This is a genomic window from Metallumcola ferriviriculae (assembly GCF_035573695.1).
GTDB lineage: Bacteria > Bacillota > JADQBR01 > JADQBR01 > JADQBR01 > Metallumcola > Metallumcola ferriviriculae.
In genome coordinates, this window is record NZ_CP121694.1 from 1,661,959 (window position 1) to 1,719,629 (window position 57,671).

General features: G+C 45.1%; 53 protein-coding genes and 2 riboswitches (2 of these 55 only partly in view). Of the genes, 46 read left to right on the top strand and 7 right to left on the bottom strand.

Annotation, left to right across the window (positions count from 1 at the left end; translation table 11 throughout):
* From MFMK1_RS08390 to MFMK1_RS08405, 4 genes are all read left to right on the top strand, one after another.
* Window positions 1-81, top strand: the end of a protein-coding gene (locus tag MFMK1_RS08390; protein ID WP_366924660.1) for a hypothetical protein. It extends 942 nt beyond the left edge of the window; the window shows 81 of its 1,023 coding nt (coding positions 943-1,023); its start codon lies beyond the left edge, outside the window; the stop codon is at window positions 79-81.
* Between the two features lie 12 nt (window positions 82-93).
* Window positions 94-336: a 4Fe-4S binding protein gene (locus MFMK1_RS08395; protein ID WP_366924661.1), complete on the top strand. Its 243-nt coding sequence runs from the start codon at window positions 94-96 to the stop codon at window positions 334-336.
* A 215-nt stretch (window positions 337-551) separates the two neighbouring features.
* Complete coding sequence (locus MFMK1_RS08400; RefSeq protein WP_366924662.1) at window positions 552-2,300, top strand: 2-oxoacid:acceptor oxidoreductase subunit alpha; 1,749 nt, start codon at window positions 552-554, stop codon at window positions 2,298-2,300.
* A complete protein-coding gene (locus tag MFMK1_RS08405; protein ID WP_366924663.1) occupies window positions 2,300-3,163 on the top strand; it encodes a 2-oxoacid:ferredoxin oxidoreductase subunit beta in 864 nt (287 codons plus the stop codon). The genes MFMK1_RS08400 and MFMK1_RS08405 overlap by 1 nt, the downstream gene beginning before the upstream one ends.
* A gap of 6 nt (window positions 3,164-3,169) precedes the next feature.
* On the opposite strand, the gene MFMK1_RS08410 is transcribed toward MFMK1_RS08405, so the two are convergent.
* The gene (locus tag MFMK1_RS08410) at window positions 3,170-4,024 is read right to left on the bottom strand and encodes an amidohydrolase family protein (RefSeq protein WP_366924664.1); all 855 of its coding nucleotides are present in this window, start codon (window positions 4,022-4,024) and stop codon (window positions 3,170-3,172) included.
* 245 nt (window positions 4,025-4,269) lie between these two features.
* Between MFMK1_RS08410 and MFMK1_RS08415 the strand changes: the two genes are divergently transcribed.
* From MFMK1_RS08415 to MFMK1_RS08435, 5 genes are all read left to right on the top strand, one after another.
* Window positions 4,270-4,830, top strand: coding sequence for an RNA polymerase sigma factor (locus MFMK1_RS08415; protein ID WP_366924665.1), 561 nt, complete (start codon window positions 4,270-4,272; stop codon window positions 4,828-4,830).
* Window positions 4,827-5,384 (top strand): zf-HC2 domain-containing protein, encoded by a 558-nt coding sequence (locus MFMK1_RS08420; RefSeq protein WP_366924666.1) that lies wholly within the window; start codon window positions 4,827-4,829, stop codon window positions 5,382-5,384. The genes MFMK1_RS08415 and MFMK1_RS08420 overlap by 4 nt, the downstream gene beginning before the upstream one ends.
* Window positions 5,384-6,403 carry a DUF8173 domain-containing protein gene (locus tag MFMK1_RS08425; RefSeq protein ID WP_366924667.1) on the top strand — a complete coding sequence of 340 codons (1,020 nt, stop codon included), beginning with the start codon at window positions 5,384-5,386 and terminating at the stop codon, window positions 6,401-6,403. The genes MFMK1_RS08420 and MFMK1_RS08425 overlap by 1 nt, the downstream gene beginning before the upstream one ends.
* Before the next feature lie 170 nt (window positions 6,404-6,573).
* Window positions 6,574-8,031, top strand: coding sequence for a two-component system sensor histidine kinase NtrB (locus tag MFMK1_RS08430; protein ID WP_366924668.1), 1,458 nt, complete (start codon window positions 6,574-6,576; stop codon window positions 8,029-8,031).
* Window positions 8,032-8,067: 36 nt separating this feature from the next.
* The gene (locus MFMK1_RS08435) at window positions 8,068-8,406 is read left to right on the top strand and encodes a hypothetical protein (RefSeq protein WP_366924669.1); all 339 of its coding nucleotides are present in this window, start codon (window positions 8,068-8,070) and stop codon (window positions 8,404-8,406) included.
* A gap of 67 nt (window positions 8,407-8,473) precedes the next feature.
* Here MFMK1_RS08435 and MFMK1_RS08440 read toward each other — a convergent pair whose 3' ends face one another.
* Together MFMK1_RS08440 and MFMK1_RS08445 are read right to left on the bottom strand one after the other, a co-directional pair.
* On the bottom strand, window positions 8,474-8,596 hold the full coding sequence (locus MFMK1_RS08440; protein ID WP_366924670.1) for a hypothetical protein: 123 nt from the start codon (window positions 8,594-8,596) through the stop codon (window positions 8,474-8,476).
* Between the two features lie 91 nt (window positions 8,597-8,687).
* Window positions 8,688-9,470, bottom strand: coding sequence for a ZIP family metal transporter (locus MFMK1_RS08445; protein WP_366924671.1), 783 nt, complete (start codon window positions 9,468-9,470; stop codon window positions 8,688-8,690).
* 247 nt (window positions 9,471-9,717) lie between these two features.
* Here MFMK1_RS08445 and MFMK1_RS08450 point away from each other — a divergent pair, with 247 nt between their 5' ends.
* The 12 genes from MFMK1_RS08450 to MFMK1_RS08505 all read left to right on the top strand — a co-directional run bounded on the left by MFMK1_RS08450 (window position 9,718) and on the right by MFMK1_RS08505 (window position 21,639).
* Window positions 9,718-10,137 (top strand): hemerythrin domain-containing protein, encoded by a 420-nt coding sequence (locus MFMK1_RS08450; RefSeq protein ID WP_366924672.1) that lies wholly within the window; start codon window positions 9,718-9,720, stop codon window positions 10,135-10,137.
* A gap of 461 nt (window positions 10,138-10,598) precedes the next feature.
* On the top strand, window positions 10,599-11,594 hold the full coding sequence (aroF, locus tag MFMK1_RS08455) for a 3-deoxy-7-phosphoheptulonate synthase (protein WP_366924673.1): 996 nt from the start codon (window positions 10,599-10,601) through the stop codon (window positions 11,592-11,594).
* A 352-nt stretch (window positions 11,595-11,946) separates the two neighbouring features.
* The gene (locus MFMK1_RS08460; RefSeq protein ID WP_366924674.1) at window positions 11,947-13,605 is read left to right on the top strand and encodes an AMP-binding protein; all 1,659 of its coding nucleotides are present in this window, start codon (window positions 11,947-11,949) and stop codon (window positions 13,603-13,605) included.
* Between the two features lie 280 nt (window positions 13,606-13,885).
* Complete coding sequence (locus MFMK1_RS08465) at window positions 13,886-14,287, top strand: GntR family transcriptional regulator (protein WP_366924675.1); 402 nt, start codon at window positions 13,886-13,888, stop codon at window positions 14,285-14,287.
* A 25-nt stretch (window positions 14,288-14,312) separates the two neighbouring features.
* Complete coding sequence (locus tag MFMK1_RS08470) at window positions 14,313-15,260, top strand: slipin family protein (protein WP_366924676.1); 948 nt, start codon at window positions 14,313-14,315, stop codon at window positions 15,258-15,260.
* A gap of 6 nt (window positions 15,261-15,266) precedes the next feature.
* Window positions 15,267-16,856: a NapC/NirT family cytochrome c gene (locus tag MFMK1_RS08475; RefSeq protein WP_366924677.1), complete on the top strand. Its 1,590-nt coding sequence runs from the start codon at window positions 15,267-15,269 to the stop codon at window positions 16,854-16,856.
* 365 nt (window positions 16,857-17,221) lie between these two features.
* Complete coding sequence (locus MFMK1_RS08480) at window positions 17,222-17,365, top strand: hypothetical protein (protein WP_366924678.1); 144 nt, start codon at window positions 17,222-17,224, stop codon at window positions 17,363-17,365.
* A gap of 61 nt (window positions 17,366-17,426) precedes the next feature.
* Window positions 17,427-18,506: a substrate-binding domain-containing protein gene (locus MFMK1_RS08485; RefSeq protein WP_366924679.1), complete on the top strand. Its 1,080-nt coding sequence runs from the start codon at window positions 17,427-17,429 to the stop codon at window positions 18,504-18,506.
* Between the two features lie 94 nt (window positions 18,507-18,600).
* Window positions 18,601-18,738, top strand: a riboswitch (molybdenum cofactor riboswitch).
* An 88-nt stretch (window positions 18,739-18,826) separates the two neighbouring features.
* Window positions 18,827-19,717: an ABC transporter substrate-binding protein gene (locus MFMK1_RS08490; protein WP_366924680.1), complete on the top strand. Its 891-nt coding sequence runs from the start codon at window positions 18,827-18,829 to the stop codon at window positions 19,715-19,717.
* 87 nt (window positions 19,718-19,804) lie between these two features.
* A complete protein-coding gene (locus MFMK1_RS08495) occupies window positions 19,805-20,500 on the top strand; it encodes an ABC transporter permease (protein ID WP_366924681.1) in 696 nt (231 codons plus the stop codon).
* 2 nt (window positions 20,501-20,502) lie between these two features.
* Window positions 20,503-21,234 (top strand): ABC transporter ATP-binding protein, encoded by a 732-nt coding sequence (locus MFMK1_RS08500; RefSeq protein ID WP_366924682.1) that lies wholly within the window; start codon window positions 20,503-20,505, stop codon window positions 21,232-21,234.
* 51 nt (window positions 21,235-21,285) lie between these two features.
* Complete coding sequence (locus tag MFMK1_RS08505; RefSeq protein ID WP_366924683.1) at window positions 21,286-21,639, top strand: sulfite exporter TauE/SafE family protein; 354 nt, start codon at window positions 21,286-21,288, stop codon at window positions 21,637-21,639.
* A gap of 2 nt (window positions 21,640-21,641) precedes the next feature.
* On the opposite strand, the gene MFMK1_RS08510 is transcribed toward MFMK1_RS08505, so the two are convergent.
* Both MFMK1_RS08510 and thiT read right to left on the bottom strand, forming a co-directional pair.
* Window positions 21,642-22,292, bottom strand: coding sequence for a thiamine diphosphokinase (locus MFMK1_RS08510; RefSeq protein ID WP_366924684.1), 651 nt, complete (start codon window positions 22,290-22,292; stop codon window positions 21,642-21,644).
* A gap of 53 nt (window positions 22,293-22,345) precedes the next feature.
* Window positions 22,346-22,933 (bottom strand): energy-coupled thiamine transporter ThiT, encoded by a 588-nt coding sequence (gene thiT, locus MFMK1_RS08515; RefSeq protein WP_366924685.1) that lies wholly within the window; start codon window positions 22,931-22,933, stop codon window positions 22,346-22,348.
* A riboswitch (TPP riboswitch) is annotated at window positions 22,929-23,031 on the bottom strand. Its footprint overlaps the gene before it by 5 nt.
* Before the next feature lie 82 nt (window positions 23,032-23,113).
* Between thiT and MFMK1_RS08520 the strand changes: the two genes are divergently transcribed.
* The 4 genes from MFMK1_RS08520 (at window position 23,114) to MFMK1_RS08535 (ending at window position 25,501) form a co-directional block, all read left to right on the top strand.
* On the top strand, window positions 23,114-23,641 hold the full coding sequence (locus MFMK1_RS08520) for a Sir2 family NAD-dependent protein deacetylase (RefSeq protein ID WP_366924686.1): 528 nt from the start codon (window positions 23,114-23,116) through the stop codon (window positions 23,639-23,641).
* 135 nt (window positions 23,642-23,776) lie between these two features.
* Window positions 23,777-24,223 carry a ribonuclease HI gene (gene rnhA, locus MFMK1_RS08525; protein WP_366924909.1) on the top strand — a complete coding sequence of 149 codons (447 nt, stop codon included), beginning with the start codon at window positions 23,777-23,779 and terminating at the stop codon, window positions 24,221-24,223.
* A gap of 36 nt (window positions 24,224-24,259) precedes the next feature.
* Window positions 24,260-24,685, top strand: coding sequence for a gamma-glutamylcyclotransferase family protein (locus MFMK1_RS08530; RefSeq protein WP_366924687.1), 426 nt, complete (start codon window positions 24,260-24,262; stop codon window positions 24,683-24,685).
* Between the two features lie 195 nt (window positions 24,686-24,880).
* Window positions 24,881-25,501, top strand: a complete 621-nt coding sequence (locus tag MFMK1_RS08535) for a flavodoxin family protein (protein WP_366924688.1) — start codon at window positions 24,881-24,883, stop codon at window positions 25,499-25,501.
* Between the two features lie 187 nt (window positions 25,502-25,688).
* Here the strand turns inward: MFMK1_RS08535 and MFMK1_RS08540 are convergent, their stop codons facing one another.
* Entirely contained in the window at window positions 25,689-27,044 is a 1,356-nt protein-coding gene (locus tag MFMK1_RS08540) for a glycosyl hydrolase family 18 protein (RefSeq protein WP_366924689.1), read from the bottom strand.
* 244 nt (window positions 27,045-27,288) lie between these two features.
* On the opposite strand from MFMK1_RS08540, the gene MFMK1_RS08545 reads away from it, so the two are divergent.
* The 4 genes from MFMK1_RS08545 (at window position 27,289) to MFMK1_RS08560 (ending at window position 36,630) form a co-directional block, all read left to right on the top strand.
* Window positions 27,289-28,065 (top strand): carbon-nitrogen family hydrolase, encoded by a 777-nt coding sequence (locus MFMK1_RS08545; protein WP_366924690.1) that lies wholly within the window; start codon window positions 27,289-27,291, stop codon window positions 28,063-28,065.
* Window positions 28,066-28,119: 54 nt separating this feature from the next.
* On the top strand, window positions 28,120-31,596 hold the full coding sequence (gene addB, locus MFMK1_RS08550) for a helicase-exonuclease AddAB subunit AddB (protein ID WP_366924691.1): 3,477 nt from the start codon (window positions 28,120-28,122) through the stop codon (window positions 31,594-31,596).
* Window positions 31,597-35,310: a helicase-exonuclease AddAB subunit AddA gene (gene addA / locus MFMK1_RS08555; RefSeq protein ID WP_366924692.1), complete on the top strand. Its 3,714-nt coding sequence runs from the start codon at window positions 31,597-31,599 to the stop codon at window positions 35,308-35,310.
* A 78-nt stretch (window positions 35,311-35,388) separates the two neighbouring features.
* A complete protein-coding gene (locus MFMK1_RS08560) occupies window positions 35,389-36,630 on the top strand; it encodes a Glu/Leu/Phe/Val family dehydrogenase (protein ID WP_366924693.1) in 1,242 nt (413 codons plus the stop codon).
* Between the two features lie 39 nt (window positions 36,631-36,669).
* Here MFMK1_RS08560 and MFMK1_RS08565 read toward each other — a convergent pair whose 3' ends face one another.
* Window positions 36,670-37,617: an NAD(P)H-dependent flavin oxidoreductase gene (locus MFMK1_RS08565; protein ID WP_366924694.1), complete on the bottom strand. Its 948-nt coding sequence runs from the start codon at window positions 37,615-37,617 to the stop codon at window positions 36,670-36,672.
* Window positions 37,618-37,820: 203 nt separating this feature from the next.
* Here MFMK1_RS08565 and MFMK1_RS08570 point away from each other — a divergent pair, with 203 nt between their 5' ends.
* From MFMK1_RS08570 to MFMK1_RS08650, 17 genes are all read left to right on the top strand, one after another.
* Window positions 37,821-38,966 (top strand): amidohydrolase, encoded by a 1,146-nt coding sequence (locus MFMK1_RS08570; RefSeq protein ID WP_366924695.1) that lies wholly within the window; start codon window positions 37,821-37,823, stop codon window positions 38,964-38,966.
* Between the two features lie 211 nt (window positions 38,967-39,177).
* The gene (locus MFMK1_RS08575) at window positions 39,178-40,707 is read left to right on the top strand and encodes an acyl-CoA carboxylase subunit beta (protein WP_366924696.1); all 1,530 of its coding nucleotides are present in this window, start codon (window positions 39,178-39,180) and stop codon (window positions 40,705-40,707) included.
* A gap of 14 nt (window positions 40,708-40,721) precedes the next feature.
* Entirely contained in the window at window positions 40,722-41,504 is a 783-nt protein-coding gene (locus MFMK1_RS08580) for an enoyl-CoA hydratase-related protein (protein ID WP_366924697.1), read from the top strand.
* A 287-nt stretch (window positions 41,505-41,791) separates the two neighbouring features.
* Window positions 41,792-42,892, top strand: a complete 1,101-nt coding sequence (locus MFMK1_RS08585; protein ID WP_366924698.1) for a beta/alpha barrel domain-containing protein — start codon at window positions 41,792-41,794, stop codon at window positions 42,890-42,892.
* A 34-nt stretch (window positions 42,893-42,926) separates the two neighbouring features.
* Window positions 42,927-43,838, top strand: coding sequence for a hydroxymethylglutaryl-CoA lyase (locus MFMK1_RS08590; protein WP_366924699.1), 912 nt, complete (start codon window positions 42,927-42,929; stop codon window positions 43,836-43,838).
* A 3-nt stretch (window positions 43,839-43,841) separates the two neighbouring features.
* Entirely contained in the window at window positions 43,842-45,002 is a 1,161-nt protein-coding gene (locus MFMK1_RS08595) for an acyl-CoA dehydrogenase family protein (RefSeq protein ID WP_366924700.1), read from the top strand.
* Window positions 45,003-45,075: 73 nt separating this feature from the next.
* Entirely contained in the window at window positions 45,076-46,266 is a 1,191-nt protein-coding gene (locus MFMK1_RS08600) for an acyl-CoA dehydrogenase family protein (RefSeq protein ID WP_366924701.1), read from the top strand.
* Window positions 46,267-46,365: 99 nt separating this feature from the next.
* Window positions 46,366-47,445 carry a two-component system sensor histidine kinase NtrB gene (locus MFMK1_RS08605; RefSeq protein WP_366924702.1) on the top strand — a complete coding sequence of 360 codons (1,080 nt, stop codon included), beginning with the start codon at window positions 46,366-46,368 and terminating at the stop codon, window positions 47,443-47,445.
* A complete protein-coding gene (locus tag MFMK1_RS08610) occupies window positions 47,438-48,841 on the top strand; it encodes a sigma-54-dependent transcriptional regulator (protein WP_366924703.1) in 1,404 nt (467 codons plus the stop codon). Before MFMK1_RS08605 ends, MFMK1_RS08610 begins: the two co-directional genes overlap by 8 nt.
* An 84-nt stretch (window positions 48,842-48,925) precedes the next feature.
* A complete protein-coding gene (locus tag MFMK1_RS08615) occupies window positions 48,926-49,183 on the top strand; it encodes a hypothetical protein (RefSeq protein WP_366924704.1) in 258 nt (85 codons plus the stop codon).
* Window positions 49,180-51,060 (top strand): aldehyde ferredoxin oxidoreductase N-terminal domain-containing protein, encoded by a 1,881-nt coding sequence (locus MFMK1_RS08620; protein WP_366924705.1) that lies wholly within the window; start codon window positions 49,180-49,182, stop codon window positions 51,058-51,060. Before MFMK1_RS08615 ends, MFMK1_RS08620 begins: the two co-directional genes overlap by 4 nt.
* A gap of 87 nt (window positions 51,061-51,147) precedes the next feature.
* Entirely contained in the window at window positions 51,148-52,101 is a 954-nt protein-coding gene (locus MFMK1_RS08625; RefSeq protein WP_366924706.1) for a 3'-5' exoribonuclease YhaM family protein, read from the top strand.
* Window positions 52,102-52,329: 228 nt separating this feature from the next.
* Complete coding sequence (locus MFMK1_RS08630) at window positions 52,330-53,757, top strand: SLC13 family permease (protein WP_366924707.1); 1,428 nt, start codon at window positions 52,330-52,332, stop codon at window positions 53,755-53,757.
* Between the two features lie 43 nt (window positions 53,758-53,800).
* On the top strand, window positions 53,801-54,442 hold the full coding sequence (locus MFMK1_RS08635; RefSeq protein ID WP_366924708.1) for a 2Fe-2S iron-sulfur cluster-binding protein: 642 nt from the start codon (window positions 53,801-53,803) through the stop codon (window positions 54,440-54,442).
* 16 nt (window positions 54,443-54,458) lie between these two features.
* On the top strand, window positions 54,459-55,388 hold the full coding sequence (locus tag MFMK1_RS08640) for an ADP-ribosylglycohydrolase family protein (protein WP_366924709.1): 930 nt from the start codon (window positions 54,459-54,461) through the stop codon (window positions 55,386-55,388).
* A gap of 307 nt (window positions 55,389-55,695) precedes the next feature.
* A complete protein-coding gene (locus MFMK1_RS08645; RefSeq protein ID WP_366924710.1) occupies window positions 55,696-56,475 on the top strand; it encodes an enoyl-CoA hydratase-related protein in 780 nt (259 codons plus the stop codon).
* A 92-nt stretch (window positions 56,476-56,567) separates the two neighbouring features.
* Window positions 56,568-57,671, top strand: the 5' portion of a protein-coding gene (locus MFMK1_RS08650; RefSeq protein ID WP_366924711.1) for a class I SAM-dependent methyltransferase. It continues 30 nt past the right edge of the window; only the first 1,104 of its 1,134 coding nucleotides appear in the window; its start codon is at window positions 56,568-56,570; its stop codon lies off the right edge, out of view.

The following is a 57,671-nucleotide window of genomic DNA, read 5'->3' on the forward strand; positions in this document are numbered from 1 at the left end:
GTGCGTGAAGAGATAGCCGCATTTCTGCCGGTGATTGTGATTGCCTATATTTTGGCTTTGGTACTGTATGTTGTATTTTAGGAGGTGGTAGGAATGATTAGTATTTCTGAGAAAAAATGTACAGGATGTTCCGTATGCACCCATGTTTGTCCTCATGGCGTTATTGGTATGGAAGGTAGTATAGCCCGGTTATTGTATGAAGACAGGTGTATTGAATGCGGTGCGTGCCAGCTCAATTGTCAGCAGGGTGCTATCTTCGTAACTAAAGGTACCGGATGCTTGGTTTCAATCATTAAAGAGGATATTTTAAAAATTAAAGAAAAAGGATGCGGCTGAGATACAGGCTGCTAAGCAGGCAGTTGCCTGCTTAAACTTTTTATAAGGAACTTTTTACCCCCCATGAAATGTCATAATTCGGGGAGTTGTGGTAAAAATAGTTGAAATTTTTAGAAAAGTGTGCGATAGCTCATGGATTAGCATGCAAGTTTTTTGTTACAATAAGTTAAGATCGTTAGGTAGAAAGAAAGTATTTTAAACAAAGGAGGAGAAATATGGGTGGTAATATTCACGTTAGGTCTCCGTATCATGAGCTGGTATGGCAGATAGCCGGTCAGCAGGGCGAAGGAATTGATTCTACCGGGGACGTTTTGGCTTCTGCTCTTAACGGACAGGGGTACTATTTGTATGGTTATCGGGAGTTTTCTTCCCGCATTAAAGGCGGGCATACCCAATATCGCCTTCGTATCAGTCATAATCCAGTGGGGGCTATCAGTCACAAACTACATATCCTGATTGCCCTGGATCAGCAAAGCTTCACTACCCGAGAACATGCTCTGGTGCCCGAAGGCCTCCTAATTACTGATGAAGACCTAGATATCGGCAATACTCGTACCCGCCACAATGTGGTGGTTGCACCATTAGCTAAACTGGCAGAAGAACAAGGTAATCGTATTGTGAGAAATATGGTAGCGCTGGGAGTATCCGCAGCGGTAATGAATATGGACCCGGAGGTCTTTTCCGAGCGATTGAGAGACCGTTTTGGGAAAAAAGGTGATGCTATTGTAAATCTGAATATTGGTGCCGTTAAAGCGGGCTATCATTGGGCCGTGGATGCAGGGTTATCGGGGCGGCTGCCTTTAAAACCAGGGGATGGCAATTCCCGATTATTTATGATAGGTAACCATGCTGCGGCTTTGGGAGCAGTGATGGGGGGCTGCCGTTTCCTGGCGGCGTATCCTATCACACCGGCGACGGAAATTATGGAGTACCTAAGCAGAACATTGCCGGATGTCGGCGGTGTTGTCGTTCAGACCGAGGACGAAATAGCTGCTGTTACTATGGCCATCGGCGCAGCTTATGCCGGTGCAAGAGCGATAACTTCAACGTCTGGGCCCGGAGTTTCACTGATGGCTGAAGCTATCGGACTGGCAGGTATGACAGAAACGCCGATTGTTATAGTAGATGCCCAGCGTGCAGGTCCAAGTACCGGGCTGCCTACCAAACATGAGCAGAGCGATTTGCTGTCAGCAATTTTGGGTACCCACGGTGAAATACCTAAGGTAGTGATGACACCTAATACTGTCTCGGAGTGCTTCTATCAGACGGCTCGCGCATTTAATATAGCAGAAAAGTATCAGTGTCCGGTAATTGTGCTGTCAGATGTTGCCTTATCTCTAGGTAAGCAGACTGTAGAACCTTTCGATGTCACGAAACTGAAAGTATTCCGGGGTAAGCTGCTTGATGAGCCGGAGGAAACCTTGGAGCCTGGAGCATTATTTCAACGCTATGCCTTTACTCAATCAGGACTGTCTCCCCGCACCATACCTGGTACCCGGGACGGGATTCATAAAGTGACGGGTCTTGAGCATGATGAGACAGGTATGCCGACGGAAAGTCCGGCTCTCAGAATTGCTATGATGGATAAGCGTTTGACTAAGATTCCGGATATGCTGCCCAATAGCACACATTATCAAGGCCCGGCTCAGCCGGATTATCTTTTGGTCGGGTACGGCTCAACATTTGGTGCTATCGATGAAGCGCGGCAGATGTTAGAGGATGAGGGATTTGCGGTAGGCCATCTGCAGTTGAAGATAGTCTGGCCCTTCCCCATTGCTGAGATGGATTTTAATATGGAAGGGGCAAAAAATATTTTTATCATCGAAAATAATGCAACCGGTCAATTGCAGCACCTTCTTAATATGTTCAGTCCGTATGACCGTAAAACTATGCCTATTCGTAAGTATGACGGTCGTCCATTTATGCCCTTGGAAATATATGAGCAGGTTAGGGGGGGCGTATAATGGTTGAAGCAAAGGAGTTTATTCAAAGTGTGAAGCCCAATTGGTGTCCGGGCTGCGGCGGTTTTTCGGTACTTAATGCCTTGACCCGCTCCTTTAGTGAGCTTGATTTAGAGCCCCATAATATAGCTGCCATAACTGGTATTGGCTGCTCAGGAAGGATATCCGGTTATCTTTATTCCTATGGGTTTCATGCAATTCATGGGCGTGCTTTGCCTGTGGCTCAAGGTGTCAAACTTGCAAATAATAATTTGACCGTAGTGGCCGTGGGCGGTGATGGCGACGGACTGGGTATCGGCTTAAATCATCTTATGCACGCAATGCGTCGCAATGTCGATATCACCTATGTGATTATTGATAATCACATTTATGGTCTCACCAAGGGCCAGACATCGCCAACTAGTCCTACTGGTACTGTCTCAAAGACAACTCCCGGTGGCAGCGTTGAAGAAGTTGTGCCGCCTTTGCAGCTGGCACTAAGTGCAGGAGTGGGTTTCTTAGCCCAAGGTTATTCCGGTGACCCCAAGCAGCTTGCACGATTGATTCAGGCAGGAATTAAGTATAAAGGTTTTTCGCTGATTGTAGCGCTTTCTACATGTGTTACTTATAATAAGGTGAATACAATGAAATGGTACCGGGAAAGACTGTATAATCTAGAAAAAGACCAAGGATATTCGCCTGATGACCGATTAAAAGCTATAAATGTAGTTGCAGAAAAAAATGAATTGGTTACTGGGATAGTTTATCAAAAAGAAAAACAAAGGTACGGCAAATTGCTGACGAGGAGTGGGGATGCTGTTCCCGTACATCAAGATTTAACTGCAGATAAACAACTCTTAGATAAACTGATGACTGAATTTGTGTGACCCTAATTAATTGATTTTGGTGAATAATTGCAAGGCATTTTTATAAAACACCTTATCATAGTGTTTTTCCGGCACTAGCTGTTTCACATATTCAATATAGGGCGCTAACTGCACTAGGGGCCAATCGCTGCCAAACAAGAATTTTTCATAATTGTCCACATAGGCCAGACCTGTTTTGAGGTTATTTATCACCGGTTGGTTGTTTAGGGCTTTTTGGATATCTTGGGCGGTTCCGATTACTATACCTGATAAATCTGCGAAGACATTGGGGTTGTTAGATATAACCATAGCTGCGTCAGTAACCCATGGATTGCCGAAATGGGCAAGAATAAAGTTGATTTTTCGGTGTTGTATGGCAGCTTGATTGGTCGATAGCGGGTGCGCGTACTTTAAAAAACTTTTATCACAAAAAGTATCGCCGCAGTGAATAATAATTGGCAGGTTATATGCCTTGGCCAGTTCATAGACCGGTTGGTAGACTTTAGCGTTTGCATCAAAAGCGAAGTAGCCCGGGTAGATTTTTAGGCCCACTACTTTGCTTTTTTCTATGGCGTTTTCCAACCGTGATAATTCCTGCTCACCCCGGTCATACTTAAGGCGTACCGGGTTTATTCCCAAACAAGTATAAAGTTTTTCCGGGTTATCTGCTAAATCCAGGCCCATAGGATTGATTGTATCAACATCAGGGAATAATCCGGGAGTTGCTTCTGCTAGGCCCATTCCTACTGCGGCGCTTATTTTACATTCTGACATTATACTTTCCAGTCCGATTTTTGAATAGTCTACTTCTGATTTTTCTTCTGCCGCTTGCTGGAATACTTGGACTGCAGAATAGTGGAGGTGTGCGTCAATTATCTCCATAGGGATGCTCCTTTAGCTGACTTTAAATAAATCTGAACTAGTAGCCCTGTGGCGGTTATTTTATTCCATTCACATATTCTTTATTCTAGACCTGCTACTATACTGTAAATGGTTAAATTACTAATTTATGGAGGAAACGGTGCTGTGGGCAAGAATAGATAAAGGCCCGGCAGGGTAAAAAAACTTAGTTTAAAATAAAACTTTTTATGCCGTGGCTCGTATTACCTTATAGATGGTGGGAAGGGATGAAGATGATGTCACACAGGGATGATGAGGAAATAATCAATCAGTGCCTGGCCGGAGACAAAGAGGTTTTTTCGCTGCTGGTTGATCGATACAAAAAACCGATGGTGATGTACATCTACGGCATGGTAAAGAATTATGAAGAAGCAAATGACCTCACCCAAGAAACCTTTATTAAGGTTTATAAAAATCTCTGGAAGTACAATTCCCAGCATAAGTTTTCCTCGTGGTTATACCAGATAGCTAAAAATACGGCGTTGGATTTCCTCCGAAAAAGTAAAGAAATTCCAACTGAACAGAGTTTCTTGAGTGAATTTGAAAGTGACCGGGGTAACCCTGAGGAAACCGCGTATCGGGATGAAACAAGGTCGGAAATCATAAAAGCGATGGATGCCCTCCCATCTCACTTAAGGGCGATTTTGGCACTACATCACTTAAATGGTCTTTCTTACGCAGAAATTTCGAAGACCTTGGGTCTGCCAAACCATACAGTGAAGAACAGATTATTCCAGGCCAGAAAAAAACTAAAAGAAAAATTGGTAAGAATGGAGGTGACCGGATGAACCGGTGTGATGAAACTATAGTAATTGCATATTTGGATAACGAGCTGCCTACTGAAGAAGCTGCTGCATTTTTTCGGCATATCCGTAACTGCAAAGATTGTCAGGTAACACTTGAGCAGTATAAAGAGCTTTATGACGAACTGGATGAGGTTTCTATCCGGCCTAGAGAAGACCTGACAGCTGACGTAATGTCACACCTTCCGGATGTAGATTTTACAAGTAAAATTCGCCAGCGCCACTTTATGCATTTGACTGGTATCCTGTTGGTTTTATCAGCAACAGGGTACTTGTATCTACCACTGATGCTACAGAATGTTGGGCCAACATTGGATGCTGTTAAAGTCTACTGGGAGTTGGGCACGGATGTATGGGTTGCTCTGCAAACTTTTGTCAATGCTTTGTTTGTGGTGGCCCGTCATTTTGCTGCGGGTTTGGGTACTCTTTTAGAATCAATTGCCCAACCATCACTACTAGTAACGGTATCATTAATGGTGCTTTTGGTTCAGTGGTTATTGATCAAGTATTTGGCAGTTAATTATGATTGGGGGAACTAATGATGATTAAAAAAATGTTATTGTTAATGGTTGTTGTCGCTGTGATGATTGTTGCCGTTAGCGGCTATGCTTTTGCCGCACCAGTGGGAATGGCGGGGCAAACAGTGGTAGATGCTGATAATTTATCTGCAATAATAGGAAATGCCGTGGTGGATGTGGATGATGGTAATAGTATCGTAAAGATAATGGGCAATATCCATATTCCCCAAGAGCGGGTGGTAAAAGGTGATGTGGTAGCGGTGATGGGGAACATCGATGTTGATGGCAGGGTGGATGGCGATGTAGTTGCCGTGATGGGCAATATTGCGCTCAATAATGTAGTTAATGGTGATGTGGTTTCGGTGCTGGGCAGCATCACCAAAGGACCTAATGCTCAAATTAATGGAGAGACGATTGAGACTAATAGTCCCGGCACATTCAATTTCGTATCCCAGGCGGGTCTTAGTAATCTTAACATAGGTCTGCGAGGCTTACGCTTTGACTGGAGCTTTAAGATATTTAATGCAGTTATTCTTTTCGCATTAGCTTCTTTAGTGCTGGCATTGATGCCTAACCATATTAAAACAATGGCGGTGGAACTGGGAACCGATCCTTTTAGAAAACTTATGATAGGGCTCTTGGCTCTGGTACTAATGCCAGTATTAGTACTTGTTACTGCATTATCACTTATCGGTTTGCCACTGGTTCCGGTGATAATCCTCGTATTTATTGGCACAAAATTTATTGGTTATGTTGCAGTGGCACTATTTATTGGCCACCGAGCCAGGCAGACCGCATCGTTAAACATAAACATATTTTTAGAACTTCTAGTTGGTGTGTTACTGCTTTGGCTGATAAAACTCGTACCATTCCTGGGCCTGCTTACATCATTAATTGTGACGTTATTTGCCCTTGGATTGACCATCGACACCAAGTTTGGTACCCAGAAGCCCTGGTTTAAGCGGCGGGATTACAAATCAATTGAGCCTCCTAGAGAGAAAGAGGAAAACGTTGATGATAAGGAACAAAAGATTGAATAAATTTTTCGACGATACGCCTCCGGTACGCCGGGGGCGTATTTAATATTTAGACTGATTTTCCCGAGTTTTCAAGGAAAATGTTGTTTTTTGACGAATATTATCTATTAACTAACTTACTGCCAGAGGCGGGTCAACGAGAAAGTGGTTAAGATTATACCGGAGGTATTATTATGAAAAGGCTGTCTTTGGCCTTTAGATTAGTGTTTTATTACATGATTTTTGCAGCAATGTGGATTTTGGTGTCCGATTGGCTGCTGGCGTCCATCTTTAAGGATACGGTAGCTATTACCAAACTACAAAATTTCAAAGGTGTATTTTATGTATTACTTACCGGTGGGTTATTGTATTTGAAATTGCGCCGGGAATTTGGTATGCGTCATGAAGTGGAAAATGATCTGCGCCGACATCGTGACCAACTGGAGAAATTAGTAGCTGAGCGAACTACGAAGCTGGCGGCAGCAAATCAGCGGTTAGTGGAGGAAATAAGCAAACAAAAGCAAATCGAAGAGGAATTGAGACAAAGTAATGGACGTTATCGACAGCTGGTTGAATTATCACCCGATGTAATTATAGTTCATAGTGACGAAGTTATCGTTTTTGCCAATAAGGTGGCGGCGGAATTTTTCAGGATTAAATCAACAACTGAACTGATGGGCAAATCAATAGGAGAATTTTTACATCCCGATTATCATCAGGCGTCCAAACAGCGTATCCGGATGGTTCTGTCGGGCCTAACAGCTCCTCTGACAGAATTCAAGGTATTTCGTGCCGATGGAAACACTGTTGACGTGGAAGTGAAGTCAATTCCATTCGTACACCAGGGAAAACCTGCAGTACAAACTGTAGTTAGGGATATAACCGAACGTAAGCGATTAGAAGAAGAAGTTCTCCGGTCAAGCAAGTTAGAATCTATCGGATTCCTGGCCGGAGGGATTTCTCACGATTTTAATAACATTCTTACCATAATCTTAGGCAATGTTTCTTTAGCCAAAGGAAATTTGGACGAGGCTGCATTTATGTTAGATAGATTATCAGAAATTGAAAAGGCGGCTGTTCAGGCTAAGGATTTGACCGGCGGTCTGTTAGCGTTTGCCAAGGGTGACGAACCGGTAAAGATGAGACTGGCATTTGGGCACCTGTTAAAAGAAACGATCAGCCTTGCTTTAAGCGGTTCCAACGTAAAATGCAAGTTTGACATAGCTGACAACCTGCGGTTGGTTGAAGCAGATCCAAGTCAGATTAGTCAGGTGATAAATAATGTAGTTATTAATGCGGTTCAAGCTATGTCTAACGGGGGTAACGTTTATGTATCCGCTGAGAATGTCACTGTTTGGCCACGGAGTATTACTGCCAGAGAAGCAGGCAGCTATGTGCGCATTACCTTTAGGGATGAGGGGCCAGGTGTGTCCCAAGACAATTTGCAGAAGATATTTGACCCATATTTTACTACAAAAGAACACGGTAGTGGTTTGGGCTTAGCTGTGACCTATTCGATTGTAAAGAAACACGGGGGGCACATTATCGTGGACTCCAGCCAGGGAAGGGGAGTGGCATTTCATATTTATTTGCCTGCAGTTTCTTCTAAAGAGGATTGCGGGGGAGATTGTTTGAAGGAGAGCCACTCATAATACAGATAGATTAATCAGATGAGGGCGGGTGAAAGCATGGGGAAATGGTTGGATATAGTCTTTGCGGGGATAGTGGTTATAGGGGTGCTATTTGTACTAATCAGCATCATCTATGGTTTCGGCCATATTTTATACGGGTTAGTGCGTTATTGGCGTATTAGCGTATCTAGTCGTCGTTTATCGGATGGTCTTAATAATCAGAGCTTGCAGGAGTATATAAAATTGCTCGAACGTGCGGATATACCATTTTACCCTGGTTTGTGGAATACACTTAGAAGCACATACCAATTAGTGGATAGGGCAAGTCACATCGATTACGAACTTAAACAGGTATTGAAAAGATTACTTGTTACTGAAGGGGTAAAAGATATATAACATGACATATAAAAGAGTCAGTCATAATGCCCTGACTCTTTTAACAGGAATTCATGTTAGGTATATTTTATAATTTGTAGAAGCGGTTGCCGCTGACATGGTACTCAATTCCCAAGATATTTTCCAGTACCCAACGGATGTTACGATCCTTTCGAACCACCAAATCCTTAATATTGTTGTTGAAGAACATGTTAAATCACCCCTTGTCATTGATAACTATTTTCAATTACCATTTTAATGCAAGTTCTTAATTTGGTCAAGGGTTTTTTAGAAAAAATTCATTAGCCCAACACATTATCGAGAAACATCATAATCACAAAACCCAACAACAGCGAATGGGTGGCTGCCTTTGAAGAAGAGTTTTTTTGAGTTTCGGGGATGATTTCATGGCTGATGACAAAGAGCATGGCGCCGGCAGCGAAGGCGAGTGCCCAAGGCAGGATGGGATTGGCAATCTGCACCAGTCCCACTCCCAATAAGCCGCCGATGGGTTCCACCAGACCAGTGGCCAGAGCGATGGAAAATGCTTTTCTTGAGGAAAGGCCTTCTCTGAGCAAAGGAAGAGCTACAGCTAATCCTTCCGGCATATTCTGCAAGCCAATGGCAACCGCTAAGCTTATACCGTTGGCGATGTCGCCGTTACCGAAACCTACGCCTACGGCCAGCCCTTCAGGGAAATTATGAACTGTAATAGCCAGGGTAAACATTAGAGCGCGCCGCATGTTATCATGGTTTTGCCCGGGGCCCTTCAGCAGGTTGGTATCGGGGAAATATGCATCAACCTTATCTAAGAAAATACCGCCTAGGAGTATCCCCCCCAGAACAATTGCAGCTGCCTTCACACCACCACCTGCAGCTTCAATAGCTGGAATAATTAAGCTAAATGAGGTCGCTGCCAGCATTATCCCGGCAGCAAAACCCAACAATACATCCATCAACCCCTTAGGGATGTCTTTAGTAAAAAATATGGGAATGGAACCAACGCCTGTTGCTAAACCTGCCGCTAAGCTTGCCAGTAGTCCTAACAGTATGATGTTATCAAACTGCGTAAGGTACTCTATCACCGACTGTCACCTCCATCTTCATAATTACAATATGCAAAGAGCGATATTTTGTGTTTGCTGCGGCATTTTTTACGGGCTAAGAACCTCGTAAGGAATTAACAACATTGAAAGATAAAATATTAAAGGGTTAAAGTAATTAAGCTGTAGTTCACAAAAAATGTATTTAAAAGAGGATTAAAGGCAAAAGTTCTAGAAATAATTTTTTAATGATATTTGGGGATAATTAAATGGCAGGGGGTGAAATGTTATGTCTTGGGTGAAACATTATCATGATGACCATATGGCTGTAATGCGCTTATTGGCAAAACTGGAGGGCAATATTAAGGAAATTGAAATGGGGGAAAAGAGAACCCATCTAAATTTAGAGTTAGAAGAGTTTGCCAGAGTGATTCGGGAGGTAATAATACCGCATTTTAAACATGAAGAAACGGGGATTTACGCACGGATTGCCGAGGTAAGCGAAGAAGAACGGGATTTTATTAATAGAATGCTTGAAGAACATCGTCGACTTTATGTTGCTTTCGAGGATTACTTATCTGCCGTGGACTCGCTGGATGAGGCCAAATTGGCTGCGGCTGGTAAAATCATAATAGACATTTTGGCAAAGCATATAAAGAAGGAAGAACTGGTGATCCCTAAGATTGCTGCAAAACTAGACATTAGTTAAACTCTGCTGCCACACACCCATTGATAATATTCTTGACATTATTAGCAGCTTGTGGTTAAATGAACAAAATACTTATAAAAACTATGAACAGGAAAAGTAGATTTGGTTGGAAACCTATAGCGAACCGGGGACAGTGGAAGCCCGGCGGCGACCACTAAGTTGAAGTTCTCCTGGGAGTTGTGAGCTGAATGCTGATTTAGCTATTAGGCGAGACGGAGCTTCCGCCGTTACAAGGAAGAGGGTATAAGGATTATCCCGTACCTGCGAGTTGATAAGAACTCTCCCGCTAGGGTGGTTTACGAGTAACCTCGTCCCTAGGACGGGAGCTTTTTGATATCTATGGGTTATCCAGTACTTTAAGAGGGTCGTTTTGACCAATCAGGGTGGTACCGCGGAGGCGCCACAGATTCCGTCCCTGTGTTGACGGGTCTGTGGCGCATTATTTATTTGGAGGGGTAATTATGATAGTAGTAATGCAGCTTAATGCTACAAAAGCCGAAGTGGACAGTCTTATTAATCGCTTGGAGGTATCCGGTTTCCAAAGCCACATTATTAAGGGAACAAACCGATTGGTGATTGGTGCGGTGGGTTTTCCCGCGGCACCGGAAAATCCGGGTTTGGAGCGAATGCCCGGTGTGGAAAAAGTGGTGCCAATTATGCAGCCATATAAACTAGCTGGTCGGGAAATAAAACCTGACGACACGGTAATAAATGTAAAGGGTATTGAAATAGGCGGACGCTCTGCTGTAGTTATTGCCGGACCCTGTGCGGTGGAGAGTAGAGAGCAGCTTTTGGAAGCTGCAGTAGCAGTGAAGAAGGCAGGGGCAAGTATCATAAGGGGCGGCGCTTTTAAACCAAGAACTTCCCCATATAGCTTTCAGGGTCTGGAAGAAGAAGGTTTAGAGATTTTAAAAGAAGCCGGCAACCTAACTGGTTTGCCGGTAATTACCGAAGTTATTGATGAGCGCAGCGCGAAGATGGCCTGTGATTATGCAGATATCCTCCAGGTCGGTGCGCGCAACATGCAGAACTTCCAGCTGCTTAAATTGATAGGCCAGACCGGTAAGCCGGTAATGCTGAAACGCGGTATTTCAGCTACGATTAATGAATGGCTAATGGCCGCTGAGTATATCATGGCTCAAGGAAATTATAAAATAATTTTGTGCGAACGGGGCATTAGAACTTTCGAAACTGCCACCAGGAATACCCTGGATATCAGTGCCATTCCGGTGGTGAAAGGATTGAGTCACTTGCCGATAATGGTAGACCCCAGTCATGCCAGTGGAGATTGGCGGTTGGTTTCGCCCCTGGCTCGTGCCGGACTTGCCTGCGGAGCTCATGGCGTGATGGTGGAGGTACATCCCAACCCCAAGCAAGCTCTGTGTGACGGGCAGCAGTCTTTAAGTATAGAGAATTTCAAACAGACGATGAAAGACCTGAGCATGTTTATCCAATAGTTAGTTATCAAGCCGCCCGAGGAGGGCGGCTTTTCAGACTGCTTTCCTTGTTGGTATAATCCTTGCATTTAATTTATTGTATATTCGCGCAATTTCGTCAAATTAAACCAAGGCCGCACTGATGGGAAGAGAAGGGTTCTAACCCTGAAGCTTCTTAGTTAAGAGTCGGCATTTGTGAACATTTCTTTACAGAAATTTACCTGCTCGTGAATGAATGTTCACTATCTGGGGTTAAAAGGGGGTGCAGCGGATTAAACGGGTTTAGGGATTTTATGGTAAATGCTGATATGCTGAATAGTCTACATTTTACAGGAATTTTCATATTATATAATTTTCAAAGGGGAGTGGAAATATGGCTGATTTAGTTTATAAGACATTGGGAGATACATTGGATGATACCGCAGCGGAATTTGGGGATCGAGATGCTTTAGTCTATGTCGAAACGGGACTGCGATACAACTATAAGCAATTTCAGGCTGTAGTTGACGAAGTTGCTAAAGGTTTGATGCAGTTGGGAATTAAAAAAGGTGAGCATGTGGCAATATGGGCGACAAATGTCCCGGAATGGGTCGTAGCTCAGTTTGCCACTGCTAAGATAGGGGCGGTATTGGTAACGGTTAATACCAGCTATCGTACTCATGAACTGGAATACTTGTTACGACAGTCTGACTCAACTACACTTATTCTGATAGACGGTTTTAAAGGTACCAGTTATGTGGATACGGTTTACGAAATTTGCCCTGAACTCGCAGCCGGGGAACCGGGCGGATTAGAATGTAAAAAACTGCCCAAACTAAAAAATGTTATTTACATTGGGCAGGAGAAAAGAGCAGGAATGTACACATGGGATGATATCGTTAATATGGGTGGTGAAGCATCTGACGAGGAACTGCAGAGGCGTCAGCAGAGCCTCCGTTATGACGAGGTAATAAATATGCAGTACACATCAGGCACCACCGGCTTTCCCAAGGGAGTAATGCTGTCTCATTTTAATATCTTAAATAATGCTATAAATGTAGCGGAATGTATGGGTTTATCCAACAAAGATAAACTTTGCATACCGGTACCTTTTTTCCACTGCTTTGGTTGCGTGATGGGTACCCTAGCTTGTGTGGCCAACGGCGCTGCCATGGTTCCCACTATCGAATTTAACCCTAAAACGGTGTTAAAGGCGATTGAACAAGAAGGGTGTACGGCGGTTCATGGTGTTCCCACCATGTTTATAGCCGAGTTGGCTGACCCGGACTTTTCAGCTAAAGATCTTTCAACTTTAAGAACTGGCATTATGGCAGGCGCTCCCTGCCCGGAAAAAGTGATGAAGCAGGTAATGGAGGATATGGGTTGTAATGAGGTAACGATTGCCTACGGACAGACCGAGTCTTCACCGGTAATTACTCAAACTAGGCGAACTGATAGTATCCAGCGTCGGGTTTCTTCAGTGGGCAGAGTGCTGCCTAATGTTGAAGCTAAAATCGTGGACCAGGTGACAGGAGAAGTCTTACCACCGGGAATACAGGGTGAATTATGTACCCGTGGTTATTTGGTGATGAAGGGGTATTATAATATGCCTGAGGAAACAGATAATGCCATTGATGATGATGGCTGGCTGCATACCGGTGACTTGGCCACAATGGATGAAGATGGATATTATACAATAACCGGCAGACTAAAAGATATGATCATTCGCGGGGGCGAAAATATTTATCCTCGGGAAATCGAAGAGTTTCTTTACATTAATCCCAAAATATTAGATGTTCAGGTATTAGGTGTGCCTGACGAGAAGTATGGAGAACAGGTCCTGGCCTGTATCAAAAAACAGGAGGACGTGGAGCTTAGCCCTAAAGAAGTTCAGGAATTTTGCCAAGGCAAAATTGCCCGCCATAAAATTCCCTACTATGTAATGATAATGGACGAGTATCCAATGACCGCTTCAGGCAAAATACAGAAATTTAAGCTTCGAAAAATGGCTGTTGAGGAATTGGGGTTGGCTGATGGCAAGGCAGTAAGCTAAAAAAGACGAAAGAAAGCGGTTCCGGCGGTTAAAGCAGCTGGAACCGCTTTTTTAGATGTAAGGAAAACACCCAAGAAAGCATTATTTCATAAAAAAATGACAATATGTTTATTTCCGTAGGAAACTGCGGGTTGTGAATAATTTTCTGTACATGGGGGCGCCCACTTTTAGCACATCCTAAATGTATTTAATTTTCTGAAAATGCTTGACGGACCAAGGAGGCCTATGTATAATTGTTATATAACAATAGTACAATATAATGCAAGGATGCTTTAACAGGGTGGGTAAATCGATAGAGAAAGAAGGATGGGGTATGGAACACCTGTGCATTGACCAATCCAGCGGTGTGCCGATTTATGTACAGTTAAAGGAAAAAATTAAATATGCTATTGCTACTGGTGTTTATCCGCCGGCGAGCAGACTGCCAACGGTACGCAGTTTGGCAGTGGCTTTGAAGATAAATGTTAACACTGTTAGTAAAGTGTATTCAGAATTAGAACGGGAGGGGATATTGGCGACAAAACAAGGCAGAGGCACTTTTGTAGGAGAGGTAACTGTATCGGAGAAAGAGGTAAAAGAACAGAAACTGAGGCAGATGGCCGAGCAGGTGCAGATTATTGCTCATGAACTGGGAGTAACGCCCGGGGATCTGCTGGAAATGCTGAAGAAGCGCCTAGTTTAAAAATAATTAGCAGGGGGTGAAAGCTTTGAGTCCGACAACACCTACTCCGGAGATGCCGGAAATTCCAGGTGAAAGACCAGATGGCAATCTGAAGGGAGCAGCTATAGCGGCCCTAATTATCATCGGTGGTTTGGCAGTGCTTGCGGGGATTTATACAACCAATTTAGTGTTAATTGCAGCAACTACATTGGCTCTAATCTTGGCCCTGGCGTCAGTGAGAATTGCGGCCCAATGGCAGAAAGTAATTATACTGCGACTGGGTAAATACCATAATACAGCTGGCCCCGGTATGTTTTTCCTGATGCCTTTTGTGGATTCTGTGGCGTATTGGATTGACCAACGGGTAATGATTACCTGTTTTAATGCAGAGCAGACTTTGACTAAAGATACTGTTCCGGTGGATGTTGATGCTGTCATGTTTTGGGTAGTTTGGGACCCGGAAAAGGCTGCGTTGGAGGTAGCGGATTATAAATCTGCCGTCTCATGGGCTTCTCAAACTGCATTGAGGGAAGTAATTGGGCGAACTCCGCTGGCGGAGATGCTGGCAGCAAGAGAAAGCATTGATGAGGAGTTAGTGAAGTTGATAGATCGGCGGACAGAGCCATGGGGCATTTCGGTGCAAGCAGTGGAAATACGGGATGTGGTTATCCCCACCAACTTACAGGAGGCGATGTCCCGAGAGGCCCAAGCGGACAGGGAACGAAAGGCTAGGATTATTCTTGGTAACGCTGAACTGGAAATTGCTTCAAGCTTTGCCGAGGCATCCAAAGTCTATATGGGTAACAATACTGCTTTGCAGTTAAGGGCTATGAATATTCTCTATGAAGGGTTGAAAGAAAAGGGTGCTTTGGTGGTAGTGCCCAGCAGTGCGGTGGAAACCATGGGGTTAGGGGCTGTTTCCGGTTTAGCTTCATTAGCCGGGGAACAGGCTGGCAATGCAGCAGGGAAGCTGCCTCAGGGGGAAGGAGGCTAGAGTAATGTGGCCACTTTATTAACCAAAGTAAAACGATTTATTCGAGAGCATGACTATGTACGCTTATCTAAACGAACTTTATTGTTAGTTATGTTAGTCGCAGGGTTTGGTTTTTCTGCAGCAGCTGCATTAACTTGGGAGGTAACCAACAGCTCTGATTTTTGTGGCAATGTTTGCCACCTAATGACACCGCAGGCCGTTACCTTTAAGCAGTCGGCACATGCGGAAGTTGACTGTACAAATTGTCATTTAGGCATAGGGGTGTCACCCCAGTTAGTGGCACGCAAAGCCACAGAGTTGACTCAAGTTTATAAAAACCTTGCCGGCGCCTACGAAACACCGCTGCAAATAAAACATTTGCGGCCTGCCAGATATACTTGCGAAAAGTGCCACTGGACTGAAGCATTCTACGATGATAAGGTAAAAGTCATCAGGCGCTTCAATGAAGATAAGGCAAACTCACTGGTGAAAACAGCGCTGGTAATCAAGACTGGTGGAGGGACTTCCCGAGAGGGGAAAGGGTATGGTATTCACTGGCATGTGGAAAATAAAGTTGAATACATTGCCACTGATTCCTTGAAACAAAATATTCCCTGGGTGCAGGTTACCAATGAGGATGGAGTAAAGGTTACTTATATTGAGAAGGAAAAAGAACTGGATACAGAGCAAATAGAAACGATGGAGAAACGGGTAATGGATTGTATCGATTGCCATAACAGGGCATCACATTATATTCCAAACCCGGATAGAGCATTGAATGAAGCTATTGCAGCGGGGAGCATCAGCAGAGACATTCCTTGGGTAAAGAAAAACTTTTTGGCGCTATTGCAGCAGAGAGACCTGAGAGACGCCAAATTTGAGCAAGAAATAAAGATTCTTAATGAAATGTACCAAGAACAGTATTCCGGGCTAGGAGATACAATTCTGGAAGATGCATTTGATGAACTACGGCAGATTTACCGCCAGACTGTATACTCGGACATGGAAATTAACTGGCGCACCTACCCTGATGGACTTGGGCATAAAGATTTCCCTGGTTGTTTCCGTTGTCATGACGGCCAACATGTAACTGAGAGCACCACAGTAGATCCTGCTAGAAAGGTTATCCGCAAAGAATGCAATCTCTGCCATTCAGTACCGCTAAAACTTGAAGCGGGCGAGATTGATGCTCAGCCGGTGTTAGAGGAGGTTTTAAATACGGCCAGCGAACCAGAAACCCATTTCGACGCTCAATGGGCAGATAATCACGGCTCATACAAAAATGACAGTTGTTATAGCTGCCATGAGCGGGAAGGATATAATGTTGAAGAATTTTGCAGCAACGGCAGTTGCCACGGTTATCGATGGGATTTACCCAAGGTTACGCGCTTTTATGCCGGCAAAGGTATTAACTGTATTCAATGTCACCAAATTGCGGAGACTGGTGCCCACGGGGTAAGGGAACATCAAATAGACTGCATCAGCTGCCATGACCAGGTTAGCTGGCAGGCAGATACCAAGGCATGTGAGAGTTGCCATAATACTGATAATCATGAGGAAAAGAGCAGATGTTGGGATTGTCACAACTTTAGAGAGGAAGATGAAGCAAAAAGCTAAAACAATTATCTAAATATTCAGAAATCCAATTGACTTATGGAGTTACCGGTGGTACAATAATTGTAATAGTACAGTATGACAATTTGATTACATTTTGCAGAAGGCTTCCATCCATTATGGATGTGAGCCCGGAGGCCGGAGCCCTCGAGGCCAGAGTCCGGAGGCCGATGCCTTTTGCATATAAATTAGAAGTAGTGGTGAAAATACACTCCCCCAGGGAGTTGAGCCCCAGAGGCCTGTATTACAGGCCACTACTATTTTATTTTCCACAAGAAGATGCTGTAGCTATGAAATAGGGCATTTTGAGGGCAAAGTTCAATTTTGGCAGAAGGCTTAAAAAAATTAATAAAGGAGGTCCGAATAAGATGACAGCTTTATTACGTAGAGTGGGCGATGTGTATGTCTACGTGCATGCAGGTCTATTTATCACTTCGTTGGCATTACAGACGCTGGCCGGATTGACGGTTCTTGCAGTATTACTGTTAGGAATGCTGGGAATATTTAGCTGACGGCTACTTTGGTGATGTGTTACAATTTAGAAAGACCTAAATTTAAAGCAGGTGGTTAACATTGTCGAATGGGATATTCGAAATATCTGTTAATCTCCCTGGAGGGATCCCGGGAGAAATTTTCTTCGGCCTCTTAAAGGCAACCAAACGCTACGGCTCGTTGAGCAGGGCAGCGGAAGAAGTTGGTGTTTCTTATCGTTACGCTTGGGGTTTAATAAAAAAGGCAGAAAAACAGCTTTCTCTACAGCTTTTAATTACTAAAAGCGGCGGTAGTTCCGGCGGTGGAGCAGAGCTTACCGCTGATGCAGAGGAAATGATGGCAGATTTTCTAAATTTAACCGGTGAAATTGCTAATCATCAACAGATGGTCAAGGATAGCAATCATAAAGTAAGCGGTTATTTATTGTTGGCTACCACTCTTGAGCCGGTGGAGACGGGATTACTTGCGGTTCTGGCCGATGCGTTTCTGAAGGAGACGGGAATTAATCTAAGGCATATACCTGCAGGCAGCGGGCAGGCAATGGAAATGGCCAGTCAAGGACGGGTAGATCTGCTGCTAACTCATGCCCCGGTGTTAGAATTGGAATTTATTCAGGCGGGTTTGGGAGCAAAACGCCAAGAAATTATGTCTAATCCGTTTATCCTAATTGGACCGAATAATGACCCCGCGGGAATAAGGAATAAGGATATAATGTCTGCCATGTCCCAGGTGGCAGCTTTTGGGGCAGCGTTTATTTCTCGTAATGATAATTCCGGAACGCATTTAAAAGAAAAACAATGTTGGGAAAAATTAGGCATTAATCCGGTTAAACCTTGGTATCGTGCTTCTAGTCATGCTTTAATGGGGAATTTAGGTGTGCTCAAACAGGCAGCAATGTGCAGGGCCTATGCATTGGTGGACAGGGCTACATTTCTGATGTTTCAGAAGTCAGATAATAGCTTGAAGATAGCGGCTTGGGGAAATGAAGATTTTCAAAACCCATTTTCTCTGGTAACATTGAGCAAACAGCATTTTCCCTATTTAAATCATAATGAAACGGAAGCCTTTTTTCAATGGATTACTAACAGGAATGTTCTTAAATTAATAGCGGAATTTGGCAAACAAACTTTTGGGCAGACACTGTTTTATCCCAAAAAGTAGTTGAGACACAAAAAAATAACTTGAATTGAGGCAAGGTCCAGTTTATAATTACAGCAGAGGGCCTTATTTTTTAGTCCCGTTATGCACAAAATTACATAACGATGAACTCCGAGCCTCTGTACCTAAGGTTTAATGGTGCTATGGGATTGAGGCCGTGGGCGTTTGCCTGATGGTAAGACTGGAAACTGTTTTGCCACCCGTGTTTTTGGAAAGGAGGACTGGTAGATTGAAGTGGCGGGTCAGTTTTTCTTGGGCTCGTTTTTTGTTATTTAGACCTAGTTTAACGAACAAAAAACTCAAAATGTGAGGAGAGAGGAACTATGATAAATGGGAATCGTTTAGCATATATAGTTTTACTTATTATAGTTATGGGACTATTCGCAGTAGGATGCGGGCAGCAGACTGCACCGCCGGCGGATACGGGAAAACAGCAGGCGGCTGATGAAAATGCAGGGAAAACTGATGACCAGGTTCTAGATAAAGAACTGCTGCTGGCGACTACCACCAGTACCTATGATTCGGGATTATTGGATGTGCTTGAGCCGGATTTTGAAGAAAAAACCGGTTATGATTTGCAAATAATATCTAAGGGGACCGGGGCCTCATTGAAGCTAGGGCAAAATGGCGATGTAGACGTACTGTTGGTTCATGCCAAGGATAGAGAATTAGCACTGGTGGAAGAGGGATATTTCATTAATCGCCACGATGTGATGTATAACGATTTCATTATCCTCGGGCCGGAAGAGGACCCTGCCGGAGTAAAGGGAATGACTAATGCAGTTGAAGCTTTTAAGAAAATAGCTGATGCGCAGCTAGAATTTGCTTCCCGAGGTGATAACTCCGGTACCAACATGAAGGAATTGGCAATCTGGGAAAGTGCGGCTATTGAACCTACCGATGACTGGTACCTATCCTTAGGGCAAGGTATGGGAGATACACTGCGAGTAGCCAATGAAAAGCAGGCTTATACCTTGTCCGATCGCGGAACCTACATTGCAATGAAGGATAAATTAAACTTAAAAGCATTGGTGGAGGGCGATCAGATAATGTTTAACCAGTATGGCGTTATGGCCGTAAATCCGGAAAAACATAACGGTATTAACGCTGAGGGTGCTGATGCTTTTATCCAGTATATGCTTTCGCCGGAAACCCAAGTAAAAATAGGTGCATATAAGAAGTATGGCGAACAGCTATTTACTCCGAATGCCTAGCAGATAATGGACATCCCCGCCGGAACCTATGTTATACTTATCTAAAAAGGTGCAGGTGGGGTTTCTTTATTGAAGGAGGTTGATGGGGTGGCCGAAATTTGGGCCGGATTGGCACAGGCTTTAACGTTAATTATGACACTCAACAAGGAACTATTGGGAATAATATTTTTGTCACTTTATGTTTCCGGGGCTGCTGTGTTAATCGCGGCAGCATTAGGTATCTCCATAGGTGCATGGATCGGTATTCGTGATTCTAGGCGTCTGCGGTGGTTGGAAAAGACAATTTACACTTTAATGGGACTGCCGCCGGTGGTGGCAGGATTGTTGATATACTTGCTTCTTGCCAACCATGGTCCTTTGGGGCCTCTGGATTTGCTTTTTTCTCCGGCCGCTATGATTATAGCGCAGACGGTGCTGGCCGTACCTATAATCACAGGACTTACTATGGTAGCGGTGAGGGATAAAAATTCAGAAGTTAGGGAAACAGCCGTTACTTTGGGTGCTTCCGCCAAGATGGTGGCTTTTACCGTTATTAAGGAGGCTAAACGGCCCATAAGTGGTGCCGTAATAGCAGGTTTTGGCCGGGTTATTGCTGAAGTAGGTGCGGTGATGATGGTAGGCGGTAATATTCAGGGTCATACTCGCGTAATGACTACGGCAATTGTTTTAGAAACACGCAAAGGAAATTTTGAACTGGCTATTGGTCTGGGTATTGTTCTTCTAGCATTAGCATTTATAATCAATTCCCTATTGTATACGGTTCAACGAGAGGGAGGAAATTAAACTTGCCTGCTTTTCAACTTGAAGGTGTTACTAAAGAGTTTAAGGGTAAATTGGTGTTGGATATCCCGGAGTTAGTGATTGAGCATGGCTGTATTTATGGCATTGTGGGGCCTAGCGGCGCTGGAAAGAGTACACTGCTGCGACTGCTGAATCTACTGGAAATACCGAGCACAGGTCGGATATTTTTTAATGGTATTTCCACTGACACAAATACAAAGTCTCGGCTTAACTTAAGGCGAAGCATGACCATGGTTTTTCAAAAACCAGTGTTGTTTGCCACATCAGTACTTGATAACGTAACATACGGCTTGACAGCACGAGGCATATCTAAAAGCACGGCCCGTCGGGAAGCATTTTATGCACTGGAAAAGGTGGGTTTGAAAGAATTTACCCAGCGTAACGCCCGTTCATTATCTGGTGGTGAAGCCCAGCGGGTTGCCCTCGCTAGAGCTGTAGTGCTTAAGCCTAAAGTGCTGCTCTTGGATGAACCTACATCCAACTTGGATCCTGCGAACGTAGCAATAATAGAAAAGATCGCCCGAGATTTAAACCGGGAACGGGGTACCACGGTGATGATGGTAACTCATAATATTTTTCAAGCTAAAAGATTAGCGGGAGAAATAATATTTATGTATCAGGGTCGGGCGGCGGAGAGTGGCCCAGTTGAAAAAATATTTCAAAACCCCGATGATAATCGCACTAGGGCCTTTCTTAATGGCGAGATGATTTTTTGAAAGCTTTTCACATTTGGTTGATGTGGTATTAGAATATTGCGGGGTGAGAAAATGCACTTTACGGCAATAATTTTGCTTGGATTGTTGGCAGGGGTACTCAGCTCGCTGCTGGGTATTGGCGGTGGGATAGTCTTGGTCCCCGGCATGATTTATCTATTGGGTTTGCCGGTGGATAAAGCAGTAGGAACATCCCTGGCCATTATTCTTCCCACTGCGCTGGTTGGTGTATACCGGCACACTACCTATGGCAACGTAGACTGGAAGGCGGGTTTGCTAATAATTGTCGGTTCAGTAACCGGGGCTTGGCTGGGGGCTTGGTTAAGCAGATTAATACCGGCGGAAATATTGAAGAAATTGTTTGCCGGGCTTATCGTTCTGGTGGCAATTAAAATGTGGCGTGGCTAGTTTTATGCGTGTGCTTGGCGTGTAAATATGGCCAGCAAGTCACCTGATGTAACTGATACTGAGGCGCAATTACCGCTAAGCTCATTACTGATACCTCGTGTTGTGCCCAGATGGATTGAAGCGTTATCCAGGGGATACTTCATTCCATCCAGGGTGACGCCGCTGACACATTCTGACAGGGGGAGGAGCGAAAGCAAATCGCCGGGTTCTCCCTGGATAGATAGATGTGTCCCCACTAAGCGAGCCCAGCCTGTGTCAGTAAAAATAGTTAACTGCAGACCTAATTTTTGGGCGGCGAGACACAAAAGAACGTTGGCAAGGGAATGATCTAAGCGGCTCCCTAAAGCGCCAAACAACAGAACTTTACTAAAACCTTTTTTTGTGCAGTAATGCAATGCCAATTCTGTATCTGTTTGATCCTTTTCCACGGGATGTTGTTGGATAGGCACACCCATTTGTTCCATGGAACGGCGGGCAGCTAAATTAATAGAATCCAAATCGCCCAGCAGCACGTGGGGTTGGATGTTCCAGCGGGTTAAAATACTTGCCGCACCGTCCACACAAACGATAAAGTCCGTCTCCATTATTTGTTTTTTATTTTGTTCCAGTAAGTCCAGATTGCCGTTGGTGATAATGGCTGCTATTTTATTCATGTTATCCCCTCGGGTACTAGTATAGTCCAATGTTTGATATTATAAAAGTAACTTCACTGAGACATAGGTTGCATTTCTTGCATAAAACCTTTTTGTTTGGTTAGGATGGCCATGACCGATACCGAAAGAACTAATTCAGGCAGCAAATATGAGCCGTTATAAATCAAGGAGTAAATCCAGACGTTCTGACCTACGGGTGTATATTCGGCAAAGAAAATTACGCCTGACAGTACATGTGCAAAACCTCTGGCTAGGGTGGCAGCGGTAATACCAAAGTAGAAATGCTTTCGCCAAAGGCCTGTCAGTCCCAACAAAGTAAACGCTATCGGATAATCTAATAGGGCTTGCATCGGGTAATAAATTTTAGCACCCAACAAGAGTTGGCCTACTCCGAATAACAGTCCGCCGATTAGACCGGTACCCGTCCCCCAACGAATTGCCAAAATAAATATCGGTATCATTTCCAAAGATACCGAGCCGCCCTGGGGCATTTCAAAGAGCTTCAGCATATTCAGTGCCATAGCCAAGCCAACCAACATTCCTGTTTCAACCATCATGCGTATGTTTTTCAAGGTTACTCCCCCTCGTATTTGCCCGCCAAAGTAAAACCACAGACCAACCAAGGCCTGCGGTATAACCATCTAAGGTCCGCTTCCCTCCGCTGGTATTATCCAGTTCAGGTACAAAGGGTCGGTGGCAGTAACCACTCTCTCAGCCAAAGGCTCCCCCAGCGAGCATAATGTAATTTTGTTTCTATCATAATACTATGGAGACGTTAATGCAACTATTACATCTTTCTTATTCTGTGATTTACTTGGGAGGTGTTTATCTTTAAAACTGTGGTTCTCACTGGAGCGGGGATTTCCCTTAGTGCAGGAATTCCCGGGTATGATATGCATTGGCGGGGCGTGCCATTAAGGGTCATGCTTACCCGGCAGTGGGCTAATGCACATCCAAGACTATATCGGGAGCTCTATCAAGAGATGCTTACCTGGATGGATAAAGAACCGACCAAGGCGCATTATGCTATAGCTAAAGCAGGGATTCCCGTGGTAACGGAAAATATAGATAGGCTTCATCAGAAGGCCGGGTCAGAGACGGTAATAGAACTGCATGGCAACCTAAAACAAGGAATAGCTTTACTGGGCGACCCAATTAGGAATTGGGAAAAGGCCAAAGACACTGTTGCCGCTGCAGATCATCTCCTGGTAATAGGTTGTAGTCTTGATGTTAAACCTGCCGGAGATTTGCCTAGTGCAGCTAGGGAGCAGGGTACTCAAGTTTCTATTATTAATGAGGACGCTGACCAGGCTGTTCCCGCTTGGTTGAAGAGGCTTAAGCTGACCTGAGTATCTTTCCAAAAAATGGTATGAAAAGCAGGACTTTTTATTTTTATTAGGGAATTATTAATATACGACCAATACACCAGGGTTTGAAATTGATAACAGGAGGAAAAGCCATTGACGGAGCAGAAAAAAATAATTATGTACACAGACGGCGCTTGTTCGGGGAATCCCGGACCCGGCGGATATGGAGTAGTGTTATTATATAAAGGCCACCGAAAAGAACTTTCCCAAGGATATAAGAATACTACAAATAACCGAATGGAAATGATGGCGGTCATTAAAGGGTTGGAGGCAGTAAAAGAGCCCTGTGCTGTAGATGTTTACAGTGATTCAAAATACTTGGTGGATAGTATTAATAAGGGTTGGGCTGCCCGTTGGCGGGATAATAATTGGATGCGTAATAAAAAGGAAAAGGCTTTAAATGTAGACCTATGGGGGAAATTGCTATCGCTTTTAGATAAGTACCAAGTAAGCTTTTACTGGGTTAAAGGGCATGCCGAAATTGAGGAAAACGAACGCTGCGATTTTCTAGCTACAGAGGCCTTAAAAAACTCTGATTTGTTGGAAGATACTCAGCCGACTTAAAGTTTTTTTCGTTGAGGGCTGCAGGGGGTGAACTGCATGAAGAAAGGGTATGTATTCGTTTATGGTACTTTGATGGACGGTTTCTGGAATTATGAAAAACATCTTAAGCCTCATGTAATTGGCAAATGGGAGGCATGGGTGTCGGGCACGCTCTATCATCTTCGAGAAGGATACCCTGCCCTATTGGAGGGTGACAATCCGGTTTATGGTAACTTAGTGCAGTGTCGACAGTTTGACAAAGCTATTGCCATCTTGGACCGGCTTGAAGGGTATCATGGACCCGGACATACCAATCTTTACGAACGAATCACCAAGGCAGTATTTCTTCACGACGGTGAGGTTTTTGAGGCATTTACCTACGTGTATAGTCCTGCCCGCCTTCATGAGGTAGAAAAATTTGGGATTTTAATCCCCAGTGGCAGCTGGCGTGAATACATAGAAGAGAGAAAGGCCGTAAAGTAATAAAGATTTCCCTGGCCCCGTTTAATACGGGCCAAATTTATTTAGATGACTTTATTTTAATGGAATGATGCAGGAAGAAAGATTCTTTTCAAGAAAATATAGTTTATACATTAGTGGTTATGAAATTAATTGTAGCATTTATGGACCAGTCATTATAATGATTAAAGCAGACAAATTTCGGAGGGAGGAATTCAAATGAAAATCGTTGCTATTAACGGCAGCCACCGTAAAGGTAAAAATACGGCAAAAATGTTGGAAACGGTGCTAGAAGAAGCGTCATCACTGGGGGCTGAAGTAGAGTTAATGGAGCTTTGCGATTATGACATTAAGCATTGCTTATCTTGTAATAAATGTCTTCGCCGACCTGAATGCTCAATTAAGGATGACGATATGGCTCCGTTGGGGGAAAAGCTTTTGGCTGCAGACGGGATTATTCTGGGGTCGCCTGTATACTGGCATAATGTCACTACCTTGATGAAAAACTTTATGGACCGGACACGTTATATGCATATGACAGCTAACCTGTTAGGAGGAAAGGCAGGTGCTGCAGTAACCCATGCAGGGCTGCGTAACGGTGGTCAGGAAGCATGCCTGGCAATAATGGAGAATTTCATGAAATCCCAGGGATTGTTGGTGGTTGATGACCGCAACGCCGATGGCGGCATACTCAGCGCCGGCGCTACAGGAACCATGCTTGCCGATTATCAGGACGGGAAAGTAAGTTTTCGTAAAAGTGTAGAAGAGGATGAAATAGCCATATCCGCTTGCAGGCAGATAGGACGCAATATGGTTCATTTATTAAAAAGATTAGACTGATAAATCAAGCGCCCCTCATAAAGAGGGGTGCTTTTGCCAATAAGTGACAAGTAGTGACAGGTGGTGCCTGACACCCAATAAGTGACCCAATAAGTGACACCTCAGACAGGTGGTGCCTGACACCAATAAGTGACAAATAAGTGACACCTGTAGTTTCTGACATCGGAAGCGTTGTCTTTCTGTTGTATCATTGTTTTTGGAAGTATTGATCAATTACGGGCCAGTATTTAGGATCTTCCATACCAATCCGCCAGATACCGATACCTTTAATATTATATTTTTTGACCAACTCTAATTTGTGTGACAAGCTGGAGGCATTTTCAAACCAGACCTGATGTTTTTTGCCATCTTTGTCCCAATAAATATAGTAAGGTGCCTTAGCTTCATTATCCCAACGAATTTTTTGTTGTGACGTTGCTAAAGTTTGCTGGGCAAGGGCGTAGGAAATATACTTTGGTGACTTGGAGCCTTGGGTCCAGTCAAAGCCGTAAGCAGGTATCCCCATAAAAATCTTGCCTGCTGGTATTTGAGTGAGAGCATAATTGATTACTTTTTCTACCCAGCCAACCGACGCAATAGGTCCGGGGTCGCTGGCATAACCATGTTCGTCGTAGGTCATCAGCACCACGGTATCTGCGTACTTTCCGATGGCCGCATAATCAAACGGACCTGACCAGGAGTTGGACCGGTCATCCCGGGTTTTGGCAGGCACCGAAATCGTAATTGTATATCCCAATGGTTTTAAGGTCTGATACATCTCCTGCATCAACTTGGAAAAGTTGTCTCGGTCATCCATACGAAAGTATTCCATATCCATGTTAATACCGTCAAAATGGTATTTTTCTAGAATATTTTCTAAATCATTAATGAAGTGAGCACGGCCTTTTTCTGTGGATACCATTTCATGGGCTAAATTTCGGCTGGTGGCGGAACTGCCATATAGCAGATTGTGTACCACTGCCAGCACCTTAATTCCTTTATCATGGGCTGTATCAACTATCTCTTTAGCCTTCATGGGCTTAAAGGCGGAAGTCCCGGACTTAAATAATTCGACATGTCCGGAGCCTTTTGCTGCATCTAAGCGGAACCAAAAGGGAGCAACCCAGTCAATGCTATCAGCTTGCTTGACCAGAGTATGGTAAGAGCTGGGCAGGTATCCTTCATCATTAGTATAAAAGGATAAAACTTCTTTGGACTTGTCTGTTGTTTTGTTAGCGAAATTATTTTTCTTACTTATAACTTGACTATTTCCCATGGTGTTGGCTGCCTCATTTAAGGCATTATTTTGGTGCTTGTCCGCTTTGCCATTAGGAACTGCTTCTTCAGGCGAACTCTCCTTGGGTGGGCTGTCCAGGTCTTTAGTATCCTTGGATGCGCTGTCTGTGTCTTTAACACGTATGTCAAGCGAATGATCAATTTTTATAGGATCTGTCGTCTGGCTGGCCTTTGGGCTTGGTGTATTAACTACCCCGATAAGTGCCGTTGTGCATCCGGTAATTAACAGTAATACTATCAACAACAGTAACCAACTTAGTCTATTCAAATTATCTCCCCCTCCCCAACTTTGAGATTAAATCGCATACTATCCATTTTAACTAACAACAACCCATATTTCATGACCAAAATAATGACAGAAGCAGATGATGTTGACTCTTCACCCATATGTTGGCAAGCTTACTGTTGATGGTACGTTACTTCTTTGCAAAAATAGCTATAATTGGTTAACATTGAGATTAAAGCAAGCAGAATTCAGCATAAGAAATTAGAAACATCGGAGGTGATACCTGATGAAGGTGACAGTAATTCAGATGGATGTGGCGTTGGGGAACCCGGAAATTAATCGTAAAAGGGTATCAGAATTGATTGGCAGTGCCGTTTCCGGTAGGGGACAGGTAGTGGTGCTGCCGGAAATGTGGAATACCGGTTATGCGTTGGATAAATTAGATGTTATTGCTGACAGAAGTGGTGAACCGAGCACCGGTTTGCTGCAAAGTTTGGCTAGGGAGCATAAGGTTGACATAATTGGTGGGTCCGTATCGAGTAATGAAAATAGCAAGTTTTTCAATAGAGCATTGGTGGTGAACAGTCAAGGGGAATTAGTGCACACCTACAATAAAATTCATTTATTTAGGTTAATGAAGGAGGAGCAGTACCTGCACCCGGGCAACAGAAATAAACCATTTGACTTGGCAGGGGTGAAGTGGGGGCTTATTATTTGCTATGATTTGCGTTTCCCGGAATTAACTAGAAAGCTAGCTGTAGACGGGGCGGAAATCCTGGCAGTACCAGCTGAGTGGCCAAAGGTGAGATTGCATCATTGGCGCAGTTTGTTGATAGCTCGTGCCATAGAAAACCAACAGTATGTGGTGGCAGTCAATCGAGTGGGTTCTGATGGAAAGAATGTTTTTGGTGGTCACTCCATGGTAGTGGATCCTTTGGGTGAGGTGCTTTATGAGGCTGGTGAGCAGGAAGAGGTCTTTACGGTAGATATTGACATTGGTAAAGTAGCCGAGGTAAGACAGGCAATTCCAGTTTTTTCTGACCGCTGCCCAGACTGCTACTAAAGCGGGGTTGGCGAAGGAACGAAAGAGTAAGTGTGAAATGGGGGCGGTAGAGATATGTCTGTGACATTCATTCTTGGACGAGCTGGAAGCGGCAAGACGCATTTTTGCTTGGAGGAAATCAAAGAAGAACTTTTACAAAATCCTGAAGGACCGCCACTGATTTTTTTGGTACCGGAACAGGCAACCTTTCAGCTGGAACGGGAATTGATTAATACGCCCGGATTAGATTGTTTCGCCAGAGTACAAGTATTGAGCTTTCGTAGACTGGCTTTTCGAATTTTTCAACAGACCGGCGGTATGGTTCGCCCGCATATATCGGAAATGGGTAAGCGAATGCTGATTCGGTCGGTCTTGGCAAAGGAAGCAAAAAACCTAAAGTTATTTTCCCACTTGAGCGGAGACTTTGGTTTTTGTGATACGGTGGCCAGTTCCATCAGCGAATTTAAAATGTATGGGTTGGCAGCAGAAGAGCTGGAATGTGAGGCTGCTGCACTAGTAGATAATGTTGCCAAGAAATTATTAGCCGATAAACTGCATGATATGGCCATTGCCTATCAAGGTCTAGAAACAGCGCTGGATGGCCGCTATACTGACCCCGACGATTACATGCGTTGGGTGGCTGAAAAAATGCCTGAGTCGGATTTGATTCAGGGAGCGAAGGTATGGGTAGATGGTTTTTCCGGGTTTACGGTTCATGAATATGCTGTATTGGCTCAGTTGTTTTCCTCAGCAGCAGTAGTAAAAATGGCTCTTTGTTTACCCCATTGGGCCGCAGCTGATAAGTTAAGTGAACATGATATATTCTACCCTACATGGAGAACTTACCAGCAGTTATTAGCTTTATCTGCAGAGACTGGTGCTGCTGTAGAAAAAACGGTAAAACTGGAGGGTAAACCGCCTCGTTTTAACAACCCTTGGCTCCAACACCTCGAAGCGCAGCTTAGTTGTTGGCCGGGAGAGCAGAAAGAGGGGCAGCCTCAGGGAATTCGGGTGACCGGGGCAGCAAATCGGCGAACAGAGATTGAAACCGCCGCGCGGCAGATGATTGCTCTTGCCAGGGATAGGGACTGGCGCTGGCGGGAAATGTCAGTCATGTGCCGTGGCCTGGAACCTTATGCAGATCTGGTAAGAACAATCTTTAAGGATTATGGAATTCCTTTCTTTATTGATAAGAGCCAAGGGGTGGCTCATCACCCCTTGGTTGAATTGCTGCGCTCATCCATGGAAACGGTGGCTTCCAATTGGCGTCACGAGGTAGTTTTTCGCTGCTTAAAAACCGATTTGCTGCCTTTGGATAGAGAAGAGGTTGATAGATTAGAAAATTATTGCCTGGCCTGTGGAATTGAGGGCAGCCTGTGGACCATGGAGCATCGTTGGCAGTATATTGCTGAGCTTGACTTAGAGAATAATGTTGCAGCAGTTAAGTCCCAGGAGGATTATCTGGCAGACATCAATGAATTGCGTGATAAAGTTAGGGCTTGTTTTCAACCATTGGCTCAGTTTAGCAGCGGCAGGCATAAGGTTAGGGAAATAAGCCGGGCCTGCTGGCAGTACCTTGACCTGCTTGCGGTGGCAGAAAATATGGCGGTTTGGCGCGATGAAGACGAGAGACAGGGTGATTTGACCAGAGCTCAGGAACATGTACAGGTGTGGGACCAGGTAATTGAATTACTGGACCAGATGGTAGAGTGTCTGGGGGAGGAAGAATTGACCCTCAGGGAATATCTGACTATTTTGGAGGCTGGTTTGGAGCAGCTTAAGGTTGGTTTAATTCCGCCGGGGTTGGATCAGGTATTGGTGGGAAGTATAGATCGTTCTCGTAATCCTAATGTAAAAGCTTTATTTTTCTTAGGCGCTAATGATGGTATTTTCCCGCGGCAATTTAGTGAGGAGCAAATTTTTGGTGATGAGGAAAGGGAATACCTGCAGGCTGAAGGATTGGAAATTGCCCTTTCCAGCAGAATGAAATTACTGGAGGAGCAGTACTTTATCTACATTGGCATGACCCGAGCCAGCCAATACTTATCAATTAGTTATGCTTTGGCGGACGAGGAAGGCAAGGAAATGAGACCGTCGGCAATATTACATACCATTAAGAATATATTTCCGCAGCTGGAAATCGACTATTGTGGAATGGAACCTGAGGGTGAGTGTCAGACCCGGGAATACCTGGTGCCTGGACCGGGTAGCATTATCCTGTTAATAAATAAACTGCGACAGGTTAAAGAAGGAGCGGAGTTCCCTCTGGTATGGCAAAACCTGTTTAACTTTTATCTCAACAGGAATTCTACACGGGATCTGCTGCTTAGCTTGTTGGGGTCACTGAGTTTCTCACCCAGTCAGAAGAATTTATCTGATGATAGTATAAATCAGCTTTACTCCAACCCGATCAAGGTTAGTGTATCTCGTTTGGAGCAGTATGCGCGTTGCCCCTTCAGTTATTTTGCTGAGCATGTGTTGAAGCTTAGGGAAAGGCGTCAATTAACTTTAGATGCTTTAAATCTTGGCAAGATCTATCACCAAATTTTATCGGAGTTTGTCCTCAATTTAGAACAGGAACAACTGCTGTGGAAAACACTTGACGCTGTGAAGAAAAAAGAATTGGCAGATAGAGTACTGGCCCAAATTCATCGTAATCTTGAAAGAACAGGTTTGCTAAAAGATGCGAAAAATCGTTACCTTCTTAAGCAGGTAAGGGAGAACATTTACTACGCTTTGGACATCTTGACGGAACACGCCCAACGAGGTGAGTTTGTTACGCGCTGGGTGGAGACATCCTTTGACCGAGGTGGTCAACTTCAGCCGTTGGAGGTACAGGTAAACGAAAAATGGTCACTGATGTTACGAGGCAGAGTAGATAGAATTGATTTAACAGACGGCGGAGGCAAGAAATATTTGAGGATAGTTGATTATAAGACTAATGACACCAGATTCCATTGGTGGCAGTTTTATTACGGACTACAGCTGCAGTTATTAACTTATTTATGGGCAGCAGTGGATTCAATACCAGCTTTGGTAGCTGAAGAAGTAGCTGCTGCAGGAGCGTTCTACTTTCCGGTGAGTCGTCCGCTGGTAGCTTCCAATGGGCCGCTGACCGAGGAAGCAGCTCATCGACAAGTAAAGCTTAAGAGTAAAATGCAGGGGGTATTGCTCAGGGACCATGAAGCTGTCAGCCGTATGGGGGTAGATGGGGTTGGCTACTCAGATTTATTGCCGGTGCAAATAAAAAAAGATGGGGACTTTGGCGGAGGCAGAAATAGTAGTAATTTACTTACCAACGAGCAGTTGTCCCAGGTACTTAAATTTACGGAGAGTAAAATAAGACAGCTGGGCAAAAAAATAGCAGCCGGTGAAATTCGTGCCTATCCATACTGGCATAAAAAAGATACACCGTGCGGCAGATGTGGATACAAGCCGATATGCTGGTTTGACAGTAGTTTCTCAGGATGCGGCTATAACTTTTTGCGGCCGATGAATGACCAGCAGCTGCTAGAGAATATCTGCCAATACGGCGAAGGGGGTGAGGAATAGATGCAGTGGAACACCAGTCAAAAATCAGCCATCGAAAGTAAGAACCAAAATATTTTAGTATCTGCAGGTGCCGGGTCGGGAAAAACGGCGGTGCTAGTGGAGCGAATTTTGCGCCGAGTTTTAGACCCTGCTGATGCGATGGAACTGGATAAAATCCTGGTTGTTACCTTTACGGAAGCAGCTGCAGCGGAAATGCGTCAAAGGATTGGCAGGGAAATTCAGAAGAAATTGGTGGCAGAACCGGAAAATACCTATTATCGACAACAATTTAATCTATTGGGCAAGGCATCTATTTCAACTATTCATTCCTTCTGCTTGGATTCGGTGCGAAAATATTTTTACCGGCTTAATTTGGAGCCGAACTTTCGCATCGCTGATAATAGCGAAATAGCTCTATTGCGCCAGGAAGTTATTGACAAATTGTTTCAGGGCGCCTATATGAATGAAGATACTGAATTTCTGATGTTGGTTGAAGCCTATGGTGAGACAAAGGACAGCAAATTAAAAGATACTGTTTTTTCTTTGTTTGACTATGCCCGAAGTCAACCGTATCACCACCGATGGCTGCAGCAGTTGATGAATCAATTCCCTCACGACCTGGCCGAATTAGATAAGGGTCGATGGGTAAATGAGCTGAAGGAAGAAATCGCTGTCAAATTAGAAGAAGCCAAATGGTACTATGAACGGGCCCAGGCGCTGACCGAACAACCGGGGGGGCCTTATCAATACGCTGACACTTTTAATTACGAACGGGTAACGGTGGAGGAAATTATATCATCATTGGCTGCTTCTAGCTGGCAGCAGCTTTGGTCGCGCTTTCAGGCTTTTGATTTCGCTCGGTTAAAGGCGGCTAAAGATGTGGATGAGGATTTAAAAGAGTTCGCTAAAGAGTGGCGCACCCAAGCAAAGGGTATTATCATAAAGCTAAAGGAGAAATTTTTTGCCAGGATGCCTGAAGAGCACCTTGAAGACCTTGGCATAATTTATCCTTTAGTAAAACGGTTGATAGAGTTAACTACGGAGTTTGATACCAGCTTTTCTGCTGTTAAGCGGGAGAAAGGTGTATTGGACTTTGCCGACTTGGAACAATTTTGTTTTTCCTTACTGGTGGATGAGGAAGGGCAGCCTACTGATATAGCTGTTGAAATGCAATCACGTTTTGAAGAAGTATTGGTAGATGAATATCAGGATGTCAATGTAATTCAGAACGCCATTTTAGAGTCGGCAGCCCGTCAGTGTGAGGGTGGTTATATGTTTATGGTGGGGGATGTTAAACAAAGTATCTATCGTTTTCGCTTGGCAGAACCAACGTTGTTTATGAATAAGGAAGCCCGCTATGTTTCCGGTTTCCACCAGGAAGGACGCTTAATATCCCTAAATACTAATTACCGCAGCCGGCAGCAGGTAATTAACGGGGTTAATTACCTTTTTCAGCAGTTGATGGATGCCCGTGTAGGCGACATCGATTATGACAAGGGGACTAGTGTCGATCACTTTCTCCAATACGGTGAACTATATCCTGACATAGCCGCTGAAGATAATTTGCCACACGCGACGCTGGGCCGCGATATCGAACTTCATGTACTGCAGCGGGAGGTGGACTTCGACGCTGAAGAGGTTGATGATGATTTTGCCTCCTTGGCTGCATTAGAAAAAGAAGCATTGGTAATGGCTCAGAGAATTAAACAACTGGTGGAGGGGGATGAGAAGAACGGGGCTGCAAAGGTTTGGGAGAGAGGTACCCAGGCATACCGCAATATCACCTATAGAGATGTTGTTATTTTACTCCGTTCGCCGCGAAGCAGTGCCAATGTTATCAGTCAAGTGTTTCAACAATTTAATATTCCGGTTTACGCGGATGTAACACAAGGATATTTTTCTGCTCAGGAAGTGGAGACCATGCTGGCGTTATTGCGGATAATCGATAATCCTCAGCAGGATATTCCCCTCGCTGCCGTTTTGAATTCACCAATAGGAGGGTTTTCAGCTGAGGAAATGGCGGCAGTTCGTTGTCTGGATAAAGATGGTGCATTTTATTCAGCAGTAGCTGCCGCTTCCAAAGAGAAAAATCTGGGTGAGCTAGGGGAGAAGGCAGCACAGTTTTTAAAGACATTAAGCCGATGGCGTACTTTATCCCGGCGGGAACCCTTAAGCAGCCTAATCTGGACAATTTATCGGGAAACGGGTTTTTTAGAATACTGTGCCGGCCTGCCCCGGGGTGAACAGCGCCAAGCCAATCTCCGGGCTCTATATGACCGGGCAAGGCAGTTTGACCGCTTTGTATTCCAGGGTTTGTATCGCTTTTTACACTATGTTCAACGCCTGCAGGATACTTCAAATGACTTAGCCCCGGCCCGAGCACTGGGCGAAAATGAGAATGTAGTACGCATTATGAGTATTCATAAAAGTAAGGGTTTGGAATTCCCGGTGGTTTTCCTTGGCGATCTGGGTAAAAAGTTCAACCGTAAGGGCTTTACCGGTGATATGCTCTTTCACCAAGAAATGGGTATCGGTCTTAACGTAGTTGACAGTACCTTGAGACATCGTTACCCCACACTGGCGCAAATGGCGGTTAAAGCTCGCTTAGAACGAGAAAACTTAGCGGAAGAGATGCGGGTTTTATATGTGGCTTTAACCCGGGCGAAAGAGCAGTTGATTCTGGTGGGCTCAGTCAACGGTCTAGAAAAATGGCAGGATAAGTTGTCTGCTTTGGCCCAGCATAGAACAAAGCGGCTGCCAACTTTTTTTCGAGTGGGAGCTGAAACATGTCTTGATTGGTTATGCGGCGGCATCATCCGGCACCGGCATGGTAAAGTAATCCAATCTGCAGGTGATGGGGCAGTTAGTGAAGGTGCTTTGGATGGACATCCGTCCAGCTGGAAAGTGAGGGTTTGGTGCACGGATGATCTGGTTGAACTGGAAAAGCCCGGGCGGCCTGCTGTAGAAACTGAAATTTGGCATAAAATAATCAGCGGGCAGCCTCTGGAGCTTGAAGCGGAAGATGAGGAATTAGCAGCAGCGATTAATTGGTATTATCCTGCAGCCGGTTTGGTAAATAAAGCGGCAAAATTGTCTGTCAGCGAATTAAAACGAAGAGAGATGTTTCAGGATGACCAGGACCAACCTGGGACACTTATGTCCAGACAGTTGAGAAAAAAACCTCGTTTTGAAGCGGAACAACTGCTCGGTGCCGCCGAAAAAGGGACTGCACTTCATTTGGTAATGCAGCATGTGGATTTATATCAACCGGTAAATGACCAGTCCTTGAAAGAACAGATAAACCGAATGATTTCAAAGGAATTACTGACGCCGGAGCTGGCGAAAACAATACCGGTGAAAAAAATCGTGGGCTTTTTCCGCAATGCAATAGGCAATAAAATATTGGCAAATCCATCCCGAGTGTTCCGGGAGCAGCAATTCAGTCTGGGGATTCCTGCCCCCGAGGTTTACCCGGATTTGGCTGACGCAGGGGTGGCGGAAAAGGTTCTGGTGCAGGGCGTGATTGATTGTTTTATTAAAACCGGTTCCGGTATTATCTTGATAGATTTTAAAACGGATAAGGTGACGACATCGATGGAGCGCCTAAAGGAGAAATACCGCGTGCAGTTGAAACTTTATGCCCGGGCTTTAACAGCAATGTACAATTTGCCGGTGGTCGGATGCTATTTATTTTTCTTTGACACCGAGGAATTGCTGGAAGTTCAGTTGATTTAGTCCAAAATCTTTCATAATCAAAACGGTCTTTGACATAATAGTTAGAGGACAGTAATGAAATTTAAAGGAGTTGGGAAAATGGGAATTTTAGAAGAAACTAAAGGTTTAGTGGAAAATTCTATTCAGGAGTTAGGTCTGCCCAAAGCTGTATTTGAACATCTGAAGGAGCCTCAGCGGCTGATGATAGTGAACATACCGGTGCGGTTAGATAGCGGTGAAGTGAAGTCTTTTATTGGCTATCGCGCACAGCATTGTAATGTATTAGGCCCATTTAAGGGTGGTATTCGCTTTCATCCGCAAGTGACCATAGATGAGGTGAAGGCGCTGTCCATGTGGATGAGTTTAAAGTGTGCAGTGGTTGAGGTCCCCTATGGTGGCGGGAAAGGCGGTGTCGTCTGCAATCCCAAGGAAATGTCTGAGGATGAAATTGAAAGATTAAGCCGTGGCTATATCAGGTCAATGCTTAAGATAATTGGTCCGGAACAAGATATACCTGCACCGGACGTGTACACAAATCCCCAGATTATGGCTTGGATGGCAGATGAATATAGTTCTGCTAAAGGTCATAACGAATGGGGTATTGTCACCGGTAAACCTTTAATTGTGGGGGGTTCGTTAGGACGATTAGAGGCCACCTCCCGCGGGTGTTACTTTGTGGTAGAAGACGCAATTGAGAAACTAGGCTTATCTATGCAGGGTCTGAAAGTGGCTATACAAGGGTTTGGTAATGTTGGTAGTTATGCTGCTAAGCTCCTAGCTGATGCAGGGGCTAAGGTAATTGCGGTAAGCGATTCAGGAGGCGGGATATATCATGAGGACGGTCTGCCCGTGGACAAATTGATGGAACATAAAGTAAAAGAAGGTACGGTTAGCTCTTATCCTCAAGGAAAAAGAATTAGTAATGAGGAACTTCTGATATTGGAATGTGATGTTTTGGTGCCTGCGGCGTTGGAAAATCAATTGACGTCTAATAATGCGCCTAATGTTAAAGCTAAAATAATTGTTGAGGCCGCAAACGGTCCTACCACAGCTGAAGCCGACAGTATCTTAACCGATAAAGGAATACTAATTTGTCCCGATATTTTGGCTAATGCCGGCGGTGTGGTGGTTTCTTATTTCGAATGGGTGCAAGATTTAGAAAGCTTTTATTGGTCCGAGGAACAAGTTAATTCCCGGTTGCAACTAAAAATGGCCGATGCTTTTCGCCGGGTCTACGATTTTTGCCAACGGCAAGAAGTGCCAATGCGTAAGGCGGCTTACATGCTGGCGGTGAAGCGGTTAGGCGAGGGAATGCTGACTCGGGGTTGGGTAAAAAAATAACACTATCCGGTCATTAAACCCGAATAGTGTAAAAGATTTCTAGTCCTGCCGCAGTTCAGAAATTAGGTTGTGGAAAATTTTCTGGACCGGCAGGATTTCTTTTATTGTATGTACCTTCTCACCAGCAAAAATAAGTCCATCCTGCATTAAGCCTTTTTGAGCATCTTCCAAGGCCAGCCTAAGACAAAAGCGGTTACTGCATTTTTTGAGACAGCTATTACAAACAGTGGGTTTAATTAATCCTTTGTCTAACCGTTCAGTGAAGGCAGTCTTAAGGGCTCTGCCGGGTAGGCCCACGGGGCTTTCTATTAAGATTGAATCTTCTTTGGATGCATCCAAATAGGTTTGTTTGAAGCTCTCCGGCGCGTCAGATTCCTCACTGGCAGCAAACCGTGTGCCCATTTGGACGCCGTCAGCACCATTATCCAAAGCCCACTTAATATCCTTGCCAGTGATGATACCACCGGCAGCAATCACCGGTACTTTTACCTGACCCACCACTTCGGGGAGAATATCTTTTAACGGCCTGTCAGTACCTAAATGGCCACCGGCTTCTTTACCTTCCACAACTACAGCAGCGGCACCAAGTTTTTCTGCCAACTTCGCTAAGCGACCGCTGGAAACGATGCTCACTACAGGAACATTAAACTCTCTGCCCCAACTAAAGACATCCCTGGAAAAGCCGGCGCCGGAAAAAACCATGTCAATACCGTTTTTCATGGCTGTTCTAATCAAATCTGCAAAGTTTGAAACGGCAAATAACACATTAATGCCAATGGCACCGGTTCCGTTGGCAATGTTTTTCGCCTTTTCCATTTCGGTGAGCAGCTCCGCTTCAGTTAGTGCGGTGCCGGCAATCACGCCAACACCGCCGGCTTTAGCGACTGTGCCGGCCAGTCTCCCGCCGGAAATGCGTACAGCCATACCGCCCTGGATGATGGGATACGGTACAGTAATATTACCAATAGTTAAATGAGGAATTTTCATAGTAAAGTCACCCTTCATGAGTAAGATTAAAATTTAGCAATAACTTTATTAATCTTATCATAATTATGCCCATGGGCAAAGTAAAGGATAACTATATCAGCTAAATTATGTTAAAATTACGAGCTGTTTGCCATATTTTTCGACTTAACTTATAATAAAGTTGCAAAATAAGCATAATTTTGTCAGTTGAAGGGAATGTCTAGATGATTGGAATAGCGGCTAATATTTTCACAGGTGAAGATTTTATAGAAGATGGCGTGGTGTTGATTCAGGACGGAAAGATTTTAGAGGTGGGCAGAAATGTCAGGGTTCCTCAAGCCTTTCAATTTATTGATGCTCGGCGGAAGATGCTAACCCCGGGGTTTATTGATGCACACACTCATTTGGGGATAATGCAGGAAGGAATTAACTGGCAGGAAGCGGACACTAATGAAGTTACCGAGCCTGTCACTGCTCAAGTAAGGGTAATAGATGCCATTAACCCTGCCGACCGCGGGTTTCGTGATGCCGTTGCTTCCGGCATTACTACAGTACAGGTATTGCCGGGCAGTAGTAATGTCATTTGCGGTGTGGGGTCGGTGGTCAAAACTGTGGGTGTAACGGTGGAAGATATGCTATTGCGTCAAAGTTCCGGATTGAAGGTTGCATTAGGTGAAAATCCTAAAAGAGAGCACGGTGGCAGGAAAAAGATGCCTTCCACCAGGATGGGTACTGCCGCGTTACTAAGGCAGTATCTGCAAAAGGCCCGGGACTATATGCGGTTGAAGGAGAAAGGTGAAGTTAAGGAGACCGATATACAACTGGAGGAAATCAGCAAGGCATTGACGGGGGAATTGCCATTAAGAGTTCATGCACATAGGGCGGACGACATTATTACCGCTTTGAGAATTGCCGCTGAGTTTCAGGTGAATGTCACCATTGAGCACTGTACTGAGGGACATAAGATAGTACCCCAGCTGAAACGGGCGGCAATTTCAGCGGCGGTGGGTCCTACTTTAAGCAGCCGTTCCAAATACGAATTGGCGGATTTGGGCTGGCATACTGTCAAAGCGTTGGCGGATGCCGCGGTACCTATTTCCCTTATTACCGACCATCCGGTAGTACCTATTGGTTACTTACCGGTCTGTGGTGCTTTGGCAGTGCGGGAGGGGGTAAGCTACAAAAATGCTCTAAAGGCATTAACTAGCAATGCCGCCGCCCATTTGGGCGTCTCCCACCGGATAGGTTCAGTCAAACCCGGCATGGACGCTGACTTAGTAATTTGGGGTGGGGTGGATCCTTTTCATTATACTACCAGGGTAGACGAAGTTTATGTTGGGGGAAAAAGGATACTGCCTGCATGTGAATAAAACTTCACACTCTAATTTAAATTAAGACCCTGGTGTTGACGGCATCGGGGTTTTCTTATGCCTGTCAGAAAGAATAACTTGCCGGGGGCATCAGTATATCAAGGGGTTTCGCGGATAACGAGGGTTTCTGCAAGCTGAGTTTTCTTTATTGGCATCAAGTTTGCTCTATAGATAAACGGGACAGAAAATTCAGACTATGGGGGTGAAGTAAATGAAAGATGAAAAGAAACTGCAGCAATTGGCAGATGAAATCAAAGTCGGTGGGAAGGAAAAATACCATCAGGCTAACAAGCAGAAAGGAAAATTGTTTGCACGAAAGAGGTTGGAATTGTTACTGGACCCAGGGGAACAGGCAGAAGACGCCTTTTGGGCTAATTGTCAGGCAGGGGATTTACCTGCTGACGGAGTGGTGACCGGGATTGGTAAGGTGCATGGACAGACGGTATGTTTTATGGCAAATGACTCAACAATCAAAGCGGGGTCCTGGGGTTGGCGAACCGTAGAAAAGATTATTCGCATTCAGGAAACAGCCATGAATTTAAAGGTGCCCATGCTTTATCTGGTGGATTCCGCTGGCGCGAGAATTACTGACCAGTTAGAAATGTTTCCCGGACGTAGAGGTGCCGGCAAGATTTTTCACAACGAGGTAAAAATGTCTGGTATGGTGCCACAGCTTTGTCTTTTGTTCGGTCCATCCGCAGCAGGCGGTGCCTATATACCTGCTTTTTGTGATTTTGTCATCATGGTGGAAGGAAACGCATCTATGTACTTAGGGTCGCCCCGTATGGCCGAAATGGTGATTGGTGAAAGGGTAACCCTTGAACAAATGGGTGGCGCAAAGATGCACTGTTCTGTCAGTGGTTGTGGTGATATGTTGGTGAAGAGCGAAGAAGAGGCCATTCAAGCAGCAAGAAAGTATCTTTCTTATTTCCCCAAAAATTACCTGCACCAGCCCAAGCTTGAGGAGGAGAAACCGCCCGTTCCTGGAGCAAAAGACTTGGAAAGTATAATTCCTGACAAAGAAAGTCTTGCTTTTGATATGTATGAAGTTATTAGCGGTCTAATAGATAAGGACAGTTTTTTTGAAGTTAAAAAACTTTTCGCCCCGGAGCTGATTACCGGATTTGCTCGCATGGGGGGGCGCGTTGTGGGTATATTGGCAAACCAGCCCAAGGTAAAGGGTGGGGTGTTGTTTGTTGATTCTGCCGATAAAGCTGCAAAATTTATGGACTTATGTGACGCATTCAATATTCCGCTTTTATTCTTAATGGATGTGCCTGGGTTTATGGTAGGTACCCAAGTGGAAAGGATGGGTATTATTCGTCACGGTGCCAAAATGCTTTCGGCAATGTCTCGCGCCACGGTCCCGAAGATTTCAGTGGTGCTGCGTAAAGCATATGGAGCAGGGTTATATGCTATGTGCGGTCCGGCTTTTGAACCTGACTGCGTTCTAGCTCTGCCTACAGCCATGATCGCGGTAATGGGTCCACAAGCAGCGGTAAATGCGGTCTATCAGAAAAAGATAGAGGCACTTTCCCCGGAAGAACAGCCGGCATTCATTGAACAAAAGCGTGAAGAATATAAGGCGGATATTGATATTTATCGATTGGCCGCAGAAATGGTAGTAGACCATGTGATTGCGCCTTCACAGCTGCGGAGGGAGCTAATTACCCGTTATAACATGTACAAAGATAAACAAAAGACTTTTGCTGAAAGAAAACACGGGGTTACCCCGGTTTAAGAGGAGTGATGATGATGGATTATGAAACTCTGTCAGTTTCGCGGCATGGTCATGCAGCTTTAATAGAATTTAACAGGCCTGAGGCCTTAAATGCACTCAGTACCCAGATGGCCAAAGAGCTGGTGATGTTGTTAGAGGAATTATCACTGACAACGGATGTATGGGCAGTAGCCCTAACTGCGTCCGGTGATAGGGCTTTTTGTGTTGGCGCAGATCTTAAGGAAAGGAAGAGCATGAATACTGAAGAAATGCGGCGGCAGCGGGAACTGTTTGTGAAGGCGTTTCAGGCAGTGGCCACTTTTCCAAAGCCAATTATTGCGGCAGTAAATGGATACGCCATGGGCGGGGGTTTTGAGTTCGCTTTGTGTTGTGATTTTATAATTTGTTCGGACAATGCCAAATTCGCCTTGCCGGAAGTAGGCTTGGCCATCATTCCCGGCGGTGGAGGTACACAAAATTTGCCTCGGGTGATCGGCAAGAATAAAGCTAAAGAATTAATTTTTACCGGTCGCCGCATTGATGCTGGGGAGGCGGAAAGATTAGGGATTGTCAATCATGTCACTTCTTTATCTGAGCTGACGGACAAAGCACTGGCCCTGCTTGATGAAATAACCAAGAACGGACCGGTAGCATTAAAACAGGCCAAGAAGTCTGTAAATTTGGGTGTAGAGATGGATCTGAATACGGCCTTTCAATTAGAGGCAGAGTGCTATCAGATGTGCTTGACTACCCAGGACAGGGATGAAGGTCTAAAGGCGTTTAATGAAAAAAGAAAGCCGGTTTATAAAGGGTACTAATGTAAAAGGAAATACACAGTGCAGTTTAGTGCACATGGTTTATTGGCGGTCAGGCTGCCGAGTATAGACAGCTATAGTATCGAGAGACCAGTGATGATAGAGGATGTTCAAAAAGTCCATCGCAGGTGAGCGGCGAATTTCTGCGTTGCTCAGTCTTTGAGACTGCTCACGTACGCCACCAGTACGCTCCGCGTCTGAAAGCCTTCGCGCCTTGAACTTCTTGCTCCTGCTACAATGGACTTTTTGAACACGCACTAATAGATTATTAACAATATGGAGGGATTTACATGGAGGGAAAGTTTAATTTGAATTATCCCAAGCAGGTAACGTTGGGCGACATTACTATTAGAGATGGGTTTCAGCATGAAGAAAAGTTTATTTCTACCGCTGCGAAAGTTCGCTATGTTGAAGAATTAATCCTAGCGGGAGTTAAAAGAATTGAAATTAGCAATTTCGGCAATCCGACACGTATGCCTCAATTTAAAGATGCTGACGAAGTATTCAAGGGTATCCGTCAGAGCAAGACACTAGCAAGAGCAGGCGTGAATTGGGATGAAATAGAGCTTACTGCAGTTACCATTCGCGAACGTGCTGTGGATCGAGCAATAGAGGCAAAGAAAGAGGGTTATGGGCCTGACCGTATTTTAATGATGGTTTCCACAGATGAAGAGCATCATTTTGCCAATTCGGGTACAACTTTGCCCGATTATTGGCGAGAAGCGGAGCGCTGTATAAAAAAGGCGGCGGATGTGGGCATCAAAATGAACGGGACAGTCAGTACCATCTGGGGCAGTCCTATCAGCGGGCCTACGGAATTGAAGGAAGCGGTAAAATTTTCTCAACGATGGTTGGATATCGGTGCAGTAGATATTGAGCATGCTGACCATGACGGGTCTGCCCCGCCGGACCAGGTCTACCGCTACTTCGCCATGGTAATGGATGCTATGCCAAATCCAGATTTGCATGTAGCGCATTTCCATGTCACCCGAGGTTGGGGATTGGCCAATGTATTGGCGGCCCTTCAAGCAGGAATAAATATTTTTGAAGGGACCATTGGCGGACTAGGCGGTCAACCAGCAAATTTCTTGGATGATACACCGGTTCCTGGTACAGGGTCATATTACTATAAAGATGCTAATGTCGTGGGGTTAGTTTCAATGGAGGATATGGTTGTAATGTTGGATGAGATGGGCATTGATACTGGCATAAATGTTGACCGCATTTTGGATCTGGGTACGATGATGGAAAAAACTATCGGTCGCAGACTTCGCTCTGAAGCCATACTTAATGGCCGCATCCCGAAGGCATCGCGTCCGGAATATAAGCGTGAGGGTTTAGAGCAGTTAAAAGAAAAATTCGGTGAAAAAAGCGGGCAAAAATTTCCTTAGGACTGGAGCAGGGAGTAACGGGGGGAGATTGGATGTGAATTTACCGTCAAAAGTAATGGTGAGGGAAGTTGGGCCCAGGGACGGGCTTCAGCTAGAGCAGAAAATACTATCCACCGAAGATAAGATATATTTTTTAAGCCAGTTGAGCAACGCAGGGTTGAAGGCGGTAGAAGCTACCTCATTTGTAAACCCTCGTGCTGTCCCCCAACATCATGATGCGGAAGCCGTGGTACGGGGCGCCAAACTAGCGGACGATAAGGTAAGAATCAGTGCCCTGATTGCTAATCTAACAGGGTTAGAGCGAGCTCTGGCTGCCGATGTAAGGGAAGTTAATGTTGCTGTCTCTGCCAGTGAACTCCATAATTTAAAGAATGTGAATATGACTGTGGAACAGTCGCTGGGACAGTTGCGTGCTATTTGCCGCCATGCTGAAAATAAAATTTCCATACGAGCCTCAATTTCTATGGTTTTCGGATGCCCCTATCAAGGGGAAACTGAGCTGTCAATGATCATGCGGATTTTGGAAGAATATTTGACCAATGGCATTACGGATATTGCTCTTTGTGATACTGCCGGTTTTGCCAATCCGCGGCAGGTGTTTAATTTGGTGGAGAAGTTAAGAGCCCATTATCCTTTGGCACGGTTTGCCCTGCATATGCATGACACCAGGGGGATGGGGTTGACTAATATTTTCGCGGGTTTACAGGCAGGTATTGACAGTTTCGAAAGTTCGCTGGGGGGCCTTGGTGGATGCCCGTTTATACCAGGTGCCAGTGGTAATGTACCTACTGAAGACATGGTATTTATGTTTGATGAAATGGGTATTAGTACAGGTATTAATTTTGGTAACTTGGTGTTGCTGGGGCGATGGTTAGAGGGAAAATTGGCTAAAAGACTGCCAGGGCGGATGCTTCATGAAAACGTCTGCAGGTTCCGGGAGGAATAAGTTATGGGATATAGTCTTAACGACCAACAATTGATGCTCAGTAAGAGCGTTCGCCGGTTAGCAGAGAAACATGTCTCGCCAAGGGCCGAGCAGCTTGACCGTTCCGATGAATACCCATGGGATTTGTGGCGGGAATTTGCCGCTAATGATTTGGTGGGAGTTTCAATACCAGAGATTCACGGGGGCAAGGGTCAGGGTGTGTTGGAGCTGTGTCTGGTAGTGGAGGAGCTTTCACGGGTTTCTGCGGCAACAGGCTTGATGGTGAGCTGCCAAGAGTTGGCCTTAACACCGCTGCTGCTTGCCGGCAGCGCGGAACAAAAGAAAAACTTTCTTGTGGCAGGTGCCCGGGGTGAGGTGCTGGCATCATTTGCCCTTACTGAACCCGATGCTGGGTCCGATGTATCGGCCACAGGTACCAGGGCGGTACGCAGAGGTGAAGAGTACATCATCAACGGCAGCAAATGCTTCATCACCAATGGTGGTTTGGCCGAGTATTATATAGTCTTTGCTGCCACTGATAAGGAACAAGGCATTCGCGGCCTTAGTGCTTTTGTGGTGGAAAAGGATAGACCGGGTTTAAGCATAGGTAAAGTTGAGGATAAGATGGGCGTACGAGGAACCCGCACCACAGAACTGATATTTGAAGACTGTAAAGTGCCGCGGGCGAATCTGATAGGGTCAGAAGGGGATGGATTCAAGCTGGCTATGTTGTCCTTAGATCGGGTAAGACCGGCAATCGGCGCCCAAGCGCTGGGTATTGCTCGGGGTGCGCTGGAATATGCGCTCAATTACTGTAAGCAGCGGCGTCAATTCAGCAGGCCGATAGTTACCTTGCAGGGGCTGCAGTTTATGCTTTCGGAAATGTTTACCAAGGTAGAGGCCTCGCGGCATTTGGTATATTCCGCCGCCTCATTGGTGGATGAAGAATTTCCCGGTTTAAATGGTGCCAATAAGGAAATATCTCGTTTATCTGCCATGGCTAAAATGTACGCCAGTGATACAGCTATGGCGGTGACAACCGATGCAGTGCAGCTGTTAGGCGGCTACGGCTACATGCGGGAATTTCCCGTGGAACGAATGATGCGCGATGCCAAAATCATTCAGATTTATGGTGGTACGAATCAAATTCAGCGGGTGGTAATTTCCCGTTCCCTACTGGGATAGAATTTTACTCACTGAGGCAGTGACATAAGATGAATTGACAAAATATTGGCAATAAAAATTAGGAGGTATATTTATGGATTTCGGTTTTACGGCGGAACAAGAAGCTTTTGCACGCAGTGTAGAAAAGTTTGCCCGGGATAAGGTGGCTCCTGGTGCTGAAGAACGTGATGAAACGGGAGAATGGGATTGGGAATTGTGGCGTGAACTAAGTGAAATGGGCTTATGTGGTCTGCCTATCCCGGAAGAATACGGTGGGAGTGGTGCGGATGCAGTCACCTGTTTGCTGGCATATGAAGCGTTTAATCGGGGCGCATTAGACCCTGGAATTTTCTTGTCGTTGGGGGCGCACCTTTTTATTTGTACGGTACCAATCTGGCTTCACGGCAACGAGGAACAAAAGAAAAAATATTTACCCAAATTAGCCAGCGGTGAATGGATTGGTGCTTTGGGGTTGACAGAGCCTAATGCCGGTTCCGATGCGGCAGGTGTTCAGACCACCGCTAAGCGTGACGGAGAACATTACATTTTAAATGGTACAAAAATGTTTATTACTAACGGTCCGGTGGCGGATGTGGTTTTGGTTATGGCGACTGTTGATAAAAGCAAGGGCGCTAAGGGCGTAACTGCGTTTCTAGTGGAGAAAGATACTCCCGGTTTTTCTGTCAGTCGAAAACTAAATAAGATGGGCCATCGTTCATCGCCTACTGCAGAACTGGTATTTGAGGATTGCCGTGTTCCGGCGGAAAATTTATTAGGAGAAGAAGGAAAGGGTTTTAAGGCAACCGTTGATGCTTTGGTCTGGGAACGTGGTGTTTTCCTTGCTGCTGAGAGTACCGGCATGATGGCGGCAATGTTGGACCTGACTGTAGATTATGCAAAGCAGCGGCAGCAGTTTGGCCAGCCAATTATCGAATTTCAGATGATTCGGGAACGGATTGCTGATATGAAAGTGATGCTAGATGCAGCAAGATTGTTAAGCTATCGAGCTGCATGGATGAAAGATGTAGGTCTGGATGGGAAGTTTGAAGCTGCCGTGGCTAAGACCTTTTATGCTGAAAATGTTGTGCGGATGGCGGATAAGGCGGTGCAAATTTTCGGTGGTTATGGGTACATGAAAGAATATCCTATTGAACGCCTTTTCCGTGATGCCCGGCTGATGCCAATTGGCGGCGGCACCACCGACGTACAAAAAATGATCATCTCCTCAGGTTTGAATAGGGATTATGAGAAAGTTAACGAGTTGACCATGAGAGCTGACCGATAAAATGTTTTTTTTACCTTTCGCAGGCTATTTTTAACCGTTGACAGAATATTGATGCAAATGTGTGAAATTTGTTATACAATAGTACTAGGAGGGTCGCTAATGCATCAGCCGAAAAGAGATTACATTGACAGTATATTTGAAAGTATTCCTACTGGAGTAATTACTACGGATTTAAACGGAACAGTGATCAATATAAACGCGGCTGCAGCGAGACTCCTAGGCATCCTGGTATCGGAGGTTAAGGGGATAAGCTTTTTAGAGCTTTTCTCCCGGGATTCTAAGACCGCTTTGAAAGACGGCATGAAATATGTGACTAACACCGGCAAACCTTTCCGCGGTCAGGAGCAGGTTGTGGGTAAACGGGACAGGGCCACAGTAATAGTTCCTGTAATCGGCTTGGCAAAGGATAAAGAGGGGCAAAAGCAGGGTTTTGTGATTGTAGTAGAAGACCTTTATCAACAGCGATTAATTCACGAACATCTGCAGCGTGCGGATAAACAGGCTGCACTAGGGGAAATGGCAGTGGGGATCGCCCATGAATTGAGAAATCCTCTAGGAACAATTCATGGCTATGCATCGCTGCTGTTGACCGAAATGGCTGATGATGATGGAAGGGGCAGGTATCTTCAAGTAATCAAAAGTGAAGTAGAACGATTAAGTAAATTGACAGAAAGTTTGCTGGATTATTCCCGCCCTACTGGGGGCGACTTTACGGATCTGGATATTAATCAGGTGTTGGAAAAGACATTGCTGCTGTTTCAAATGGAAACTTCGATCCATGAGGTGGCGGTACTAAAGCTTTTCGATAATAGTGTGCCTTTGATTGTGGGCGATGAACAGCGCCTGCAGCAGGCCTTTCTCAACTTATTATTTAATTCGCTGCAGGCCATTTGCTCATCTGAAGGAGAGATTCATGTGGAAACCGGTTATGAAAGCGAAGGGGATTGGGTCACGGTGAGTATTAAAGATAATGGTGGAGGAATTGCAGAAGACATAAGCGATAAAGTATTCAATCCTTTCTTTACCACCAAGGATACCGGCACAGGACTGGGGCTGGCAATAACTCATCGTATTATTTCCGACCATTCAGGATTGATAAAAGTGTCTAGTGAACTGAATAAAGGCACTGTTTTTGTACTGAAATTCCCTTCCAAGGAAAGGATGGTTCTTCTTGGCTGAGGCGAAACCAATAATTTTGGTTGCTGATGATGAGGAAAATATGCGCAACTTACTGCAGGAGGTGCTGCAGCGTTGGGGATATAAAGTGGTGACGGCAGCATCAGGTCCAGAGGCTTTGGACCAGGTGAGTTCCCACTCCATTACTCTTGCCATTCTAGACCTAAAGATGCCTAAAATTTCCGGTATGGATGTATTGGTACGCATGAAGGAACATTACCCCGAGGTGCCGGTAGTGATACTGACGGCATATGCCACGGTGCGCGATGCGGTACAGGCCATCAAACAGGGCGCTTTTGATTATTTAACTAAGCCTTTTCAGTTGGAAGAACTGCAGTTAACAGTGGAAAAGGCCTTTCGCCTGGGCAAAATTGCCCGGGAAAACCAGATGCTAAAGCAACAGCTGAAATATAACACTGAATTTCAGGAGTTTATTGGCTGTAGTCCAAAAGTCCAGGTAACTCTGCACCGGGCTGCCAAAGTGGCGCCTACTGATTACACAGTGATGTTATCCGGGGAGAGTGGTACAGGAAAAAGCTTATTGGCACGACTGATTCATAAGGCCAGCAACCGTGCTAAGCAGCCATTTGTTACTGTTAATTGTGCAGCAATGCCAGAAAACCTGTTGGAAAGTGAACTATTCGGGCACGAAAAGGGTGCGTTTACCGGTGCGGTTAAAATGCGAATGGGCAAATTTGAGCAGGCCCATGGCGGTACTTTGTTTCTAGATGAAGTGAGTACTATGAGTCAACCAATGCAGGCAAAACTTTTGTTTGCCATTCAGGAAAAAAAATTCGAAAGAGTCGGCGGTCACGAAACCATTAATGCAGATGTGCGCATTGTGGCGGCCAGCAACAGGGATTTAAAGACTATGGTGAATACAGGTGAATTCCGGGAAGATTTATATTTCCGGTTAAATGTAGTTCCTATTGAAATGGTACCGCTGCGTCAGCGGCGAGAAGATATTCCTTTATTGGTAGACTTTATTTTAAATAGTGTCGCTATTGATAGCGAATGGCGTGTTGCCGAAGAAGCGATGGGACTACTGATGTCTCATAATTGGCCGGGAAATGTTCGAGAACTTGAGAATGTATTAAAACAGGCCTTAGCACTGGGAGAAGCGCCGGAAATAAAAAGTATGGATCTGCCTCCGGCACTGACTGCGAAGCAGGACCAGGCACTGGATTTTAAGCAGGGAGATTCTCTTGGGGAAATCTTAAATAGGGCAGAACGGCAAGTGATTATAGACACATTAGCCCGCTGCCAGTGGAAGCGTTCTCTTACGGCGCAAAAACTACGCATATCTCGCCGCAGTCTTTATAATAAACTGGAAAAGTTAAAGATATCGCCGGATCGGGAAAAAGAACGCCGACTGAGCAGCAGAAGCACAGTAAATTAGCGCGCCGTTAGCGCGCGTTTTTTCTTGGGTTTTGAACAGACGAGAATGAAATGATTTTATTCTTGTTGAGGGAAGGGTGATCGAATGGCAAATCAGGTCAAAAGCGTCAGGATTGCTGTGGAAGAAGAAAATTGCTGTGGTTGTATGCAGTGCATGATGATGTGCGCTGCTACATGGTCAGTGGAGCAGACGTTGTCATCGTCACATATAGAGGTGAGCAGAAATGGCGAAGACCTTTACCGTTTTAACATTAGTTTTGATGGAAACTGCAGAGCAGGATGCCAACTTTGTGCTAGATGGTGTGCTTATGGTGCTTTGACCCGGGTAGGTGAGGTCTCTTGAGTACTCGATTTTACGGCAAAATTTTATATATTGATCTTACCACAGGAGAATTCACCGAAAAACCTATTCCTATGAAAGTATATGAGGAAATTCTTGGCGGCATGGGCCTGGCGAATTGGCTTGCAGCAGACTACGCTGCAAATGATCGGATTGAGGCACTGTCTTCGGATAATCCTTTAATATTTGCTGCCGGGACATTGGCGGGAACACCGGCACCCAGCAGCAGCCGCACTACTGCGGTTACGCGCATGCCGTTAAATGATGCATGGGGCAACGCAAACGGCGGCGGTAATTTTGCAGCTACACTGAGATGGGCCGGGTATGATGCACTGGTCATTACCGGCAGATCTGACAAGCCCGTTTATTTGATGATTGGCATGGACAATAGTATCGATGATGCTGGAGATTTATGGGGGAAAGGTATTAAGAGCACCACGGAAAGATTGTGGAGCCGCCATAAAGACAGCAGTGTGATGGCCATCGGTCCGGCCGGGGAAAGAATGGTTTATTTTGCGCTATCCATGCTGGATAACGTTGCTACCTTGGGGCGTGGCGGTTTGGGTGCAGTGATGGGCAGTAAAAACCTTAAGGCGGTTGTGGTAAAGGGACATAGTATTCCCCCGCTGGTGGATAAAGGGAAATTTTTGTCTCTCAGTAAGCAGCTGCAGCAGGACATGCGTAATATTCCTTGGCGTAATCAATGGTTGAAGCAAGGTATTTTCTTAGGATGGCCCATTTGGAAACAGGGACTAATTAAAGAAAATTTTCAGCGCCAGCTATCAGATGAAGAAGCGGAAAACTTAGGACCCCGCGCATACGAGGAACATTTCATTAGACCATTGGCTTGTATATCTTGTCCTTTGGCCGATAAGGCGCTGGTGGCAGTGGACGGATGCAGCTATCCAATTTCTTATGGCTTACATGCCTCGCTTTCTGGATCACGCTGGGGGGCCAGGGATGAAGGAGAAGCCCTGAAAGCGATGATAATGGCGAATGACTACGGGGTAGACGACCTTACCCTGTATGCAGTGATTGGATGGTCAATTGACCTTTATCTTAATGGGGTAATAACCAATCAGGAAACCGGAGGCATGGTGCTAGAACATACGCCTCATTGTTATCATGAATTGGCAAACCAAGTGGTGGAAAGAAAAGGTTTTGGGGATATATTAGCCCAAGGGTTTTTAGCGAACATGGCACGGTGGGGTGATGAGGCACGAGACTTGGCGGTGCACATAAAAGGAGTAGACCCGATCAGTGACCCGCGCCCTCATACCAGCGGTTTTCTCTATGCCCAGCTCACTAATCCAAGAGGGGCATATGTAGTGCAGGGAAATTCGCCGGCCTTTAACCCGGGTAAAAACAATCGTTCCTTTCAGCGCTTTTTAACCAGTATTGGGGTTGACGAAAATAAAGCAGTGGGTATTGCACCTGATGATGAAGAGGCGGATTTGGCGCTGCTGGTACGCCATACTGAAGACTTTTATGCGGTGGCAAGTTCATTGGGGTTTTGCGCGAGACAGCCGGTAATGCAATGTTATACTCCCGCTAAAGCAGCGGCGTTGGTGACTGCAGCAACCGGTTTGGAGTTTAACGATAAGAAATTATTGACTGTGGGTGAGCGGGTTTGGAATCAATACCGGCTAAATAATGGGCAGGGGCGACCGCTAACAGATAGCCTCCCTGATAAGTTTTATCAACCTTTGGCTGCTGCCCAAGGAGAAATAAAGCTTGAAAACTATCAGCGAACTCACCATCTAACGGAAGCGGAAATAAACCAATCCTTAAAACGTTATTATTTAGAACGGGGATGGGATGCCAGCGGGCAACCCACTGTACGGACAATTGAGCGATTATCTTTAAAAACCCACGCATAGTCGTGGGTTTTTTACTGCAGGAATATCCGGCTGCTGTACAGAATTGATAATAAGGAAAAAATCAAACAACTTTGTATGGAGGTTAATATGAAGCAGTATATTAATGAACTGCAGCCCGGTGTAAAGGTTAATTCTGTATTTGCATTAGCTAAAAAACAGTTAATTCCGTTTAGAGACCCTAGTAAAGGAAAATTTTTATCTTTGGTCATTGCTGATAAGACCGGCCAAATTGAAGCGAAACTATGGGACGGAGCGGAAGAGATTGCTGCTGGACTGGCAGAGGAGGACCTGATACAGGTGGAAGGAGCGGTTTCAGAATATAGGGGGTCAAATCAGATCACCATTGAAAAAGTCTCCCCTGCGGCCGCAGGAAAATGGCAGCCTGAGGATTTTTTGCCCGCGGGTAAAGATAAACAGCTTTTGCTGGACGAGCTGCGGCAACTGGTGGCGTCTCTTAATAATGAACATCTAAAAACCCTGCTGGCAAATTGGTTCAGCGATAAGGATTTTTTGCAGCAGTATTTAACCTGCCCGGCAGCGAAAAAGGTACACCATGCATGTATTGGCGGTCTGGCAGAGCATAGTCTTGAAGTGTGCAGCTATGCGGTACAGGTGGCAAAAAATTATTCGAAAATAAACAGGGATGTGGTATTGGTTGGTGCCCTGCTGCACGACATCGGCAAGATTATGGAATACCGCTATCAGACCAGCATTGCCGTCACAGATAGCGGCAAACTGTTTGGGCATCCAGTACTGGGATGGGATATGATTGCTGAACGAATAGGTATGCAGCCGGATTTCCCCGCACCTTTAGCTGACCACCTAAAGCACATCATTCTGACGCATCATGGGCAATTGGAATGGGGGGCGCCTGTACTGCCCCAGACTCCCGAAGCGATGACCGTTTTTTATTGTGATTTGCTAAGCGGGAGAATTAGGCAGGTATTTGACATTATCCAACAAGATGAGGATGATGAGTTATGGACCCGGTACGACCGTTTAATTTCTCGGGCAATTTATCGGGGATACAAGGAAGACTAATTTTTGGGATTGCGTCTAGCCGGGGGCTTGTATTTGAAGACCCGGGCCCTTTCTTCCTGCCATAATTTAAGCAGGAATTTTCCTGAATAAAACTTAACTAAAAACTTAATCATGCGCTTTAACATAAATATCCCCTTTCCGGAATAAGTGCTAACAGATTAAACTCTTTGCAGGGAATTTTATACTTAATAGGGAAATTTCATAATAGTAAGAAACGGGGGACCACAGTTGCAAAATACGAAGCAGAAGTCAGTTGAAGCTAAATCGAACCAGGATACTTATCTAAAGTTAATATTTGCAGTTGTCGTCTTTGTCATTCTGGAAATTTTTTTACCAGCTCCGGGGCAGATTAAATTAACTTTTGCCACCATTGGGATGGGTACTGTACTTTGGGTTAGTCGGCCGGTGCCTTTGTCGATGACTTCGATATTTGTCATCATGGTCCTGGTAGTTACCCGCGCTGCACCGTTGAATGTTTCTTTAAGCGGTTTTGCTACCGGTTCTTTATTTTTGGTGCTCTCGGGTTTTATGATGGCCCGCGGAGTCAACAGTACTAACCTAGGCAGGAGAATGGCATTCACCATTCTTGCGCGTTTCGGTAGTTCCCCGGGAATGGCACTTTGGGGCTTATTTCTTACCATGGAAATTTTGGCCTTTGCGGTACCGGCAACAGCTGTACGCACCTTGCTATTGCTTCCGGTAGTAATGATATTAATCGAAAGCGTTGATAATACGGAAGGTGTATCGAATACTAAAAAATTATTTCTTTTTGGCCTCTGTTTTGGTGTCAATATTACCGGTGCCGGTGTTTTGCCGGGTGCTTTGGCAAACGTAATGACCGCTGAATTGGTTGGAAACCTTACTGGACAGACTTTCGGCTATTACAGATGGTTATTCGCAGCTTTGCCTATCAGTTTGCTATTAATACCTATGACTTGGTTTATTTTGATGAAGGTTTTTCCCAGCGAGGTCAAAACTTTCGATACCAATATTTTCAAAAAATACTTAGAAGATTTAGGGCCGGTGGATTGGCGGGAAAAACGTTGTGTCGGCATCTTGATTCTGACGGTAATGTTGTGGATGCTGGAACCGTTTCATGGTTGGCATCCAGCGGTCCCGGCTATATTAGCCACCTTATTAATGGCCTTTCCTGGTATTGGTTTTGCAGATTGGGAGGACCTGCTGCGCATTAATTGGGGAACCATTGTTTTGCTAGGAACTTCTTTATCTTTAGGTACGGTGTTGAATCAAACCGGTGGTGCTGCGTTTATAGCTGATTTAATTTCCAACGTTGGTTGGCTGCGGCTGATTTTTGCCACACCGTTATTGGCAGTGGCGGTGGTGGTTATCTTTACTCAACTGTACCATCTCGCAGTGGGGCATGTAAGTACTGTGGTGGCTACTCTAATCCCTGTAGTGGTACAGGTGGCGGTAAACCTAGGTGAGGATCCGGTGCTGTACGGGTTTTTGGTGGGGTTGTCTGCCTTATTTGGGTTCTTGTTGGTGATAGAGACCATACCCAATATCATTGTTTATAACTCTGGGTACCTTCATCCTTTAGATTGGCTTAAGCCCGGGATACTGATTTCATTGGCAGTGGTCTTGGCGATAGTTGTGGTGGCTTGGTTATGGTGGCCTGTAATAGGACTTTTGTAAAGAAAGGTAACTGGCACTGTTGCCAGGTGGAAGGGGCAAAGTAATGTCGAAATTGAAACTAAGCATTGTCAGGGGAACAAATGCTAATCAAGTCTCACAGGAATATTTTGTGGCGGACAGTTGTGAAACGGTCTTAGATGCCTTGCAGTATATATACCGCTATAAGGATAGTACGCTAAGTTTTCGATATGATTGCCGTTTTAAACGCTGCGGTCTTTGTGGGGTGTCTGTCGATGGGCGACCGGTGCTGGCATGTACCACCCAGGTTAAAGATGGAATGGAAATTGGACCGCTGCCAGGATTGCCGGTGGTTCGGGATCTGGTAGTAGACCGATCCTTTCTAGATAAACTTTATCAAGACTTGGATTTAATGATAATACCGGGGGCGAAAAATGATGAGCCGCCTGGGTGTATGGTTTCGTCCGATTACTTTCACTTTGCCCAGTGTAATGAGTGTTTAGTTTGTGCTACAGTCTGCCCGGCCGGGCAGGGTGAAGGCAAGGTATTTGGACCCTTTGTCTGGGTACGCTTGGCTCAGCTGCACTTAGACCCTAGGGATAGGATTGATAGAATCGCTCAGGCAGAGCGCTTGGGGGTAAATGGGTGTGCCGGCTGCGGCAAATGTCATTGCGCCTCTGGTATTGATTTTAAGAAAGCATTAGGTATACTAAAAAAAGATAGTTAAGATTGGGGGGTGAACAATGTACCAACGAGTGGCGGGAGGAATGTTCGGTGTGGCACTAGGTGATGCACTGGGCGCTACTCTGGAGTTTATGAGTGCTGAAGAGGTCAAACAAAATTATGGGATACACAGGGAAATCATTGGCGGCGGTTGGTTGGATTTGAAACCGGGTGAATTTACCGATGATACCGAGATGACTTTGTCGGTGGCAGAAGGAATTGTGGCTGCGCCTGATAATCCGGTTGGTCAAATCGGTAAAGGATTTATAGACTGGTTTAACACCGGCCCTAAAGATGTAGGCAATACTATTAGGACATCGCTTAGTAACTATGTCATCTTAGATAACTGGGACGAGGCCTCCAAACATACGGCAAAATCCTTGGATGGGAAGACTGCGGGTAATGGGGCGCTAATGCGTACTCTGCCTATCAGCTTTGCTTATTATGGGGATCCGGAAAAAATTGCAGACCGTTCCAGACGCATTTGTAGAATGACTCATTGGGACATGATAGCGGAGATGGCGGGAGTTTTTTATAATATTTTGGCAACGTGTCTTATGCAGGAGGAAAAGCAGGCGGCATGGGATAAAAGTTGGGACTGGTTTGCGGCCTACCTCTATCAAGAGGCAGATGTCGCCACGGTAAAACTTTTAGCTGACTTAAAGGACTTGCGCCGATGGGAATTCACGGACCTACGAGCCAGCGGATTTGTATACGATACCCTGGTTAGTGCCCTTTGGTGTTTCTATAATACCGATACCGCTGAGGAAGCCATAATAAATGCGGTTAACCTGGGAGACGATGCCGATACCGTCGGCGCGGTTACCGGGGGATTGGCCGGTGTTTACTATGGGTACCAGGCGCTGCCGCAACGCTGGCTCAGAGTAGTAAAACAAAAAGATAGGATTGAACAGGTAAGCCGGAATTTGCACGCATTGTGTTGTAAATAAGTGACAGGTGTCAGGCACCAAGTGTTGAAATAAGTGACACCCAGACACCTATGGTGTCAGGCACCAAGTGTCGTAATAAGTGACACCTACAGTATCATGCACTAAGGAGTCATAGGGGTTGATGCTTTGCCTCGGTAAGCCTTGGGTAGTCCAGGTATTAGCGATTTCATCGCAGCACATGGCTACATGATTTGTTGTTAGAATATTATAAATAACGCTAGTTTTCTGAAGGATTTTTACAGCGGGCAAAGAAATTATATTACAGAATGCAGAATGTAGTTTGGATAAATTTGGAGGTGTTGAAAAAATGACGGAAAAAATGGCAACTGTAACAATTGCGGAACAAGTGGCAACTATTACGATTAATCATCCCCCGGTAAACGCTCTCAGCAACCAGGTGCTTCAGGACTTGGATGAAGCGGTGGCTCAGGTCGAGAGTAATAATGATGTCTGGGTTGTAGTGATAACTGGCGCAGGAGATAAGGCATTTGTGGCCGGAGCGGATATTCGCCAGTTTCCTAATTTGAATGCTGCCGATGGGGAAAAAATGGCTGCCTTTGGGCAGCAGGTTTTTAGTAGGATTGAAGGGTTGAATAAGCCGGTACTTGCTGCTATTGATGGCTTTGCATTGGGCGGCGGCTGCGAACTAGCCATGGCCTGTGATATTAGAATTGCTTCTGCTAAATCAAAGCTGGGGCAGCCCGAGGTTAACCTTGGAGTTCTTCCGGGCTTCGGCGGCACCCAGCGTTTGTCAAGATTAGTGGGTTTAGGTAAGGCGAAAGAGTTAATTTATACTGCCGACATGGTGGACGCATATGAAGCACAGCGCATCGGTTTGGTAGAAAAGGTGGTAGAAGAAGGCTCGGTACTGGATGCCGCATATGCTATGGCCAAGAAAATAATAGCTAAAGGTCCCTTGGCAGTAGCGACGTCAAAACAGGCCATTGACAAGGGTTGGGATTTACCTATTGAACAAGGGCTGGCGCTTGAGGCCAAGCTCTTTGGTGAGCTTTGTGAGAGCGAAGACCAGAAAGAAGGAGCTAAAGCTTTCTTAGAAAAACGTCCAGCTGATTTTAAACGGAAATAAATTTCAATCGACGATTCAAAAACACAAGTCCTGCGCATTGCAGGACTTTCTTTTTTTGGTGCGAATTTTCTAAGGGAAGGGGGAAGCGAAAGATGAATAAGACAGCAATAATTAAGGAGTTTGTCACTGACCGTGGGAAGGTGACCTTCCGCGACTTCATGGAGCAGGCACTATATCATCCTCAAGCAGGTTATTATACCGCCCATCAAAACCGCCTGGGCCGGGAGGGCGATTTCTATACCAGCGTACATGTCTCCTACTTATTTGGCGCAATGGTAGCCAGGCAGGCGGCAGAAATGTACGAAATACTTGGCTGTCCGCAGCCATTTACTATTACCGAATTTGGTGCCGGCGACGGTATGTTAGCAAAAGATATTTTAGACTGGCTGAAAGAGGAACATTACGACTGTTTTCAGGCTGTACAATACCGAATTGTAGAAATCAGCAGCAAATTGAGCGAGAGGCAAAAGGATAATCTGGCCGAATATAGCGGTATGGTAAGTTGGTATAGTGAACAAGAGTTACTGGGAAAAGAATCGGTACAGGGAGTAGTACTTACTAATGAATTGATCGATGCATTCCCGGTGCATATCCTCAAATATTCTTCAACAGGGTGGCAGGAAGCGTGGGTGGAAGTAAATGGCCAGGGCCAATTCATTCAGCAGTGGGGTGAGCCCTCACGGGATTTTAGCAAATACTTTCAACTATTGGATTGGCAGCCTAGACGGGAAGGTCAAGTAGTGGAGGTAAATATGGCTGCCTTAGCATGGCTGGAAACGGTTAGTGCATCTTTAACAAAGGGTTTTGTCATTACCATTGACTATGGCCGCCTGGTGGCGGAATTAGATGACCCGCGTTTTGCGGCAGGCACACTATTATGCTATCACCAACATAAAGTGGTTAACGACCCTCTTCAAAATGTGGGCAGGCAGGATATTACCAGTCATGCGAACTTTACGGCACTGATGAAGAAAGGCGAAGAGTTAAAGCTTTCAACCACGGCTTTCATGTATCAAGCAAATTTTTTGCTTAATCTCGGTATCATGAAGGTAGTGGAGGAAATAGCCAAAACTGATAACGAAAGGGCACACAAAGACGTATTGGCTGTAAAAAGATTGGCATTCCCTGGTGGAATGGGGGAAACTTTTCGCGTGCTGATTCAGCATAAAGGGGTAGACCAACCCCAACTGCGCTGT

Bases quoted from the DNA above. Each gene is read 5' to 3' on its own strand.
- addA (WP_366924692.1), top strand. From the start codon at position 31,597: ATGCAGTGGAACACCAGTCAAAAATCAGCCATCGAAAGTAAGAACCAA.
- MFMK1_RS08535 (WP_366924688.1), top strand. From the start codon at position 24,881: ATGAAAATCGTTGCTATTAACGGCAGCCACCGTAAAGGTAAAAATACG.
- MFMK1_RS08430 (WP_366924668.1), top strand. From the start codon at position 6,574: ATGAAAAGGCTGTCTTTGGCCTTTAGATTAGTGTTTTATTACATGATT.
- MFMK1_RS08460 (WP_366924674.1), top strand. From the start codon at position 11,947: ATGGCTGATTTAGTTTATAAGACATTGGGAGATACATTGGATGATACC.
- MFMK1_RS08490 (WP_366924680.1), top strand. From the start codon at position 18,827: ATGATAAATGGGAATCGTTTAGCATATATAGTTTTACTTATTATAGTT.
- MFMK1_RS08510 (WP_366924684.1), bottom strand. From the start codon at position 22,292: ATGAATAAAATAGCAGCCATTATCACCAACGGCAATCTGGACTTACTG.
- MFMK1_RS08615 (WP_366924704.1), top strand. From the start codon at position 48,926: ATGGCAAATCAGGTCAAAAGCGTCAGGATTGCTGTGGAAGAAGAAAAT.
- MFMK1_RS08480 (WP_366924678.1), top strand. From the start codon at position 17,222: ATGACAGCTTTATTACGTAGAGTGGGCGATGTGTATGTCTACGTGCAT.
- MFMK1_RS08545 (WP_366924690.1), top strand. From the start codon at position 27,289: ATGAAGGTGACAGTAATTCAGATGGATGTGGCGTTGGGGAACCCGGAA.
- MFMK1_RS08640 (WP_366924709.1), top strand. From the start codon at position 54,459: ATGTACCAACGAGTGGCGGGAGGAATGTTCGGTGTGGCACTAGGTGAT.
- MFMK1_RS08405 (WP_366924663.1), top strand. From the start codon at position 2,300: ATGGTTGAAGCAAAGGAGTTTATTCAAAGTGTGAAGCCCAATTGGTGT.
- MFMK1_RS08400 (WP_366924662.1), top strand. From the start codon at position 552: ATGGGTGGTAATATTCACGTTAGGTCTCCGTATCATGAGCTGGTATGG.
- addB (WP_366924691.1), top strand. From the start codon at position 28,120: ATGTCTGTGACATTCATTCTTGGACGAGCTGGAAGCGGCAAGACGCAT.
- MFMK1_RS08645 (WP_366924710.1), top strand. From the start codon at position 55,696: ATGACGGAAAAAATGGCAACTGTAACAATTGCGGAACAAGTGGCAACT.
- MFMK1_RS08530 (WP_366924687.1), top strand. From the start codon at position 24,260: ATGAAGAAAGGGTATGTATTCGTTTATGGTACTTTGATGGACGGTTTC.
- MFMK1_RS08395 (WP_366924661.1), top strand. From the start codon at position 94: ATGATTAGTATTTCTGAGAAAAAATGTACAGGATGTTCCGTATGCACC.
- MFMK1_RS08580 (WP_366924697.1), top strand. From the start codon at position 40,722: ATGGATTATGAAACTCTGTCAGTTTCGCGGCATGGTCATGCAGCTTTA.
- MFMK1_RS08505 (WP_366924683.1), top strand. From the start codon at position 21,286: ATGCACTTTACGGCAATAATTTTGCTTGGATTGTTGGCAGGGGTACTC.
- MFMK1_RS08450 (WP_366924672.1), top strand. From the start codon at position 9,718: ATGTCTTGGGTGAAACATTATCATGATGACCATATGGCTGTAATGCGC.
- MFMK1_RS08565 (WP_366924694.1), bottom strand. From the start codon at position 37,617: ATGAAAATTCCTCATTTAACTATTGGTAATATTACTGTACCGTATCCC.
- MFMK1_RS08440 (WP_366924670.1), bottom strand. From the start codon at position 8,596: ATGTTCTTCAACAACAATATTAAGGATTTGGTGGTTCGAAAGGATCGT.
- MFMK1_RS08625 (WP_366924706.1), top strand. From the start codon at position 51,148: ATGAAGCAGTATATTAATGAACTGCAGCCCGGTGTAAAGGTTAATTCT.
- MFMK1_RS08635 (WP_366924708.1), top strand. From the start codon at position 53,801: ATGTCGAAATTGAAACTAAGCATTGTCAGGGGAACAAATGCTAATCAA.
- MFMK1_RS08595 (WP_366924700.1), top strand. From the start codon at position 43,842: ATGGGATATAGTCTTAACGACCAACAATTGATGCTCAGTAAGAGCGTT.
- rnhA (WP_366924909.1), top strand. From the start codon at position 23,777: ATGTACACAGACGGCGCTTGTTCGGGGAATCCCGGACCCGGCGGATAT.
- MFMK1_RS08585 (WP_366924698.1), top strand. From the start codon at position 41,792: ATGGAGGGAAAGTTTAATTTGAATTATCCCAAGCAGGTAACGTTGGGC.
- aroF (WP_366924673.1), top strand. From the start codon at position 10,599: ATGATAGTAGTAATGCAGCTTAATGCTACAAAAGCCGAAGTGGACAGT.
- MFMK1_RS08410 (WP_366924664.1), bottom strand. From the start codon at position 4,024: ATGGAGATAATTGACGCACACCTCCACTATTCTGCAGTCCAAGTATTC.
- MFMK1_RS08600 (WP_366924701.1), top strand. From the start codon at position 45,076: ATGGATTTCGGTTTTACGGCGGAACAAGAAGCTTTTGCACGCAGTGTA.
- MFMK1_RS08420 (WP_366924666.1), top strand. From the start codon at position 4,827: ATGAACCGGTGTGATGAAACTATAGTAATTGCATATTTGGATAACGAG.
- MFMK1_RS08575 (WP_366924696.1), top strand. From the start codon at position 39,178: ATGAAAGATGAAAAGAAACTGCAGCAATTGGCAGATGAAATCAAAGTC.
- MFMK1_RS08560 (WP_366924693.1), top strand. From the start codon at position 35,389: ATGGGAATTTTAGAAGAAACTAAAGGTTTAGTGGAAAATTCTATTCAG.
- MFMK1_RS08415 (WP_366924665.1), top strand. From the start codon at position 4,270: ATGAAGATGATGTCACACAGGGATGATGAGGAAATAATCAATCAGTGC.
- MFMK1_RS08570 (WP_366924695.1), top strand. From the start codon at position 37,821: ATGATTGGAATAGCGGCTAATATTTTCACAGGTGAAGATTTTATAGAA.
- MFMK1_RS08605 (WP_366924702.1), top strand. From the start codon at position 46,366: ATGCATCAGCCGAAAAGAGATTACATTGACAGTATATTTGAAAGTATT.
- MFMK1_RS08425 (WP_366924667.1), top strand. From the start codon at position 5,384: ATGATGATTAAAAAAATGTTATTGTTAATGGTTGTTGTCGCTGTGATG.
- MFMK1_RS08435 (WP_366924669.1), top strand. From the start codon at position 8,068: ATGGGGAAATGGTTGGATATAGTCTTTGCGGGGATAGTGGTTATAGGG.
- thiT (WP_366924685.1), bottom strand. From the start codon at position 22,933: ATGGTTATACCGCAGGCCTTGGTTGGTCTGTGGTTTTACTTTGGCGGG.